The following is a 57,671-nucleotide window of genomic DNA, read 5'->3' as shown; positions in this document are numbered from 1 at the left end:
AATGATACGCACTACGGGCATTTATTTTGCGGACTTAGATTCGGAAGCATCCGATATCCCGTTTGGCTTTGGTTCCGGCGGCGGAGTTATCTTTGGGGTAACCGGTGGGGTGACAGAAGCAGTTATCAGGAGGCTGGCGCCCGATCATGATAAGGCGACTCTGGAAGAAATCGCAGAATGCGGAGTGCGGCGTGAAGGATTTATCCGGGAATTTTCTGTTCCTTATGAGGGAATGGAAATCAAGGTGTGCGTAGCCAGCGGGCTGGCAAATGCAAAGAAAGTCATGGAACAGGTGCAAAGCGGCGAGAAAGAATACCACCTGATCGAAATCATGGCATGCCGCAGAGGCTGCATTATGGGAGGCGGACAGCCGCGCCTGGCGGGAGAGCGGACAAAAAACGCCAGAACGCAGGGTATCTACAATGCGGACAGCGTATCGGTTGTGAAAAAGTGTAATGAAAATCCGATGATTACTTCCTTGTATGAAGGCTTTCTGAAAGGGAAAGAGCATGAATTGCTGCATAATCACAGGTAAAATGAAAACCGATTCTTATGTATAAACGTCCCCCTCGCGTCATATATTGTATCAGTACAGCGAGGGGGAATCTTTATGGAAGAATTTAATTTATACAAGGACATACAGGCAAGGACAGGCGGGGAGATTTTTCTGGGCGTGGTGGGACCCGTGAGAACAGGAAAATCCACTTTTATCCGAAGATTCATGGAAGAAATGGTGCTCCCGAACCTGGCCGAGAATGAAAAAAGAATCGCGACAGATGAAATGCCTACCAGCGGGAAAGGAAAAACCATTACAACGGTAGAGCCAAAGTTTGTCCCGAAAAACGCGGCGCGGCTGATGCTATCTGAGGAACTGGAAATGAAAGTACGTCTGGTAGACTGTGTGGGTTACATCGTAGAGGGGGCTTCCGGGGTAGATGATGAATCGGAACAGAGGATGGTAAAAACACCGTGGTCAGATAAAGAAATACCGTTTTCCGAGGCAGCAAAAATCGGCACGGAAAAAGTAATCCGTGACCACTCTACCGTAGGTGTTGTGGTAACTTGTGACGGGAGTTTCGGAGAACTGCCAAGAGAGAACTTCATGGAAGCGGAGCGCAGGGCAATTACCGAGCTGCAAAAATCAGGAAAACCCTTTGTGGTTCTGGTAAATTCCCAAAAACCATACGGAGATGAGGCAAAGAGGGTATTGAATTACCTGGAGTCAGAGTTCCAGGTGAGCGCCCTGGCCGTGAACTGCGAACAGCTCCGCAAAGATGATATCCACAGGATTTTGGAGCGGATATTATATGAATTTCCGCTGGTGAAAATGGAATTTTATGTGCCGAAATGGGTGGAAACACTTCCGGCAGACCATGAAATCAAAGAGTCTCTCCTTGAAGGGATACGTGAACTGCTTAAGAACCAGCAGCATATCCGCGATATTTCTGCAGATTCTGTACAATTCGAGAATAAATTTGCAAAAAAAATGAAGCTTGACGGAGTAGAACTTTCGAGCGGTACCGCACGGATACAAATTGAGATTGACGATACATACTATTATGAGATGCTCAGCGAGATGTCGGGCGTCCCCATCGAGGGCGAGTATCAGTTGATTTCTATGATTCGTGACCTTTCTGCACTGAAAAAAGAGTATGAAGGAGTGTCGACGGCAATCGAAGCAGTCCGGGGCAGCGGGTATGGGGTGATTACGCCGAGGAAGGATGAAATCGCCCTTGAAGAACCGACGGTCATCAAGCAGGGCAGTAAATTTGGTGTGAAAATCAAAGCGGCAAGCCCGTCTATACATCTGATACGCGCAGATATCGAAACGGAAATTGCACCGATCGTAGGCAGCGAGCAGCAGGCGGAAGACTTAATCGCCTACATTAAAGAAACAAGCAAGGGTGAACAGGGCATCTGGGATACAAACATCTTTGGAAAGTCCATCGAACAGCTGGTGGATGACGGCATCCGCACGAAACTCTCACGGATTGGCGAAGAAAGCCAGGTGAAGCTGCAGGATACGATGAAAAAGATTGTAAATGAGACAAACGGAGGTCTGGTATGCATCATTATCTAATGATTAAAAATTCTTATTTACAAAAATATAAAAATTTGATAAAATTTTAAGGTAGAAAAAATAAACTCTGCAGTCTGCTGCTGACGGAAATCCGCACAGGGCATGACTGCAGCAAAGTACTTAGGAGGAAAATAAATGTTTGAAAAACTGTTTAAGCTCAAAGAGCATAACACAGATGTTAAAACGGAAATCCTTGCCGGGGTTACTACTTTTATGACTATGGCGTATATTCTGGCAGTAAATCCGAACATTCTGTCAGCGGCAGGAATGGATAGAGGCGCCGTATTTACGGCAACCGCTGTGGCGTCCTTCCTGGGAACCATGCTTATGGCAATCTTTTCAAATTATCCGTTTGCACTGGCGCCGGGGATGGGGCTGAATGCGTACTTCGCATATACCGTTGTTCTCCAGTATGGATATTCCTGGCAGATTGCACTGGCAGCTGTATTTATTGAGGGCGTTATTTTTATTTTCTTATCATGTTTCAACGTGCGCGAGGCGATTTTCAACGCTATTCCGATGACACTGAAACATGCCGTAAGCGTTGGCATTGGTCTGTTTATCGCGTTTATCGGGCTCCAGAATGCAAAGGTTGTTATCGGCGGCAGTACCTTGCTGTCCCTGTTTTCATTAGAAGGATTCCAGGGGCTCAATGATGGCGCTGGCGCGTTTAGCGACGTGGGAATCACCGTTCTTCTGGCCATTATTGGCGTGATTATTACAGCCATTCTGGTAGTGAGGAATGTAAAAGGAAATATTTTGTGGGGAATCTTGATTACCTGGGCGCTCGGAATCATCTGCCAGTTCGCAGGCGTATACGTTCCGAATCCGGACATCGGTTTTTACTCGCTGCTTCCGGATTTCAGCGGCGGCATTTCTATCCCGAGCCTTTCCCCGCTGTTTGCGAAGTTCCACTTTACGGGAATCCCCGTGCTGGAGCTGCTGGTTATTGTATTTGCATTTCTGTTCGTTGATTTGTTCGATACATTGGGAACTCTGGTTGGCGTATCCACAAAGGCAGGTATGCTGGATAAAGACGGAAAGCTTCCAAAAATCAAAGGCGCGCTGTTGGCAGATGCAGTAGGAACTACGGCAGGCGCGGTACTTGGTACTTCTACAGTAACAACCTTTGTTGAGAGCGCTTCCGGCGTTGCAGAAGGGGGGCGGACAGGCCTTACAGCAGTGACTACGGCTGTTCTTTTTGCACTGTCCCTGCTGCTTTCACCGATTTTCCTGGCAATTCCATCCTTTGCGACGGCTCCGGCTCTGATTATCGTAGGGTTTTATATGCTGGGCAATGTGATGAAAATTAACTTTGAAGACGCAAGCGAAGGAATCCCGGCATTCATCTGTATCGCTGCAATGCCTTTCTTCTACAGTATTTCCGAGGGGATTTCCATGGGAATCATTTCCTATGTGATTATCAACCTGCTTTCAGGGAAAAAAGACAAATTAAGCATTGTGATGTATATTTTAACTATTCTGTTTATTTTAAAATATTTCCTGTTATAAAAATGTAAAAATACAGGTAAATTTTAAGCCGCAGGTGTCCTCCCGGATATCTGCGGTTTAAAAAGCTTGTAAAGGATTTTCAGCGTTTTCCAGTATTTCGCTAAAATTTTTTTCACTGTTCAAATTGACAAATATGATACAGTGCCTTATAATAACTTCAGAATCTTAATAATTCCGTAACATTCCAAAAAAGTGATGAGGTATTATTTATGAAGAAAAAAAATGTCACACTTGGTCTGCTGGTTCTTTTTGCAGTTTTGGTAATGCTTCCCATAAAAGCAGAAGCCGGATGGCAATTAGAAAATGGGCAGTATTATCATTATAATTCTGCCGGAATGCTCAGCACGAACAAAAAGATAGGACAGTATTACGTAGGAAAAAATGGAGCACGATACATAAACCGCTGGAAAGGCAAAAATTTCTACGGAGAAGACGGGAAGAGAATCCCGAACTTTAAAGGCGGCTGGCAGACAATTGAAGGAAAAAGATATTATTATACCCCGGAAGGAAAGAAAGTCACAGGCTGGCTGAAATTAAAAGGAAAAAAGTATTATCTGGATGAAAACGGCGTAATGCTGTTAAAGTGGAAAGTCATTAATGGGAATTACTATTATTTTTCTACCGGAAGAAAACAGTACGGCGCTGCGTTGAAAGGATGGCAGAAGCTGAACAGGAAACGTTTTTATCTGTCGGAAAAAAACGGAAAGCTGAAACTCGGATGGTTCAGTGTTGGTAATAAGAAATATTATGCCACAACGGGAGAGGGCGTTTATACCGGCATCCGTGATATTGACGGACAGTCGTACTTATTCAATAGTCCCAGCGGCGCATTGCTGAAAGGATGGCGTACATACCAGGGAAATAAATATTATTGTACGCGGAAGACAGGAGCTCTTGCGAAAGGCATGGGTTCCATTGGCGGCCGGCTTTACTATTTTGATGAAGCCGGCGTAATGCAGAAGAGCAAAGTAGTGACCGTTGACAATGTAGCTTATTCTATCAATGCAAATGGAATTTGTACTAAGATTGCCAGCAGTTCGGGAACTCCTGATGATATGCTGTTTTTTACCCTGTATGAGTCAGGAATCGAAGGCTACGGCCAGGTAGGCGGCGACAACGGTAATGCCTGCGGAAAGTATCAATTTGACAGGCGGTACTCCCTGATTCCTCTGGTAAAATATTGCTATGGAAAAGATCCCGTAGTATTTAAGGCATTTGAGCCTTACGCAAAATGGAGCAATACGTCAAAATATCAGACAAAACTTCTGAATAATCAGAAATTTTACAAAGCATGGACTTCTATTTACGAAACGTATCCGTTCGTATTTAAGAATTATCAGGACGCGTTTGCGATGCAGGAATATTATTCTCCTGTAGAAAGACAGCTTCAGGCGTGGGGAATCGACATTTCCAACCGGCCATATGTCGTGCGCGGCACTGTATTCAGTTATTCTATCCAGCATGGTGCAGGAACGGCAGCCATGGCAGTGCGCGATGCAAAGATTAAAAACACAACTACGAATGAAGATTTTATCAAAAAGCTTTATAAGTACCGTATCAGTAAGTTCCCGACTTACAAAAGCAGGTATACACGGGAAATGAATGATGCGCTGGGACGGCTTTAACGATGAGGCTGATTATTTCCCCGGCAAAAAAAATGAAGGAAGATACGGACACGCTCGTGCCGCTGGGACTTCCGGTCTTTCTGGACAATGCGGAAGAGATTATGCGGTGGATGAAGACGCTGTCTTTTGAAGAGTCCCGGAAACTCTGGGACTGTAATGAAAAAATTGCAGAGCTGAATGTTCAGCGCCTTGCAAAGATGGAGCTTCGCCGGGGGCTAACCCCGGCGATTTTATCTTATGAAGGAATCCAGTACCAGTACATGGCTCCGGCAGTTTTTGAAGAAAGTCAATACGAATATATTCAGAAACATCTGCGAATCCTTTCCGGCTTTTATGGAATCTTGAAGCCCATGGACGGCGTAACGCCCTATCGCCTCGAAATGCAGTCAAAAGCAGAAATTGCCGGAAAAAGAAAGATGAAACGATGCGATTAAAATTCCAACAGATACTGCATTTAATTAAAATTATATTAATATTACTAAACTCCTTGCTATCTTTTCTGTTTCATGTTAATATTCTGCTATATAGAACAATTTCGCGTTATTCAACATACAAATAGTAGTAAAATGTGATTTAGAAAGAAAAAATATGATTTGGAAAGAAAAAATGAAGAGTGCAGAAAATAAGAGATGGATTTTAATGACTGCAATTATTTTGATGCTTTGTGTCAGCAGTCTATGTGAAAGACCTATCCGAACAGAGGCAGCGTCGAAAATCTCCCGTCAGAAGAACGGTTTGCAGAAAAAAGGAAGGTATTATTACTTTTACAAAAATGGAAAAAAGCAAAAAGGATGGGTCAGCTTCGGAAGAACAAAACGTTTTTTTAGAAAATCAGACGGCCGGATGGTAACGAATCAAATTGTAAACTCCCGGAGGATTGATTCGAAGGGAATTTATCGGTGCGGAAGGCGGGAAGCTGTGGAACGGCTTTATAAAAAAATAATTGCCAAGATTACCAAAAAGAAAATGACTCGCTCCCAGAAATTAAGGACATGTTACAAATGGTTATTACGCTGCCATTATCTTCCTGTTTCTCCATATCCTTCGGAAGACACCAAATACAACGGCTGGGATGTGGCATATGCCAGTAATATGCTGAAGATACGTGGTGGAAACTGTTTTAGCTATTCTTGCGCATTTGCATTTTTAGCCAGATGCCTGGGATATGATGCTAAAATCGTAGTAGGGCGCGCCCTGGATCAATACAAAAACCATTTCAATGAGCACTGCTGGGTGGAAATCAAAGGGAAGGTATATGACCCGGAAAGGGAGTCGTTCTGGAAAAACACAGGATCCATGTACGGGAAATCTTATTCAGAGCTGCCTTATAAATACACAAAAGTTTTTGAGATAGATTAATATGGAATATACTATTGGATTCCGGAATGTAAGATTGTTCCGGAATCCTCTTTTTGCAGACAGAACAGAAAAATCGTAACAGTTCAGCCTACGGCCTCACTGTTACGGAATCCAGCCCATGTAAAGTTTGCTGACCGCAAAGGGCTGGATTCTCTGGCTGAATTTACGTATTCTTACAGACTTTGCAGCAAGTGCAAAGTCCTGGGCTGAACTGTTACGAAAAATCTGAATTTTTTAAAAGGGTATATTTTCGAACAAATATGTGTTAAGATAAATTGTGTTATAACCTTTTTGTAAACCAACATCAAAATGGGATATATCTTAGATACATGAGAATTTTACCGGAAAGGCAGGTGAGCATTTGAGAATTAATGCATTGGAACTATTTAATTTCAGAAATATAGAAGACTCTCGTATTTCTTTTGAGGATAAAAAATTTGTTGTTCTAATTGGAGATAATGGGAGCGGTAAGACCGCGCTCCTGGAATCTATCACAAAAGTTTTTGCCCCCATTCTGCGTACAGTGAATCAGGAGGCAATGAAAGAATGTGATTTAACAAATACCGATATTATGTATGGAATGACAGGAACGGCGATTGCTGCTAAAATAACATTAGATGGGGAAGGGTATTCCTGGATGAATAAGAGAAGAAATTCTTCAATTGAACCATTTGATAAAAGGATAGAAAAAAAAGATAAGGAATATAGTGATTCTAAAAAATTGAAAGCAAAATATGCCGAATGCTTAAGCAGAAATCAGCTGCCGTTAGTGCTATATTATGGGACAGACAGAATTCTTCGGGGGATTCCGCAGAGAGGGCATATTAAAAAATTTGAGATAAAAGATGCTTTGAAGAACTGTTTTGATAATACAAATTATTTCAGGGATTTTTATGATTGGTTTAAAACAGAAGAAGATATTGAACTTAGAAATTTGCGTCAAAATTCCCATTGCCGAAACCCAAGGCTTGACTGTGTGCGTACTGCTCTTGAAAGAATGATTAAAGGGTATAGTAATCTGCGAATAGAATTATCACCGTCCAGGATGGTTATGACAAACGCAGCAGGAATTGATTTGCAAATTGACCAGTTGAGCGGGGGATATAAAGCAGTTTTATCCGTTACTGCAGATATTGCAAAACGACTTGCACAGGCTAATCCTGTCTCTGACAATCCATTAGAAGAAGAAGCGGTGATTTTGATCGATGAGTTGGATTTGCATTTACACCCGAAGTGGCAAAAAAGTATTGTGGAAGATTTGAAAAGGACTTTTCCGAATTGTCAGTTCATTGTATCCACACATTCCCCGTTTATTATACAATCCTTGAATGCAGATGAACTATTTGATATCAGTGAAATGAAGTATGCAGATGAAGCAGGAAGTTATAATGGGTGGAGCATAGAGGAAATACAGGAAGCCAAAATGGGAGTTGAGGCCAGAACGCCCAAGTTCTGTAATTTATTACAGCAGTTTACAAATGCTGTAGATGAAGAAGAACTCGGCAATGCCAGACGGCTCTATGAACAATTAGTTCGCATGGCACATCCTGAAAGCTATGAAAGAAAAGTATTAGATATGGATATGGAGATGATCGCTGTAGATGATAAAATTGACTAGAGGAAAAAAACCGAAAGAATTGACAGATGAAATTCTGATGGAGCTGACAGAGCTATATAGAAATAATAACCATAAAGATGTATGGAATTCACCAAAAATAAAAAAGCCATTAAAAGAAGCGCTATTGAAGATGAGTTACGGAAAATGTGTTTATTGTGAATGTTTGCTGGAAGAGGAGTCTAAGGATGCGACAATCGATCATTTCCTGCCAAAAACGGCTTATGAGAATAAAGTGGTGGAATGGGAAAATTTATTTCCATCATGTCTGCGATGCAATAGGCAGAAAAACAGTTATGATAAAAAACTCCTGAATCCGTGTAAAGCGAATCCTCAATATTTCCTTGGAGTGTGCCGTAATAATAGGTTTCGCCTAAAAGGAATTGATAGACAGGGACTTGGCAAAGATACGATTCGGGAAATCGGCTTAAATGATATCAAAAGAGTTCTTATACCCCGGGCAAGAGAATGGGAAATTATACGCTCACAACTGGAAGAGATATGTGAAAGCTTACAGGATGACGGATATCAGCCGAAACAGCAGCGAAAGTTCAGACACCTGATGGAAGATTGCATGGCAGAGAATTCATATGCAGCAGTAAAAGCAACGAATATGCTAAATGATGAATGTTACCAATACATCAAAAATTTTCTTATAAGTAAAAATGAATGGACGTCCGTTTTGGATGAAATAGAATCAGAACTGAAAAAAATTGCACTTCAACTGGTGTCTTTTTTTGAGGCAGATTCCGACGCGCCGTCACACCACAGGGAGGCATCATCATGATTGCATACATACGCGGAAAGGTAGCGCATCTAACCGAAACGAAAGTTATCGTGGATGTGCATGATATAGGATACCAGATATTTATTACAGCAAGGGACGCATCAGCCATGCCGCCTGCCGGCGGCGAGGTACTGCTGCACACTTTTTTTAATGTAAAAGAAGACGCCATGCAGCTATTCGGCTTTCTATCCAAGGACGACATGGAGATATTCAAGCTGCTTCTGGGCGTAAACGGCGTAGGTCCGAAAGCAGCTCTTGGAATCCTTTCTGTAATGTCGGCGGACGACATACGTTTTGCCGTACTGGCAGATGACGCCAAGACGATTTCAAAAGCTCCGGGCATCGGAACCAAGACAGCCAGGAAGCTGATTCTGGAGCTGAAGGATAAGGTCAGCCTGGAAGACGCATTCGAAAAGCGTCTCGAAAATCAGGCCGGCGCTCCTGTACCTGCAGTTGAAAATGACGCCGTAAGCGAAGCTGTACAGGCTCTGACAGCGCTTGGATATTCCAGTGCCGACGCGCTGAAAGCTGTCAGGAAAGCAGATATCGCGGAGGGCATGACGACGGAAGAAATCCTGAAATCAGCTCTTAAAAATATGTCATTTTTATAAAGGGGTAAACCATGAGAAAGAGAATTATCACATCAGACGTACTGGAAGAAGATATCCGCACTGAGACGAATCTCCGTCCCCAGACTCTGGATGATTATATCGGGCAGAGCAAGGCAAAGGAGACGCTGAAAATCTATATACAGGCGGCAAAGGAGCGAGGGGACTCGCTTGACCATGTACTGCTTTACGGACCGCCGGGGCTTGGTAAAACAACCCTGGCCGGAATTATCGCAAATGAAATGGGCGTGAATATCAAGATTACATCAGGTCCGGCAATTGAAAAGCCGGGAGAGATGGCGGCTATCTTAAATAACCTCCAGGAAGGGGACTTATTGTTTGTGGATGAAATCCACCGGCTCAACCGTCAGGTGGAGGAAGTACTGTATCCGGCGATGGAGGATTATTCGATCGATATTATGATTGGGAAAGGCGCCGCTGCACGCTCGATACGGTTGGATTTGCCCAGGTTTACCCTGGTAGGGGCAACGACAAGGGCAGGGCTCTTGACTGCACCGCTGCGCGACCGTTTTGGCGTGGTACACCGCCTGGAATTTTATACGGAAAGCGAGCTAGAAACGATTATCTCCCGCTCTGCCCAGGTATTAGGCGTAGAAATTGACAAAAAAGGCGCGGCAGAAATGGCAAAGCGTTCGCGGGGGACGCCCAGGCTTGCTAACCGTCTGCTGAAACGAGTAAGGGATTTTGCCCAGGTCAAATATGACGGACATATCACAGGAGATGTGGCTTCCCTGGCGCTGGATTTGCTGGAAGTGGATAAATTTGGTCTGGATCAGACCGACAGGAATATTCTCCTGTCCATGATAGAGAAGTTTAGCGGCGGGCCTGTAGGCCTGGACACGCTGGCGGCATCCATCGGGGAAGATTCCGGAACGATAGAGGATGTGTACGAACCGTATCTGATAAAGACCGGGCTGATTAACCGGACGCCCAGAGGCCGGGTCGTGACAGAACTGACTTACCATCATTTGGGGCTGCCTTATAATTCCTAAATAAAATTCTTGTAATTCTCAGGATTTCGTTTATAATGATAAATAAGAATGGGGAAACATGACGGATTTTCCCGAATGCAGAGAAACGGAAGAAAGGGAGAACATAAGAATGTCATCCAAAAACAGAGCAGAAGTACTGATTGATGGAAAAATATATACTTTGAGCGGATATGAGAGCGAGGAATATCTGCAAAAAGTTGCTACATATATCAACAGCAAGCTGGTTGAATTTAAAAAGCTGGAGGGCTATAGCCGGCAGTCCCGGGAAAATAAAAGTATTTTGCTGGAGTTGAATATTGCTGACGACTATTTTAAGGCGAAGAAACAAGCGGAGATGCTGGAGGAGGAACTGGCTGAAAAGGATAAGGAATTGTATGATTTAAAGCATGAGCTGATTGGCTCCCAGATCCGCCTGGAAACGGCTGAAAAGTCAGTGGCAGATTACCAGAAAGAATCTACAGAATATCAAAAGAAAATTGTCCGTTTAGAAACCGAGCTGAAAGAAAAAAATAATTAAGGATTGCAGGGCTGTCATCATCATGGCAGCCTTTTATAACAGTGAAGGCATCCGAACTGTTACAGTTTTTGCATACGGAGGTATTTATGCGAGCAGAATTACTTGCCCCGGCAGGGGCTTATGAAAGCTTAAAGGCAGCAGTGGCGGCAGGAGCGGACGCTGTCTATGCAGGCGGCGCCAGATTTGGCGCAAGGGCTTATGCGGAAAATTTCACTGAAGAAGCCCTTTTGAAAGCGATTGATTTCTGCCACCTGCACGGCAGCAAACTGTACTTGACGGTCAATACGCTGCTGAAAGACGCAGAGATAGAAGAATTGTACGATTATCTGCTGCCGTATTATCGGGAAGGGCTTGATGCGGTGATTGTCCAGGATATCGGCGTATTGAAATATATCCGCGAAGCATTTCCGGGACTGGATATCCATGCAAGCACGCAGATGACGCTCTGCGGCGCAGATGGGGCGAAATTTCTGGAATCCCTGGGCGCTTCCAGGATTGTCACATCCAGAGAGCTCTCTTTGGAAGAAATCAACGCAATCCACAGAGAAACATCTATGGAAATCGAGAGCTTTGTCCACGGGGCGCTGTGCTACTGTTATTCCGGACAGTGCCTGACCAGCAGCCTGATCGGGGGGCGCAGCGGCAACCGGGGACGGTGCGCCCAGCCCTGCCGGCTTCCCTATCAGGCAGAAGGACGGGAGGGCTTTCTGTTAAGCCCGAAAGATATCTGTACGCTGGAGATTCTACCGGAAATTTTGGATGCAGGCGTATATTCCCTGAAAATCGAGGGACGTATGAAACGGGCGGAATATACGGCGGGAGTGGTTCGGATTTACCGTAAGTACCTGGACATTGTACTGGCTCACGGCTGCAAAGAGTATCAGGTTTCTGAATATGATAAAAAAGAACTGATGGCGCTCTACAACCGCGGTGGATTTTCAACGGGATATTATGAGATGAGAAATGGACGTGAAATGATGTCCATGAAACGGGCAAACCATTTCGGTACTGAAGCAGCACGGGTAACTGCTGTCCGGCGGGGAAGTCTCACAGTCCGGGCGCTGGAACCGCTTCACAAAGGCGATATGCTGGAGAATACCGTACTTTCCGGGGATACGGCACAGGGTGCTTCCTTGAGCCTGAAACTGCGTGAGGCAGAGCTGCGAGGAATAAAGCCTGGAATGATACTCCACCGCACGCGTGATGAATTCCTTCTTGCGGAATTGAACCGCAAGTATATACAGACAGAAAGAAAAGAAAAAATTAATGGGAAATTAATGATTTCGGGCGGGCAGCCTGTTATACTTAACGTAATTATGGGAAAAATATCCATAAGTGTAAAAGGCGAAGTTCCTCAGGTATCGCAAAACCGCCCGTTAAGCGCCTTGGCGGTGAAAAAGCAGATAGAAAAAACAGGAAATACGCCTTTTGTATTTGAACATTTAGAAATACATCTGGAAGATGGGCTTTTTCTGCCCCTGCAGTGTTTAAATGAGCTGCGCCGGAGAGCGCTGGACGAACTGGAACGTAAGCTTACCGGGGTATGGAAGCGGAATAATGCCGGAAAAAAACCGCAGATGAAACTGCCGCACAATGCCGGACGCGCAGCGCACAGGTTAAATGCGTCTGTAGAAACAACAGCACAATTGGAAGCGCTGTGCAAGGTGCCCGGTATTTCAAATATTTATATCGAATGTACAATTCTGGAAACGCCGCTTCGCACAGAACAGGCGGAAAAATGGGCAGGACTCTGCCATGCAGCCGGAAAATCCTGTTACTATGTATTGCCCCGCATTTTCAGAGCAGATACAAAGGCGTTATATAGCGGGCATGAAAGCCTAAAAGCATTAGAATTGTTTGACGGCGTACTGTTCCGAAACTATGAAGAATTTTTCTTCCTGCAGAAATACGGCTATACAAAAGCACGGATTCCGGATTACAATATGTATACTTATAACCGATATGCGGAAGAATTTTGGAAAGAGAGAGGAATCGCGCAGACGACCGCACCACTGGAATTAAATGACAGGGAACTGGCAGTACGTGGCTGCAAAAACAGTGAAATTCTCGTATATGGACACCTGCCTATGATGGTTTCCGCCCAATGCGTCAGGAAAAATGTAGACAAATGCCGGAAACAGAGCGGTTTTCTTTATCTAAAAGACAGAAAAGGGAAGCGGTTTCCCGTGAAAAACAGCTGTAGTTTCTGTTATAATGTTATTTATAATCATGTTCCTTTGGCGCTGTTCGGAAATAAGAAAGAGCTGGATGCCCTGGCTCCTGCATCGCTGCGTCTTTCGTTTACGATAGAGCCGCCCGAAAAAGCAGCCGGCATAGCGCAGGCTTTTGCAGAAAAGTTTGTAGAAGGGCGAAATATAGAATATGATTTCGGAGATTTTACCAGAGGACATTTTAAACGTGGAGTAGAGTAGGTGAAAACGTGACAAGGCTGATTATTGAGATTTCAAAATATGTATTGATAGCATTGATTGTACTGTATACCCTGCAGTGTTATCTTGCTTTTGTGAAAAAGGATGAAGACTCCCGGGAATTCCTGTTCCTGCGGCAGAATGTAGTAATGTTCTGTATCCATTTTGTCGCTTTTATGGTATTTTACCTGAAAATGGAACGGCCGATGCTCTTATATTTTTATGGAGCGCAGGTGCTATATCTGCTGGCAGCGCTGGTATTTTTCAGGAATCTGTATCCACGGGCTTCAAAGCTGATTATCAACAACATGTGTATGCTGATTACCATAGGATTTATTATGCTTACGAGGCTGTCCTATGACCAGTCTACCAAACAGTTTACCATACTGGCTGTCGGTACGGTGATTGCCCTTATCATTCCGGTGATTATACGTAAGATGCGGATACTTACGAAATGGGCATGGGTTTATGCTGTACTGGGAATCGGGCTTTTGGGCGTGGTAGCAGTAATCGCGCGTTCTACCTATGGGGCGAAGCTTTCTTTGAGTGTGGGCGGCATCACGCTGCAGCCTTCCGAGTTTGTGAAAATCCTGTTTGTATTTTTCGCAGCCGGAATGCTGGCAAAATCCATAGAGTTTAAAAATATCGTGATAACTACCGGATTGGCTGCTTTTCATGTATTAATTCTTGTCATCTCCACAGATTTGGGAAGCGCGCTGATTTTCTTTATCACGTACCTGATGATGCTTTACGTGGCAACAAAGGATATCCGATATCTTCTGGCAGGATTTGCCGCAGGCGCAGTGGCGGCAGTGGCGGCATATTTCCTGTTTAGCCATGTGCGGGTACGGGTAGAAATCTGGCAGGATCCATTTAAAGAATACGAGGGCGGCGGCTACCAGGTAGCGCAGGCGCTGTTTGCCATCGGCGCGGGAGGATGGTTTGGAACGGGGCTGTTCCAGGGTTCACCGGGTGCAATTCCGATCGTTGACCAGGATTTTATGTTTGCGGCAATCGTAGAAGAGCTTGGGGGAATATTTGCCATCTGCCTGATTCTAATCTGTATGAGTTGTTTTATCATGTTTGTAAATATTTCGATGAAACTGGAGGAGAATTTTTACCGGTATGTGGCGTTTGGTCTTGGATGCCTTTATGGAGTCCAGGTGTTTTTAACTGTAGGCGGAGCGATGAAAATGATTCCGATGACAGGTGTTACCCTGCCTCTGATCAGTACCGGAGGCAGCTCACTTTTGAGCACCCTTGCATCTTTTTCCATTATCCAGGGACTTTATATTTTAAGAGAAGACGAGGAAAACAGGTTTGAAGAAGAAGAATACTACGACAACGGAAACGGAGGATATCCAGATTCGCGATATCCCTATTGATGAAGAGCGTCCCAGAAAGAAACGGAAGCTTTCTCCAAAGCCTAAAAAAAAGAAAGAACCTAAAGATGATATCCCGCCGGAAGTCAGTGAGCGAAAACGCAGGAACCGGAACTTAGTACAGGTCAGCTATATCTTTGTGTTTATGTTTCTGTCCTTAGCCGGGTATCTGGTACATTTTAATCTGAAAAAAGCGGATGCAATTAATTCTCATGTCAATAATACAAAACAGGAGAGTAAGCAGGAAATGATTATCCGAGGTTCCATTCTCTCTGCTGACGGTGAAATCCTTGCCGGAACAAACGTGGACGAAGCTGGGAATGAAACACGGCTCTATCCGTTTGACAATGTGTTTTCTCATGTGGTAGGCTATGCGTCCAATGGAAAGTCAGGAATTGAGTCGGCTTCAAATTTTGATTTGATGTCAAGCCATGCTTCGATACTTGACCAGATTCGGGAACAAAATCTGGATACAAAAGTACGAGGGGACAATGTGGTTCTCACTTTGGATTCCAGGCTCCAGAAAGCATGTTATGATGCTCTTGGCTCTTACAATGGAGCTGTAGTAGTCTTGGAACCGAATACCGGAAAAATCCTGGCAATGGTTTCAAAACCGGATTTTAACCCGAACACCATTGAAGGCGACTGGGATTCCCTGATCAGTGATTCTTCAAACAGTTCCCTGTTTAACCGTGCTGCACAGGGACAGTACCCGCCCGGATCTACGTTTAAAATCATGACGACACTTGCGTATCTGCGTGAACATCCCGACGACTATCAGAGTTACCGTTATGACTGCGGCGGCAGTATTTCCAAGGATGATGTGAGGATTACCTGTTACGGCGGGGAAGTTCACGGCCATGTAAATCTGGAAGAGTCTTTTGTACATTCCTGTAATGGCGCGTATGCAAAAATCGGAATGGATCTGGATGACGGTGATTTCCGGAAACTGTGTGAGGAATTCCAGTTCAACACGTCCCTGCCTATAGAACTTCCTTCTGCCAAGAGTTTGTTTACGCTGGATAAAGGAGCTTCTTATGGTGAAGAAATGATGACTGCTATCGGACAGGGCAATACCGTCGCTTCTCCGCTGCAGATGGCATTGATTACGGCCACTGTAGCAAACGGCGGATCTATGATGCGGCCATATTTTATCGACCATATCGAAACCCATGACGGAAATATGGTAAAGCAAAATAAGCCCACAGTATACAAAGAACTGATGAGTGCGGATGAAGCAGGAATTCTCAGGGGATTTATGGAAAAAACAGTAGAAGAGGGAACAGCATCCGCGCTTTCAGGACAGAGTTACAGTGCGGCGGGAAAGACGGGTTCTGCCGAGTACGAAACGGGAAGCGGAAAAGAAACCCATTCCTGGTTTGTGGGGTACACGAATGTAAATGATCCGGAGCTGGCAATTGCCGTTATCGCTGAAAACGGCGGCTCCGGAAGCTCTGCGGCAGTACCTATTGCAAAGCAGATTTTCGACGCATATTACAATAATTACTATAGCGGTTATTGATGTCTCCTAAGGAGTTTTTATAAACGGGTTGCATGATTCTGGAAAACGAGTTATACTAAAACCAGTCAAAATGACACAACGCATAACAGGAGGAATTGCAATGATTGAGGCAACGAGCTGTGGCGGTGTGGTGATATTTCGTGGTAAAATCCTGGTTCTGTACAAGAGTTATAAAAATAAGTATGAGGGCTGGGTTCTGCCTAAGGGAACTGTAGAGGCTGGTGAGGAATTTAAGGAAACCGCTGCGCGAGAAGTCTTGGAGGAGACAGGGGTACAGGCCTCCATAATTAAATATATCGGAAAAAGCCGATATACCTTTAATGTACCGGAAGACACCGTGGAAAAAGATGTCCACTGGTATCTGATGATGTCAGACAGCTATTACAGCAAACCACAACGTGAGGAATATTTTGTAGATTCAGGATATTATAAGTTTCACGAAGCGTATCATCTGTTGAAATTTTCTAATGAAAAAATGATTCTGGAGAACGCATACAATGAATATCTGGATTTAAAGAAACGAAATCTCTGGGGAAGCCGCAAGTATTTTTAATGCAGGAAATAAAAACCGCCTAAACGGGCGGTCTGGGCAAATGCGGTATCTGCTTTGGTAAGAGAAGGGTTGCCGCAGAACATAAGAACATTCTGCCGCAGCCCATTTTTTCAAAGAAAGGAGTGTGTGTATGCTCGAAAAAATCAATCTTTCTAAGAAAATGGATAAGAGGGAATTTAAAGAAACCATGAATGTGCTGACCGCCCGTCTGGGGATGCTGCAGCGGGAATGCCGGGAGCTTGGCATCCCTGTCATTGTCGTATTTGAAGGCTTTGGAGCTGCCGGAAAAGGAACGCTGATTAACCGGCTGATCCAGCCCCTGGATCCCCGTGGGTTCAAAGTGTACAGCATCGGGCCGGAATCAAAAGAAGAGAAGATGCACCCGTTCCTGTGGCGTTTTTGGACAAAAACCCCCGCAGACGGGCGGATTGCCATCTTCGACAGAAGCTGGTACCGCAGGGTACTTCTTGAGAGGTTTGAGGGACTAACGGCAGAAGGGCAGATTGGGTACGCATACCAGGAAATCGTATCCTTTGAGAAGATGCTGTCTGATAGCGGCACTGTAATTATCAAACTGTTTTTAGATATTACACAAGAAGAACAAAAGAAAAGATTCCATAAGCTTTTAGCAAATGAGGAAACCGCATGGAGAGTTTCAAAAAAAGATTTAAGAAGAAATAAGCATTTTGAAGAATACAAAGTGATGAATGAGGAAATGCTTCAAAAGACAGATACAGATTTCGCTCCCTGGACCGTAGTGGAAGCAATGGATAAAGAATATGCTGCGGCAAAGGTACTTTGCACAGTTGTAAGCCATCTGGAAAAACAGATTGAGGAAGCGAGAGCTTCCGCGAAAACCCCAGAGTCTGCCAATAGACGCCATACAGCAGGAACTCTGTTTCAAGCTTCCGTATTGGACAGCGTTGACCTCAGCCTGTCTTACACACAGGAAGAATATAAAATGCATTTGAAAAAACTCCAGAAAAAGCTTTCCCTCCTCCACAGCGAGCTTTACCGCAGGCGGATTCCAGTGGTGCTTGGCTTTGAGGGATGGGATGCCGGCGGAAAGGGCGGAGCGATTAAACGGCTGACAAAGTGCCTGGACCCACGGGGCTATGCAGTAAATCCCACCGCTGCGCCAAATGATATTGAAAAGACGCATCATTATCTGTGGAGATTCTGGCAGAACATGCCGAAAGCGGGTCATATAGCTATTTTTGACAGAACCTGGTATGGAAGGGTTATGGTGGAGCGTATCGAAGGCTTCTGCACCTGTGAGGAATGGCAGCGGGCTTACAAAGAAATAAATGACATGGAAGAGCATATCGCAAACGCAGGGGCAATCGTTATCAAATTCTGGATGCACATTGATAAGGATGAGCAGGAACGCCGTTTTCAGGAGCGCATGTCCATACCCGAAAAGCAATGGAAAATCACGGACGAGGACTGGCGGAACCGTGAAAAATGGGATGCTTATGAAGAAGCGGTAGATGAAATGCTGATCCGTACTTCTACAACGTATGCCCCTTGGGTGATTGTGGAAGGGAACGACAAATACTATGCCAGGATTAAGGTACTGAAAACCGTGGTGGACGCCATTGAGGAAAGGTTGAAACAGACGTAAATATGGAATGGTATTCGAAACTTTATATCGGCGACAGGGCAAAGCCCAAGGCTGAAAAAATTATCCGGAAATTAAAAAGAAACGCGGGACAGATTGACATTTACCTGATTACGCTCGCCGCGAACGGGCAGGATATGCTGGATATCATCCATTCAGCATATCTGAAATTGCCTGCCGTGAGGCGGAATCTTCCTATGATTGTAGGGATAGCAAAAGGGTATGACGAGGCAGTAGATATCGTTCAGGAAATGCTGGCCGAAACCTGCGCGCAGGCAGGCAACACCAACATTCCCGAATATCTGAAACAAAAAGAAGGAAGCGTAAGCAAAGAAAAAGAGCTACAGGAGTGAGAATATGCTACATATTATCTTGGCAATACTAAAAATACTGGGAATCCTTCTGGCAGCGCTTTTGCTTTTTCTCCTGCTGGCCCTGCTTTTTGTGCTTTTTGTACCGCTGCGTTACCGTCTGACTGTCCAAAAAGATACGGGAGGCGTCCTGATTAAGGGAAAATTCACCTGGCTGCTTCGTCTTATCGCAATTTCCGGGGGATATCAGAATGCGAAGCCTTATGTAGAGTTTCGGATATTATTTTTGAAAAAGAAACTGCTTCCTACAGAGTCAGAAGATTTCGAAAAGCCGCTGAAAAAAAAGCTTGAAAAACCAAAGCGGCAAAAAAAAATGAAAAAAAATAACTTGCCCGGAACTGACAGGAAAAAATCTCCCGAACCGGAAATACAGACGGACTGTCCCCCGAAATCCCGGGACACGTACGATACAGAAAAGGCAATAGAGCAAAAACAGCCGGATGAACTAAAACTATGCAGACAAACATCCTGGTTTAAACGCGTACCGGAAAAACTGTCTCATTTATGGAGAAAAATTTCCGGAATGCTGCGGAAAATCCTGGGAATTTTGAAAAACATTCCCAGGAATATTCAAGAGTTTTGGAAAACGCTGAAAAAGATATTTCAGAAAACCGGAGATTTTATCGGGCTGCTGCGCTCTGAATTGGCAAAGACGGTATTCTCGCATTTCAGACAGCATTTGAAATATTTATGGAAACATTTACAGCCGGACAGGATACAGGGGGAATTACGGTATGGTTTTTCCGACCCTGCAATAACAGGGCAGCTCACGGGAGTTTTGTATCTTCTGCTTCCGGTAAATTGTTATAAAGTCCGCTTAGAACCCGATTTCGAACATGCTATATATGAAGGACAGATTCATATCTGCGGACATATCCGGTTCTGGCATTTTGTAAGAGTAGCATGGAAAGTGTTCCGGGACAAAGAATTTAGAACGTTATACAGAAAATTTGCTTCCGGCAGCCTTTCTGTATAGGAAACCAAATATAAGGAGGAATTATCATGGCTTCAGAGAATAATTTTCAAACAACCGTAGATTCCCTGTTTAAAGGGATGAACAGCTTTATCACTACGAAAACAGTCGTCGGCGAGGCGGTTCACATCGGGGATACTATCATTCTGCCGCTTGTAGATGTGTCTTTCGGCGTAGGAGCTTCCGCGAGATCCGAGGATAAGAAAAGCGGGGGAGGCGGTGGAATGGGCGGCAAGATGACTCCCAGCGCAATCCTGGTTATCCAGAACGGAACCACAAAACTGGTAAATGTCAGGAATCAGGACGGGCTTACAAAAGTTTTAGATATGGTGCCTGATTTCGTAAGCAGATTTACAGACAGTAAAAGCACACCGGCAAAAGAAGAAAAAGAATCAGCACAGGCAGCCGTAGATGACATTTTCACGGACATCGAGGGATAGAATGACATCAGGCGCATATAATGGTAAAAAGTACTTCAGGAGCGTGCATGAAACGCATTATAGGGTATACACTGTTCTGGATGGGCATCGGAATGCTTCTGGCAGTCATCATCCCGTATAAATTTTTTACTATTCTTATATGCGCCATCGTATTATTGATTGGATATAATCTATTCTGCTGTTGATGCAGGATATACAAAAGGCCTCTCATTCCGCTGACGGATGAGAGGCCCAGATTGTTTTCTGCCGTTTAAGCCCTTTCAACTTTGCCGGACTTTAAGCAAGAAGTACATACATACATCTTCTTAGCGGCACCGTTTACTTTCACTCTTACGGACTTTATGTTGGATTTCCACATCTTGTTTGATCTTCTATGGGAATGACTCACATTATTTCCGAAATGAGCACCTTTATCACAAATAGCACATCTAGCCATGACTGCACCTCCTTGAAAATAAATTACCTGTCTGTATACAGGCTCACAACACTGAACATTTTAGCAGATACACATACATTTTGCAAGCGAATTTTCGAAATTTGCCAAACATTTCTAAAAAGCTAAAATAAATATTTCATTTTTGGGGAAAACAGGGTATAATAGGGAAAAGTACATGATAGAATATCAGCTTAACAGGATATTAGGAGGTTACAAGTATGAAAGGACGTATGGATACAGAGCTTGGAACGGTCATGATAGATACCGACGTGATTTCCACTTATGCCGGAAGCGTTGCCGTTGAATGTTTTGGCATCGTAGGAATGGCTGCAGTGAATATGAAAGACGGTTTGGTGAAATTACTAAAGAGGGAAAGCCTCAGGCACGGAATTAATGTAACGATTGCTGATAATAAAATTTCTTTAAATTTCCATGTAATCGTGGCATATGGCGTGAGCATTTCTGCCGTGGCACAGAATCTGTATGAAAATGTGAAATACAGGGTGGAAGAATTTACCGGATTAGAAATAGAAAAAATTAATATTTATGTAGAAGGCGTAAGAGCCATAGATTAAGGAGGAGTTTGCGGTGGAGACAAATACGATAAACGCCAGCCTGTGTGCCAAGATGTTTCTGGCCGGCGCCAAAAATCTGGAATCAAAAAAAGAATGGATTAATGAGCTGAATGTATTTCCCGTTCCGGACGGCGATACGGGTACGAACATGACTCTGACAATTATGTCTGCAGCGAAAGAAGTCGCTGCACTGGACAGCCTCACGATGGAGACGCTGGCAAAAGCAATCTCTTCCGGTTCACTGCGCGGAGCCAGGGGGAACTCAGGCGTTATCCTTTCACAGCTTTTCCGCGGGTTCACCAAAGGCATCAAACATTATGATGAAATTGACACATCCATCCTTGCATCTGCGATGCAGAAAGCGGTAGAAACAGCCTACAAAGCAGTTATGAAACCGAAAGAAGGCACGATTCTGACCGTGGCCAGGGGAGCGGCAGATAAAGCAGCAGAACTTGCAGAAACGGATATTGATATGAAGAGCTTTATCAGCCAGGTCATCGATCATGCAGACGGTGTGCTTGCACAGACGCCGGAAATGCTTCCCGTTCTGAAAGAAGCGGGAGTTGTAGATTCCGGCGGACAGGGTCTTATGCAGGTACTGAGGGGTGCATACGATGCGTTCCTTGGAAAAGAGATTGATTATTCCATTGAAAGCTCAGGAAGCGTTTCTATGGCTCAGGTAAAGGCAGATCCGCAGGCTCAGGCTGATATTAAGTTCGGATATTGTACAGAGTTTATTATTATGCTTGAACAGAACTATACAGAAGATACAGAGCAGGAGTTCAAGGGATTCCTTTCTTCTATCGGCGATTCCATCGTAGTTGTTTCAGATGATGATATTGTAAAGGTTCATGTACATACGAATGATCCTGGAAAAGCAATATCAAAAGCACTGACCTACGGTTCCCTCACAAGAATGAAGATTGACAATATGCGGGAAGAACACCAGGAAAAACTGATAAAAGACGCTGAAAAAATTGCCGCGCAGCAGGCGGCCTCAGCAGCGATACCCGATGAGCCAAAGAAAGATGTCGGCTTTATATCTGTGTCCATCGGCGAGGGAATCGGACAGATTTTCAGGGATCTGGGCGTAGATTACCTCGTTGAGGGCGGGCAGACCATGAATCCCAGCACAGAGGATATGCTGCTGGCAGTCGATAAAGTAAATGCCGATACCATCTTTATCCTGCCGAATAACAAAAATATCATCCTGGCAGCGAACCAGGCGAAAGCGATGACAAAAGAAAAAAATATCATCGTCATTCCTACGAAGACAGTTCCCCAGGGAATCAGCGCGATGATTAGCTACAATGCAGAACTTTCCGCCAAAGAAAATGAAGAAGCCATGAAAGAGGGCAGCCAGTCAGTAAGTACAGGGCAGATTACGTACGCTGTACGCAATACTCATATCGGCGATAAGGAAATCCACGAAGGAGATATCATGGGAATCGGCGACAGTTCCATTCTCGCTGTAGGGCAGGAAATCCAGACAGTCGCAGAAGAGACTGTAGCCGCTATGATGGATGCGGATTCTGAACTGATCAGCGTTTATTATGGTTCCGATATCGAAGAAGATACGGCAAATGCGCTCGTTGATGCGCTTACTGAAAAGTATCCTTCCTGCGAGGTGGAAGTATATTCCGGAGGCCAGCCGATATATTACTATGTAATATCCGTAGAATAGATTTGGAGGCAGGACATGAATATGTGCTCCGGTCCGGATGCCCTGAAGGGTGTCGGGGAAAAAACAAAGAAAATATTTGAACGCGCGGGGATTTTTCAACTGGGTGATTTGCTGCACTATTATCCCCGGGCGTATGATATCTATGAAAATATGAAATCAATTTCCGAGATAAGGGAGGGGGAGACAGCAGCAGTCTGCGCCTCCCTTTCCTGTGAAATCACGGTTCGTTATGTAAAACGGCTGAATCTGTCGACCGTCATACTGCGGGATAGCACTGGCTGTCTGCAGGCTTTCTGGTACAATATGCCGTATCTGAAAAACACATTAAAGCCAGGGAAACGGTATGTGTTTCGCGGGAAAGCTGTAAGAAAAGGACGGCAGACTGCCCTTGAACAACCTGCTATTTTCGATATAGATGCCTATGTAAACATCCAGGGACAGATGCAGCCTCTCTATCCGCTGGTTGACGGCCTGACAAATAAAATGGTCAAAAAGGCGGTTCGCCAGGTATTGGATGAGTTGGAAATCTCAGAGGATATGCTGCCAGACTCCATACGCGAAAAATGGAAGCTGGACGACTATCAGCATGCACTCTCTCAAATACATTTTCCGGACAATGAAACCAACATGCGCCAGGCCAGACAGCGATTGGTATTTGATGAATTTTTTCTGTTCATCCTTGCACTGCGCAGCCTGAGAAATGACAGGATAGTTGTCCGCCCCTCTTTTTTTCTGGAAGAAAAACCTGTAACCGCACAGGTAATACAAAATTTACCTTTCTCCCTGACTGCCGCGCAGCAGAAAGTCTGGCGCGAGCTGGAACAGGATTTGACCGGAAACCAGGTAATGGCACGGCTCATCCAAGGGGATGTAGGTTCCGGAAAAACCATCCTTGCTGTGCTTGCCCTTATCCTAACAGCGGCAAACGGGCTGCAGGGCGCTTTGATGGTTCCCACAGAAGTACTGGCCAGGCAGCATTACGAATCTATCACGGAATTAATCCAGAAACAGGCACTTGATTTTAAGGCTGTACTGCTGACCGGCTCCATGACTGCAAAGGAAAAACGGGAAGCTTACCAGAAGATTTCTTCCGGTTTTGCAGACATTATCATCGGAACCCATGCGCTTATTCAGGAAAAAGCAGATTATCAGAATCTTGCACTGGTCATTACAGACGAACAGCATCGGTTCGGGGTACGCCAACGGGAAGCCTTTGCGGCAAAGGGCATTACCCCCCATATGATTGTGATGAGCGCTACGCCCATTCCGCGGACATTGGCGGTAATTATTTATGGAGATTTAGATATTTCGGTAGTAGACGAACTTCCTGCCGACCGTCTCCCTATCAAAAACTGTGTGGTGGACACTTCTTACCGAACCAAAGCATATGCTTTTATTCGAAATGAGGTTGAGAAGGGGCGTCAGGCTTATGTCATTTGCCCTATGGTGGAAGAAAGCGAAAGCATTGAAGCCGAAAACGTAATTGCATATACCCGGCAGTTATGTGAATCTCTTCCGGATACTATAACTGTCGAATATCTTCATGGGAAAATGAAGCCCGCACTGAAAAATGAAATTATGGAACGTTTCCTGAAAAATGAGATTCAGGTGCTGGTGTCTACAACAGTCGTAGAAGTAGGCGTAAATGTCCCGAATGCGACCGTAATGATGGTAGAAAATGCAGAGCGTTTCGGGCTGGCACAGCTCCATCAGCTTCGCGGGCGGGTAGGGCGTGGGAAAGAACAGTCCTATTGTATCATGGTACACAGTTCTGACAGCAAAAAAACGAAACAACGCCTGGAAATCCTAAATCAGTCCAACGACGGTTTTTTCATTGCCGGCGAAGATTTAAAACTTCGGGGTCCCGGAGACCTGTTTGGTATCCGCCAGAGCGGACTGATGGAATTCCGTCTCGGAGATGTGTTTCAGGATTCAGCCATACTTCAATGGGCAAGTGAAGCAGCAGGCAGGCTTTTGGAAACAGATGAGGAATTGCTGCTTCCTGAACATCAATTATTAAAGAAAAAATTATCTATATATATACACGGCGGTACAGAACGTTTAAATTTGTAGTTGCTATTTTCCGGGTTTTGTTATATGATAGTGTACGTTGAGTCTAGAGGAGGAATTAATTCATATGAAAAAAACAAAAAAAGTAGCCATGAATGAGACAGCAAAGGTTACGGCTCCGAAGGTTGAAAAAGTACCTGAAAAGAAACCAGCGGCTAAGGAAGCTGTTGCAGCTCCGGCAAAGAAAGAAGAAGTAAAGGAAATTGTACAGCACACAGAAGAAGTAAAAGAAACAGTAAAAAAAGAGACAGCAAAAGCAGAAGAAAAAGCAACAGCGAAAAAGTCCGCAGCAAAAAAGACTCCAATCAAAGAAACCGTATATGTACAGTATCTTGGAAAAGAAATTAATCACCAGGATATTGTAAAGCAGGTAAAAGAAGTTTGGACAAAACAGCTCAAGAAAAAAGTCGGAGATATGAAATCAATCACCATTTATTTTAAACCGGAAGAAAACACTGCATATTATGTGATAAATGATGATGTGAAGGGCAGTATCAGCCTGTAAGCACTGTATGATACGCCTGGAATCGGCCAAAACCGCCGGGATATCTTGAAACTCAAGATATCCCGGCGGTTTTTGTATGTAACAAATGCGGCTTTTGTATTTTATGTCTAAAAGGGCTTGCTTTTTAGCAGGTAAATTCGTTATAATTAACATACTAAGAAATTAAAAAGGAGAAGAACATGAAGAAAGGATTAAAAAAGACATTTGCGTTTCTGCTAAGTTTATGTATAATGCTTGGAAGCGCACAGATTTCAGAATTTTCCGTCTATGCGGCAGAAGACGGAACCATTGATACTACTGAAGAAGGCTGGGAAACCGTACGGTATTACACAAATACAGATACGGCAGTCACCTCTGTCCAGACAAAAAGTGAACGGATAGAGGATTTCTTTCAAGACACAGGGTCTATGGAATGGTCCATAGAGTTTAAAACGACGTCTTCTTCGCTCCAGGCCCTGGCAGTGTTGGAATACAGCACTACGAAATATATGGCATTCTTTGTGAGGGACGGAAATAAAATTGGATTTGAGACAAAAGACGGTACAAATGCCGGCACTCCGACAGCCTCAAAGAATTACAATGACGGAAACTGGCATACAGCGAAACTGAAACTGACTCAGGACAGGGGCGTAACACTTTCCCTGGATGATGAAACGGTACTTCAGACAACGGCCGCCCCCGTTTGCATTGAAGATCTTTCATGGACGCCGGATACTTTCAGTCTTGGCGGTATGACAAATTACAGCGGTAAAAGCGGATGGACATTTAATGGGACTATGCGCAATGTAGTTCTGAAAAAGAAAGTTCTTCCAGCACCAATCTTCAATATAAAGCTCCCACAAAGCGGTCTGAACGGAGTTGGAACAACACAGGATATTTCTAACGGCAGCGTAAATTTCGTATATCGGCTGAAAACTGCCGCAAAAGAGAAAGTAACTCTTTTGGAAATGGATAATTCTTTAGAAATTTATACAGAAGGCGGCAAAGTCGGCATCCGGTCCGGAAATGAAAAGCAAGAGATAGCTGTCGCAAATACGAAACTGGACACTGAAAAGTGGCATAACCTGGCAGTTTCCTGGGAAGAGGAACAGTTCACGGTTTATGTGGATGCTGCCGAGGCCGGCAGCGCCAGGCTTTCCGGTACGGTAAGCGCTGCATCTATCAAATACGGTGAAAATGCATACTTCTCAGAACTAAAGCTCTATAATGAGGCTCTGAGCAGTGAAGATATCGCAAAACTGCATACGAATACTGCTTCCCAGACATATCCGGATGGTACCGAAAAGATGGACGGATACATAAAAACTCCGAACAGGGAGCTTTTCAATTCGGGATTTGACGGTTCCGTAGCTTATAGAATCCCCGCTCTTGTCACTTCTAAAAAGACGGGAACCGTATTTGCAGGCATTGATAAACGCTGGGACGGTTCCGGCGATGTGGGCGTCATTGACAATGTGATACGGAGAAGTGAGGACAATGGCCAGACGTGGGGGCCTGTAATTCCTGTCATTGATTTAGCAGATAATTACGGCTATACTATGGATGCCGAAATGGTTGTAGATAATGATGAAAACAGCCCGCACTATGGCAGGGTATATATGCTGGTGGATATGTTCCGCGACGGAGTAAGCCTATGGGGCGCCCAGCCCGGAACGGGATATACCAAGATTGACGGAAAATATTACCAGACATTGACAGACAGTGTCGGCGATACTTATACAGTCCGCGAGAACGGCATTGTATATGACAGCAATAACGAAGTGACAGCATACCAGGTCGAGACAGAATCTGCGGCGCCATATAGAGATCAGGGCACCCTGTACAAAGACGGTGTGAAAATCGGCAATATTTATAAAAATTCTGAGCTTACCATGCACAATACCTGTTATCTCTGGATGACATACAGCGATGATGACGGATTGACATGGGAGCTTCCCAAGGACCTGACTCCGTATGTAAAAGCAGACTGGATGACGTTCTTTGGTCTGGGGCCGGGCGCGGGGGCGCAGCTTCAGAGCGGCCGTTTGATCTTTACCACGTATTGTATGGATTCCAATAATAGGAACAACCGTTTTTCATCCTACAACGTGTATACGGATGATCATGGAAAAACCTGGCACAGAGGCGCTTCCCCCAACGATATTTCCGAAACGCAGAATTCTACAAACAGTACGAGAGAATTGAATGAAAGCTGTATTATAGAACTGAATAACGGGCATTTAATCCAGTTTATGAAAAACGCTACCAGCGAGGTTGCTATGGCAGTCAGTACGACGCAGGGCGAGAGCTGGGGAGAGGTAACTTATGCGCCTGGTATCAAAGAGCCTTACTGTGAGATGTCAGCGCTGCATTACCCGGAAAAGATTCTTGACCCCCAGGATGGACAGGAGAAAGAAGCGATTATTTTCTCAAACCCGACCGGCGGAAGAGATCATGGTACGGTACGCATTGCTTTTGTAAATGAGGATGATACGCTGGATTGGGCATATTCGAAACTCATTGAGGATATGAAATACTTATATTCTTCTCTGACCTATATGAATAACGGATTAATTGGTTTAATTTACGAGCATGAGAGCTATGCTATGGTTGGCGCAGCGTTTACATCTTTCAGCCCTGAATACATTATGGATGGTAATACTTTTGAAAATACGCCGACACCCACCGGCCTGACGACAACAATTTTGAATGCCGCAGGCATGGAAACAGACCGTCTGGCGGCAGGAGGACAGATAAAAGTTAAAGTAACTTTCTCTCAAAAGGTATTTGCGGCAGGAAATGTTACCCTGGAAATGCAGGTAGGCAATGAGCTGAAAGAAGCAGTTCTTGTCGGCAATGATGGCGCAAACGCGTTAGAGTTTATCTATGATATAGAAGATTCTGATAGCGGAATCATAAAAGCAACCGGAAACGTCCGTGTCAAGGATGGCGGGGCCGCTGAGACAATTTATAACGTAACCTTAACCGACAAACCGCATGTGACGCAGGAAACTATTGTTGGTGAAATAGGAACCGGGATTTTTACAGAATTGCCTGTTGACGGAATGAGCGCAACTGCCGGAAGCGCCCAGGGGGGAGCCGGCGCAGATCTGGTGCTGGACGGAGATACCACCACAATCTGGCATTCCAAATATCCTGACGATAATGGCGTACGCGAAAAGCATTACGTTACTATTGATTTGGGCGGTTCCTATCTCGTATCCGGCTTAAAATATACCCCGCGTTCAGATGCAGGAAACGGAAATGTTAAAAAGTATCAAATTGAAGTGAGTAAAAACGGCACCGATTTTGTTCCGGTCACGGTTGGCTCATGCGCAAAATCCGCCGATGTAAAAACAATAAAACTGGCAGGGGCAGCGCTTGCCACCCATGTACGTTTCCGCATATTGGACAGCGGAGATAATTTCGGAAGCGCCGCAGAAATCCGCATCATAGGTACGGCAGATACAAACGCATTAGCAGATAAGACGGATCTTTTGAGTATTATTGCCGGTATAGAGTCGCGTGGAGGCGGCAGAACATCCATAACAGGCAATGCTGCAGCATTGCTGGCTGATTTAAAAGAGGTTGCAGGAAATGATTCTACATCTGAGGAAGATATCCATGTACTTATGGATGAAATGTCACAGACGGCAAGACAGAATCTTGCAGCTGCCATAGAAGAAAGTAAAAAGAAAAAGAAAGAGAACTACAATATTACTTCCTGGGCTGCCTATGCAGAAGCCCTCGACGCTGCTAAAACAATTTCAGAAACTTCTGCGTCCAAAGATGTAATTCTTGCATACACATATCTGCAGGATGCCGAAAACAATCTTGCTTTTACAGTAGAAGGAATAACCTCTATTTTTGAGGAAATGAATCTTGGAACGCCGGAAGAAAAAGAAAAATATACGGCTGAATCCTGGAACGTATATGAGGCGGCATATAATAAGCTGCAAGACGCTTTGAAAAAGGGCGATGGCGCTGCTGCGCTGAGAAAATATATGAAAGAATTAGAAGCTGCAAAAACCGCGCTTAAAGAAAAAACGGATGAGCCAAATCCAAGTCCGAAGCCGGATCCTAAACCGGTTACGCCTCCTGATCCCGGAAAGAATCCGGCCCCTCAGCCGCCGAAACCATCCATTCCGTCTCTTGTAAAAGGAAAAATATACCAGACCTCAGACGGAATGAAATACAAAGTTACGGATGCGGTTAACAAAACAGTTTCTCTTGTTGGCGCAGACGCAAAGAAAAAGAAAAAGCTTACATCCTTAAATGTAAAGGATAAAGTAACGCTTGAAAATATAAGCTGCCAAATTACAGAGATTGGTACAAAAGCATTTGCCAGATACAAAAAACTGAAGAAGGTTACAATCGGAAAAAATGTAAGAAATATCGGCAAACAGGCATTTTCCGGATGCAGTAAGCTTAAAACTGTCACTATCAAAGGAAAGATGCTGAAAAAAGTCGGCGCTAAGGCATTTAAAGGAATTTACAAAAAAGCTGCAATCAAAGTGCCTAAGGCACAGAAAAAGAAATACAAAAAGCTGCTTGCAAAAAAAGGACAGGCGAAAACCGTAAAGATTAAATAATTTATAAAAAATCCCCTTCCCTCAGGCTAGAGAGAAGGGGATTTTCTATTGCGCTGCTTAGAACTGAGAAGTTCCGTTTGTCATCTGACGCTCCTGCGCCTCAATCATCTTTTTCACCATATATCCGCCAACAGAACCATTCTGCTTAGAAGTCAGGTCACCATTGTAACCCTCTTTAAGAGGTACTCCGATTTCCTGTGCTACTTCCATTTTAAAACGGTCTAAAGCACTCTTTGCTTCCGGTACTGCTGCTGTGTTTGAAGATCTGTTTGACATAATTAACGCCTCCTTTTAAATTGAAACATTTTTTCTTTGGATTTTCATTTTCTTTTTCATTTGCAATTGTTAGTTGCAATTCTAGTATGCGGGAAATTCAAGATTTTAAACTGGCAATTCCTGCACGTTTTTGCAGAAAAATGAAAAAAAAAGAGAAAAAGCCTATTCCTTTCTATAGAAATCATGATATAATCCTCTTGGTTAGAGAAAACAATAATAGGTAAGAAGTGTGGAAGTAATCTTCCAACTCTGCCGATATGACGCTGTATACGCGTCAGAAAGAGGAAAGAATGAACGTAGGCTTAATCGCACACAACGAAAAGAAAAATCTCATGGAAGATTTTTGCGTAGCGTATAAGAAGATTCTTGAAAAGCATCAGCTATACGCAACTGGGACAACAGCGAGACATATCGACGAGGCCGCGAATCTAAAAGTACACAGATTCCTTCCGGGAGCCTTAGGCGGTGATAAGCAGCTGATGGAAATGATTTGCCGTAACAGTCTGGATATGGTTTTGTTTTTTTACAATCCTGTGACTGGCGGAAAAGAACCCGGCATTGATGAAATTTCAAAATGCTGTGACCGTTACAATATACCGATTGCAACCAATATCGCTACTGCCGAATCGCTGATTCTTGGGCTGGCAAACGGCGACTTGGAATGGAGGGAGCAGATATGTCCATAAATGATGTAGAGAATCTATTTCTGTTTGCGGGGGGACTGGGAATGTTCCTTTATGGCATGCACAGCATGTCCGACGGCATACAAAAGTCAACCGGGCAGAAGATGCAGGAACTTTTAGGTATTCTGACAAATAACCGTTTCATGGCAGTTATTGTCGGCATGCTGGTTACGGCAATCATACAAAGCAGCGGTGCAACCACGGTCATGGTGGTCGGTTTTGTAAATGCCGGAATTATGAGTCTCGGACAAGCTGTTGGCGTTATCATGGGTGCAAATATCGGTACATGTATCACATCATGGATTGTATCCTTAGGGCAGCTGGGCGATACTTTTAAGGCAATCTCCCCGTCATTGTATGCACCGCTCCTGGTAGGGTTCGGAGCGTTCTGCATCATGTTTTCGAAAAAGCAGAAAAAGCAGATTATTGGTGAAATCGTTATCGGTCTGGGCCTCTTATTCATAGGTCTTGATTTTATGAAAGGTGCAGCCGCAGATTATATGGAACTTCCTATTTTTTCCCAGGCGTTCCAGTTATTTGGCAGTAATCCGTTCCTGGGAATTGCGATTGGTATTATCGTAACAGCTATTATGCAGAGTTCCTCTGCATCCGTTGGCGTTCTGCAGACTTTAGCAGCTACGGGCGGTGTAGTAACTACCAGTGCCGCCGTTTATATCAGCCTTGGTTCCAACATTGGTTCTTGTGTAACGGCTTTGCTTTCCAGTATTGGCGCGTCGCGAAACGCTAAGCGTGCAGCCGCCATTCACCTCACCTATAATGTCATCGGTGTTGTAGTATTTGGAACATTTTTATACTCCTTCTTCCGGTTTATGCCCCAATATGGGCAGGCAGGAATTAACAGCGTAGGGATTTCCATGTTCCATACAGGTTTCAGCATTGCCCGTATGATTCTTATGTTCCCGTTTGCAGATAAGTTGGTTTCCCTTTCCGGCCTGCTTGTAAAAGAACACAGCAGTTCTGCAGAGAGCACGGACAGCGAAGAAAGCCTGACGCTGCGCCATCTGGATAAACGTATTCTGGAGACTCCTTCCTTTGCCGTAGAAAATGCGATTCTTGAAGTAGTACATATGGGTAAAATTGCCTTTGAAAATTTGCGTAATGTATCAGAAGCGGTACTCAATTATGATAAAGAAAAGGTTGAAAGCGTATATAAGACAGAAAAGACCATTAACACGATGGAAAAACTGATTACCGAATACCTGGTGCAGATAAGCAACCTCTCGCTCAATGAAGAACAGCATAATATTATCAATAACCTCTTTTATTCTGTGAGTGATATTGAAAGAGTAGGAGACCATACTGAGAATATTGCTGAACTGCTTGACACAAAAGACGGAAAGATGATTCAGTTCACTGAAGAAGCCACCGGCGAAATGTCAGAAATCATGGGGCTGGTAATCAATGCTTTTGATTTCGCCATTAAGGCAAGGGAAGAAAAAAATATTCATGCAGCAGCCAAGGTTGGAAAATATGAAGATATGGTAGACAGTATGGAAGAAGAGCTTCGTGAAAAACATATTGAGCGCCTTTCCAAACAGCTCTGCAAACCTGAAAACGGCGTGGTATTCCTGGACATCATCAGCAATCTGGAAAGGATTTCCGATCATGCATACAATCTGGCAGGCTATGTAATATCAGAACATTGACAAACATCTGCAGAACATCTATAATAACTATAAAATTTCAGGAAACTGTTGACCGTCTTTTGCGGTATCCGACAGTTTTCTTATTTAAAAATTGACAAGAACAGGACATTTTTATATGAGAGTGATTGCCGGAACAGCCAAACGGCTGCCTTTAAAAACTGTTCCAGGTGACGGGACAAGACCCACCACGGACCGTATCAAAGAAACATTATTCAATATGATTCAGCACGAGTTATATGAAACCCGTTTTTTGGATTTATTTGCCGGAAGCGGTGGAATTGGGATTGAAGCGCTCAGCCGCGGTGCATCGAAAGCCGTGTTTGTGGAAAATAACAGGAAAGCCGCAAAATGTATCAGTGAAAACCTGGATTTTACCAGGCTGGCAGAAAGGGCAGATATTCTGCAAATGGACGTATTGGCGGCGCTGCATATACTTTCCGGCGCACCCCCCTTTGATTTTGTATTTATAGACCCCCCTTACCGCGAAGGCTGGGAAGAGCGGGTACTTACAGCCCTGTCTGCTTCCGGGCTGCTTACAGAGAGTTCTATAGTTATTGTAGAGGCAGCAAAAGACACTTCTTTTGATTTTCTGGAAAACACCGGATTTATCCTGCGGCAGCGCAAGGAATACAAAACAAATGCCCACTTATTTTTACAGCCAGCCGCGAGAGGGGGAAACAAATGATGAGGAGGGCAGTTTATCCCGGAAGCTTTGACCCGGTAACTTTCGGACACCTGGACGTGATACGGCGTTCCTCCGCTCTGGTAGATGAGCTGATTGTCGGAGTTTTGAACAATAATACGAAAACACCGTTGTTTTCTGTAGAAGAACGTGTTAAGATACTATTGGAAGTCACGAAAGATATCAGAAATGTGCGAGTAGAATCTTTTTCCGGCTTATCTGTAGATTTTGTTAAAAATTGTAATGCAGGTTTTCTTGTCCGGGGGCTCCGGGCAATCACGGATTTTGAATATGAGCTACAGATGGCACAGACAAACCGAATTATGAATCCTGAAATCGATACAATTTTCCTGACAACCAGTCTGGAGTATGCATATCTCAGCTCCAGCACAGTAAAAGAGGTAGCGGCTTATGGCGGGGATATTTCAAAATTTGTTCCCCAGGTTGTCGTAGAACACATGCGTAAAAAGTATGGGAAACATATAACTAAGTAAGGAGAGATTAGAATGAGCAGCAGAATTGAACAAATTATCGAAGACATTGAGGAATATGTAGACAGTTGCAAATTCCAGCCTTTGTCCTCTACGAAAATCGTTGTAAACAAAGAAGAACTGGAGGAGCTGTTGCGGGAGCTCCGTATGAAAACACCAGACGAAATTAAACGTTATCAGAAAATTATCAGCAATAAAGACGCCATCCTGGCTGATGCGCAGACGAAAGCAGCTTCCCTCATTGCCGATGCACAGGCACAGCAGAAGCAGCTTGTGGAAGAGAGTGAAGTTATGCAGCAAGCTTACCTGCAGTCAAATGAACTTCTGGAAAAGACAAACGCACAGGCACAGGAAATTCTGGACAATGCTACGAATGACGCAAACAGCATCCGTATGGGCGCATTACAGTACACAGATGAGATGCTGGAAAACCTTGAGAAAATTATGAGCCACACGATTGAGACGGCCGGCTCCAGATACAATAATTTTATCAATTCGCTGCAGTCCTGCTATGATATTGTAAATAAAAACCGCCGTGAACTGTCACCTCAGGCAGCCCCGGCAAGCTACAGTACAGGTTCCGCCGGAACGGAAGATTTCCAGGACGATTCTTTAGCTTAAAAAGCAAAGAGATAAAAGCAAAGCTATCAGGCTGGTAATAAGTTTTGAACGCACATATTTCCCAATGGAAAAATGTGCGTTTTTTGCTGCACTGTCCGTCTGGGCAAGTGCAGACAGACCTCCGTAAGAAACCATAACCATCAAAAACAAAAAATTTGACGGAAAAGAAAAGCCCTCCATAATAGCCGGAATACCATTTGTAATCTCTGACAAGGCAGTCAGCAGAGCCTTCCCCTGAGCAGGAACCGGAAGCGTCTGAATGATACCTGCCAGAATAGCAAATAGCATCACATAACACCCAAGTTTTACAATGGTAGTTACACCATCCAGGATACAACTGTCTACCATGCCGAAGCAGAGGGGCTCTTTGGGCGCACTGGAAAGACTGCATACCTTTGTATCTGACGAAATCTTTTGGCTGGTACGACGGTATGCCGGATTTGTCAGTATCCCGTAAAGCAGCGGAGCCCCATAGAGAATGACAAGTGAAGGAACAAGAAGGTCCGGCGCTTTCAACTGCTCCATCACCAGAAAATTCATAACAAAAGAAGGGCTAATATTATTACAAAATCCCAACAGATACTGTGCTTCTTCCAGTGTGATTTGGCCCCGTAAGCGTAAATCTGCAAGCGTCTTGGCGCCCATAGGACAACCACATAGAAATCCCATCAGAAGGGCATAAGTTCCTCCGGGACTCAGCCGCAGCATGCCGTGAAAAATTGGAGACAACACAGATACCAGCGGACGTACCAGATCGGCGCGTATTAATATATTTGAAAAAATCATAAATGGAAGAAGAGTAGGCAAAAGCGTATCAAACCACAGATGCAGCCCCCGCCGGGACGCCGCAAGCGCCTGGGCGGGGCACAGGAATAAAAATAAAAGGATTGCTGCAGCTGATATTTCATATCCGATTTTCTTCATGGAACCCCTCCTCTGCGCTCTGCGTGTTACAGTATATGTAAAGATTTTCAATCAAGAACAGGAAAACAACGGTACTATTATCGGAAAGCAACGCATATACTGTTACCGTTCAGCTTTTATTAAAGGGGATATTGCATGAACCCTCGAATCCTGAAACAAATTCTGCAAATGCTTATCTGCCTGATTTTAATGGTAGGCTTATGTACCGATTTATTACATACCTGCACAACCTTTGGACGCGTTATGAACCTGAAACCAGACACCGCTCCCACTGCACATTTCCGCAGACAGCATCTCTCCACGGAGGCTCTGGAAAAACTGGCGGAAACCGCCGTTGAAACGAATCTGTCAAAAGGTACCGTCCTTTCGGTATGGATGCCCATGAAAAAGTTTAAACTGACAGACGGAACATCACTGACAGCCGAAAATTGTAAAAAATGGGGCGCATACTTTTTAAAACATCGGAGAGAGGAATTTGAGGAACTGCAAAAGCTGTATGCAGCGGTTTGGGATGATCTTGTTTATTTCCCTACGGGAAAAGAAATCACCTATGAAGATTCCTGGATGTTCGAGCGCAGCTATGGAGGAAAACGCAGACATGAGGGCTGCGATTTGATGCCGCCTGAAAATGAAAGCGGTGTTTATCCTATATTCAGCATGACGGATGGAGTTGTGGAAAATATCGGCTGGCTTGACAAAGGAGGCTGGCGCATTGGAATCCGCAGCCCTCACGGAGGATATTTTTACTATGCCCATCTGTCAGACTATGCGTCCGGTTTCCAGGTGGGACAGAAAATACACGCAGGGGATATCATCGGCTATATGGGCGATACCGGATATGGTCCGGAAGGAACCCGTGGAAAATTTGACGTCCATCTCCATCTGGGAATCTACGTCCGGACAGAAAAGCATCCCGAAATCAGTGTCAATCCTTACTGGATACTTCGAAGCCTGGAAAGCAGGCGGCTGACATACCACCTTTCAGAACCTTGAGCGCGTAACTTGCTGACCGACAAACCGCAATTTGACTGTCCCTGAAAAGACCGAAACGAAATGGAACCTGGTAACAGTTCAGCCCAGGACTTTGCACCTGCTGCAAAGTCCGTGAGAATGCGTAAATTCAGCCAGAGAATCCAGCCCTTTGCGATCAGCAAACTTTAAATGGGCTGGATTCCGTAACAGTGAAGCCGAAGGCTGAACTGTTACGGAATCTGCGAAAAACCGCACACCTTTCTTGAAAAAGGGTGTCCGGTTATGTTATACTAAATTTTAAACGAAATAAGGAGATGTACGGATCTATGGAAATACAATTATGGAAAGAAATCCTGGACCCCTACGAGCTTGCCGTGAAAGAACTGACGGTTAAATTTAACCATCTGATTCGCGAGCATCGGTCCAGGGGGCTTTATTCTCCCATCGAACAGGTCAACGGACGGGTGAAAACGATTTCCAGCATTCTGGACAAAGCCCAGAAAAAGAAAATCCGGATTGAAGATATTGAAGAGAAGCTGGGTGATATCGCGGGAATCCGCATCATCTGCCAATTTGTAGAGGATATCGAAAAGGTAGTGGAAATCATTCATAACCGCACAGATATGACCGTGAAAAGCGAGAAAGATTATATTAAAAATACAAAGAAAAGCGGCTATCGGAGCTATCATATTATTATTTATTATGAAGTGCAGACTTTGAAAGGAAGCCGGCGTATTCCGGTAGAAATCCAGATACGTACCCTGGCAATGAATTTCTGGTCGACGATTGAGCATTCCTTACAGTACAAATATAAGGGAAGCATCCCGGAACATATCCGCACAAAGCTGACCAGCGCCTCGGACGCCATTTTGCTGCTGGACAATGAAATGTCTTCTGTGCGCAGCGAGATTATGGATGCCCAAAATTCCTTTCAAATTCAGGCGAATCTGGTAAGCGACATCCTGAATAATATCCAAAACCTGTACAACATGGCAAATAAGCGGGAGATTGTACGGATACAGGATGAGTTTTACCGCGTGTACGGAACAAACGATATTGAACAGTTAAAGCGCTTTCACCGTCAGCTTGACATTATCTCGGAAGGCTACCGCGCGCAGTCCAATGACAAACGCTATGAGGAGATACAATGAAATTACCACAATCTTTTACCTCTTCTATGAGGGAACTGCTTGGAACTGAATATGAAGAATATCTGGCATGTTTTGACGAACCGTCAGCGCGGGGGCTGAGAGTAAACACTTCCAAAATATCCGTAGAAGATTTTTTGAAACTCACTCCGTTTGCCCTGGAACCGATTCCCTGGACAAAGAACGGATTTTATTACAGTGAAGATGAGGCAGTCACAAAGCATCCCCATTATTATGCGGGGCTTTACTACATACAGGAACCAAGCGCTATGATTCCTGCATCCAGGCTGCCAGTGGAGCCGGGGGATTGGGTGCTTGATTTATGTGCCGCGCCGGGCGGAAAGGCTACGGAACTGGCAGTCAGACTCGGAGAAAACGGGCTTTTAGCTGCAAACGACATCAGTAATTCCAGAGCCAAAGGACTTTTGAAAAATCTGGAGCTTTTTGGCTGTGGAAATATGCTGGTGCTCAGCGAATCCCCGGAGAAATTGCTGGAATATTTTGAAGAGTGTTTTGATAAAATCCTGATTGACGCCCCCTGTTCCGGGGAGGGGATGTTCCGCCGGGAGCCGTCCATGATAAAAAGCTGGGAAAACCGGGGACCGGAATATTATGCCGGAATCCAAAGGGAAATCCTTCGCTGTGCAGTAAAGCTTCTGCGCCCCGGAGGAAAACTGCTGTACTCTACCTGCACATTTTCTGAGATAGAAAATGAACAGACGATTCTCCGCCTCTTAGACGGCAGCCCGGATATGATGCTGATTCCCATGAAAGGGTATGAAAGCTTTTCAAAAAGCCGTCTTCCCCACTGTATCCGGGTATACCCGCACAAAGTACGGGGAGAAGGACATTTCGCCGCACTTTTGCAAAAAGAAGGAACTACCTGCGGCTGCCAGACCAAAGAAACAACACCGAAAAATTTGCGGAAATCCGGAATACAGAAAACGGAAACACAAAAGTTCCCGGCAGATTTTCTGGAATTTCTTGCACAGATTCCGCGCCTTAAGAATCGCCTGGGGCAGATGGAAATCCGCAGGAACCGAATTTATCTCATGCCGGAGCATCTGCCTGATATGAGCAGCCTGCGCTTTCTGCGGACGGGTCTGCTTATGGGAGAATGTGTCAGAAACCGTTTTGAGCCAAGCCAGGCTCTGGCTATGTGGCTGACAAAGGACGATTTTCCCCAGACACTTTCCCTTGCGTCAGACGATGATAGAGCCATACGGTACTTAAAGGGAGAATCCGTGGCGCTGACGGAAGAAGAAGCACATCTGAAAAAGGGCTGGGTGCTTGTATGTACGGACGGTTACCCCCTGGGATGGGCAAAAGCGGCTGGCGGGATGCTGAAAAATAAATATTATCCGGGATGGAGAGTGCAATGATGGGAACGATGCGGCTGGATAAATTGCTGGCAAATGCAGGCATAGGAACGCGTAGCCAGGTAAAGCAGCTGATTCGGAAAGGCTGTATATCTGTTAATGGAGAAATTGTAAAAATGCCGGAAGCAAAAGCCGACAGTGAAAAAGATAAAATCCTGGCAAACGGAAAAGATGTATTTTATACAGAATATGAATATTACATGTTTCACAAACCTGCGGGGTATGTAACAGCCACCCGGGACAAGCAGGATTCAACAGTTATGGATTTGCTGGAAGTTCCACAGAAAGAAAAGCTTTTTCCGGTAGGACGGCTGGATAAAGATACGGAAGGGCTGCTGTTAATTACGGATGACGGCGCTTTGGCGCATGATCTGCTTTCCCCGAAAAAGCATGTAGATAAGACTTATTTTGTGCGTGTGTCCGGCACGCTGCTTTCTGAACATTCAGAAGCGTTCGCATCCGGTATAAATATCGGTGATGAAAAGCCCACCCTGCCCGCACGGTTGGACATCCTTTCCTCCGGCGAAATTTCAGAAGCGGAAGTTACCATCTGTGAGGGAAGATTTCATCAGATCAAGCGGATGTTTAAAGCTTTGGGATTTCAAGTACTCTATCTGAAACGACTGTCCATGGGAAGCCTGCGGCTGGATGCAGCGCTTGAAAAAGGCAGATACCGGAAACTTACAGAGGAAGAACTGGCACAATTAAAAGAGGGAAAGAACAGAGGTAAATTATGCTAAAGGAAATACAGGCAGTCATTTTTGATTTAGATGGGACGCTGGTAGATTCCATGTGGATGTGGCGGGAAATTGATATACAATATTTGGGAAGATACGGTATCCGGCTGCCTGAAACGCTGCAGGCAGAAATTGAAGGCATGAGCTTTACAGAAACTGCCGTTTATTTTAAAGAAACTTTTCATATTCCCCAAACGATAGAAGAAATCAAACAGGACTGGTATGAGATGGCTTATGAAAAATACGCTCATGAGGTTCCGCTGAAGGCTGGGGCTCTGGAACTTTTAAAATTCCTGTACGGCAAGGGGATTCGGACAGGCATCGCCACCAGCAACGGAATCCGCCTGGTGGAAGCTGTAATGGAATCCAACGGCCTTGGCAAATATATTCAGGTGGTGCGTACCGCATGTGATGTAGCAAAAGGCAAGCCCGCCCCTGATATTTATCTGAAAGTTGCGGAAGATTTGGGTGTGGACAGCGAAAACTGCCTGGTATTTGAAGACGTACCTATGGGTATTCTTGCCGGGAAAAATGCCGGTATGCCGGTATGCGCAGTAGAGGATTCCCATTCCAGAAATCAGATAGAAGAAAAGCGGCGCTTTGCCGATTATTATATTAACAGTTTTCACGATATTTTTAACGGCGCCTATGAAATCCTGAATGCCAGGAAAGATATTTTTGCCGACTGGAAGGAGTGGATATGACGATGGATTTTCTCCCCTTATCCCGAAAGGATATGGAAACGCGGGGTATCCGCCAATTTGATTTTGTTTATGTAATCGGGGACGCCTATGTGGATCATCCTTCATTCGGACATGCCGTTATCAGCCGCGTATTGGAGTCCCGCGGATATACGGTAGGCATTATTTCCCAGCCCGACTGGAAAAATACAGAGAGCATCAGCATTTACGGGGAGCCGCGTCTGGCATTTCTCGTATCATCAGGAAACATGGACTCCATGGTAAATCATTACAGCGTATCGAAAAAGCGCAGAAGCACGGATGCCTATACTCCTGGCGGCGTTATGGGAAAGCGCCCGGATCACGCTGCAGTCGTTTACTGTAACCTGATTCGCCGGAAATACAGAAACACGCCACTGGTTATTGGTGGAATTGAGGCGAGCCTGCGCCGCCTTGCGCATTATGATTACTGGACGGATTCTCTGAAACGTTCCATCCTCCTGGATTCCGGCGCAGATTTGATTTCTTATGGCATGGGAGAACGCTCTATCGTGGAAATCGCCGACGCTTTAAACAGCGGGATTGCCGTGAAAGATATTACTTTTGTGGATGGGACAGTATTTAAGACCAGGGATAAATCTCTGCTCTATGATTATATTGAGCTTCCCTCCTACGAGGAATTGAAAGCAGACAAGATAAGCTATGCCGAAAGTTTCTATACCCAATACTGCAATACCGATCCGTTTTCCGGGAAACGGCTGGCAGAGCTGTATGACAGACAGCTCTACGTGGTGCAGAACCCTCCTGCAAAGCCCCTGAGCCAGCAGGAAATGGATGCAATCTATGGATTGCCTTACATGCGCACTTATCATCCCAGCTATGAGCCGCTCGGAGGCGTGCCTGCTATCCGCGAAGTAAAGTTTTCCCTGGTAAGCAGCCGGGGATGTTTCGGCGGCTGCAATTTCTGTGCGCTGACTTTCCATCAGGGACGGATTATCCAGACGAGAAGCCATGAATCCCTCATCCGGGAAGCGCAGCTTATGACGGAAGATAAGGACTTTAAGGGCTATATCCATGACGTGGGAGGGCCTACAGCAAATTTCCGGCATCCTTCCTGTGAGAAGCAGCTCACGAAAGGCGTATGCCCGAAGAAACAGTGCCTGTTTCCAACTCCCTGTAAAAACCTGAACGTTGACCACACGGATTACCTGTCCCTGCTCCGGAAACTGCGGGAGATTCCAAAAGTGAAAAAAGTATTTATCCGTTCCGGAATACGTTTTGATTATCTGGTCTATGATAAGAATGAAGAATTCTTCCGGGAACTGGTGCAGCACCATGTAAGCGGGCAGTTAAAAGTAGCGCCTGAACATGTGGCGGATAAGGTGCTGGCGCGTATGGGAAAGCCGGAAAACTCCGTTTACCGGATGTTCTCTGAACGGTACCGGGATTTAAACAGGAAATGTGGAAAAAACCAGTTCCTTGTGCCATACCTGATGTCCTCCCATCCCGGCTCAGCTATGAAAGAGGCCGTGCAGCTGGCGGAATACCTGCGGGATTTAAAATATATGCCGGAGCAGGTGCAGGACTTTTATCCCACGCCTTCGACAATCTCCACATGCATGTATTATACAGGAGTAGACCCACGTACAAATGAAAAAGTTTATGTACCTGTCAATCCCCATGAAAAAGCAATGCAGCGTGCGTTAATCCAATACAGGAACCCGAAAAACTACGAACTGGTAGAAGAGGCATTGAAAATTGCCGGACGCACAGATTTAATCGGCTATGACAAAAAGTGCCTGATCCGTCCCAGAAAAAGCGCGTCTAAACAGAGTAAGCCGCAAAGAGACAAACCTGTAAAAAAGAAAAAAACCATACGGAATGTTCATAAAAAAAAGCGGTAGCGCAAATTCAGGAGGGAATATGAAAATAGCAATCGTAACGGGAGCGTCCTCCGGGATGGGACGGGAATTCGTAAAACAAATTTCAGAAAACTATAAATGCCTTGACGAGATATGGGTCATTGGAAGAAATGCAGACAAACTCTGCGATGTCCAAAAGGATGTCCGCATAAAACTCCGCATCCTGCCAATGAATCTGCGAAAAAAAGAGGCAATGGAACGGCTGCGCCATGCATTGGACACCCGGCAGCCCCGTATTAAAATTTTGGTAAATTGTGCGGGAATGGGAGTCATCGGAGACTTTTCCCAGCTTTCTTTGAACGCTCAGAGAGAAACCGTGCGTTTAAACTGTGAAGCGCTCACGGCAGTCACCTATGTATGCCTGCCCTACATGCACCGGAGAACACGGATTATCCAGATGTCCTCAGCGTCTGCATTTGTGCCGCAGCCGGGCTTTGCGATTTATGCCGCGTCAAAATCTTATGTATTAAGCTTTTCCAGGGCTCTGCGTGCAGAACTGAAAGACAAAGGGATTACCGTCACCTGTGTATGCCCGGGACCTGTGGACACCCCATTTTACAGACGTGCGGAAAAAATCGAAGTGATGCCTGCCTACAAAAAATGGACGATGGAAGCCCCGGCAGACGTAGTGGCAAAGGCTATCCGCGACGGGGCGGCAGGACGCAGCCTGTCCATATACGGATGGAGCATGAAGCTGTTTTTTCTATTATGTAAAATCGTCCCCCATCCCGTTATCATAGCTGCCGCCGCCCGGCTCGACACATGATAAAAAAGAAAAGGAGTACAGATGAAGATAGAAAAAGGCGAATTTGGATACATTAAGGCACAAAAGAAAAAGAGAGGGCTGATTACCTTTGGGCTGTTTGCCATTCCCATCATCATTTTCTTTACCGGGCTCTGGCAGACCGGAACGCGGCTGAACATGTTTACCTTTGTGGCAATCATGGGATGCCTGCCCGCTTCCCGCTCAGCAGTAGGATTTGTGATGATGCTGATGCAAAAATCTATGGATCCGGCTGTCTATCAGCAGATAGAAGAGAGAAGCGGAGATCTGGTGAAAGCTTATGAGCTGACGGTTTCTGCTTATGAGAAGAATACCCCCATAGACAGCCTGGTAGTGTGCGGTTACCACGTGGCGGCTTATACCAGCCGTCCGGATGCGGATACCGTGTTTGCGGAAAAGCACATCAAAGAAATCCTCAAAGGCAACGGATACCGAGCAGATGTGAAGATTTTTAAGGACTTAAAGCCTTATCTCGAACGTGTATCCTCCCTTGCAAAACAGCGGGAAACGGTCGAAAAAGACATCGTCTATACACCGAACGAATCCTACCCGGAACTTTCGCGGAGCGAGCTGGTGAAACATACGATTCTGGCAATTTCCCTTTAGGAGAAGTACATGAAAACCATTGCGATTACAAAAAATGAGGCAGGACAGCGTCTGGACAAATTTCTGGCAAAGTATTTAAACCTTGCGCCAAAAAGTTTTCTCTATAAGATGCTGCGCAAGAAAAATATTACATTAAACGGAAAAAAGGCAGACGGCAGTGAGAAAACAGCGCTTGGCGACGAAGTACAGCTGTTTTTGTCCGATGAAACAATTGAAAAATTCTCCTCTGTAAGAATCACCCCTGCTCATGGAAATCTGGATATTGTATATGAAAACGACGATATTATCCTAATAAATAAGCCCTGCGGAATGCTTTCACAGAAAGCTAAAAGTACGGACGTGTCACTGGTAGACCACCTGATTTCATATTTGATGCAAAAGGGCTGTGTGACTGAACAATCTCTTCAGGTCTTCCGTCCTTCCGTGTGCAACCGTCTGGACAGAAATACCAGCGGTATCGCAGCCGCCGGAAAATCCCTGGCCGGCCTCCAGGATATGGGTGAAATTTTCAAAAACAGAAGCTTACATAAATACTATCTCTGTCTGGTATACGGAGAAATATTAGAAGAATGCCTGGTCAAAGGGTATCTTTCGAAAAATAAAAAAACAAATACCGTGCATATTACCGCCGAAAAGCAGAACGGAGAATCACTTCCCATCTGCACGAAGTACCGCCCGGTATCCTCCGGCAGCGGGATTACGCTCCTGGAGGTGGAACTGATTACAGGGCGTTCGCACCAGATACGCGCACATCTGGCCAGTATCGGACATCCGATTTTAGGAGATGGGAAATATGGTCTTGCCGCAGTCAATGAGCAGTTCAGGCGGCGGTTCGGTCTGAAACATCAGCTTTTACACTCCTGGCGTCTGGAACTCCCGGAACTTTCAGGCGCGCTTTCGGAATTATCCTGTAAAAGCTTTACTGCCGCGCCGCCAAAACAGTTTGACAGGATTCGAAAGGAGATGGGACTTACCTATGGCAACCTGGAATTCCAGGGGGCTTCGCGGCTCCACGCTGGAAGATTTGATTAACCGCTCCAATGAGCAGTATCTTGAGAAAGGACTGGCGCTGATACAGAAAATCCCTACCCCCATCACGCCAATTAAAATTGATAAAGAGCACCGCCATATTACTCTTGCCTATTTTGACCAGAAGAGCACGGTAGATTACATCGGCGCAGTACAGGGAATTCCCGTATGCTTCGATGCAAAAGAATGTACCTCTAATACTTTCGCCCTGCAAAATATCCATGAACACCAGGTACGGTTTATGGAGCAATTTGAAAAACAGGGCGGAATTTCTTTTCTGATTATTTTTTATACGGCCAGGAACGAGTTATTTTATCTGCCCTATGCGGATATGCGCAGATTTTGGGAGAGGGCGAAAAGCGGAGGAAGAAAAAGCTTCCGTTACGAGGAATTGAACCAGGATTTCCGTATTCATTCTACAGGAGGTATACTTGTGCCTTACCTGGAAACCATTCAGAAGGATTTGGATGCCAGGGATTGACATTTTAGACCCTGTGACTTATAATGAATTTCGGTTTATTTTAATATGATACCAAATTAACACTGTGAATCATTAAAGTGAGAGGGGATACCGTATGGAACAGAGATTGCTGCATACACCGGAAGGTGTACGGGATATTTATGACGGAGAATGTGAAAGGAAGCTTACCTTACAGAACCATCTCCACGAAATTATGAAAAGATATGGTTACCGTGATATTGAAACGCCTACTTTTGAATTTTTTGACGTATTCAGCAGGGAAGTAGGAACTACTCCGTCGCGAGATTTATATAAGTTTTTTGACAGAGAAGGAAATACGCTGGTTCTGCGTCCGGATATTACTCCCTCCATTGCAAGGGCGGCTGCCAAATATTTCAACGGCGAGACAGCCCCCTTCCGTTTCTGCTATGTGGGAAATACCTTTATTAACAATTCCAGCTACCAGGGACATTTAAAAGAAACGACCCAGCTTGGCGCAGAACTAATCGGCGACAATTCCGTAGATTCTGACGCAGAAGTGATTGCCATGACAATTGAAAGCCTGTTAAGAGCAGGGCTGAAAGAATTTCAGGTGAGTATCGGGCATGCAGAATTTTTTGGAAGCCTTCTGCGTGAAGCAGGAATCCATGCAGAAGTAGCAGAGGAACTGAGACGCCTGATTTCTAATAAAAATAATTTCGGAGTAGAAGAGCTCCTTGAAGAACAACAGATTCCAGAAAACCTAAAACAGCTTTTTATTCAGCTTCCAAAGCTCTGCGGGGACATGGAGGTGCTGGAAACCGCCAGAACTATGACGCACAACGAAGGTGCTCTGGCAGCTCTTAACAGATTGGAAGAAATTTACCATATTCTGTGTATTTATGGGATAGAGCGCTATGTATCCTTTGATTTGGGAATGCTGAGTAAATATATGTATTATACCGGAGTGATTTTCCGGGCATATACCTTCGGTACCGGAGACGCGGTAGTCAAGGGCGGGCGCTATGACGGCCTTCTGGGACACTTTGGAAAAGAAGCGCCGGCCATTGGCATGGTAGTCGTAGTCAACCAGCTTTTAAATGCACTGGAGCGGCAGAAAATTGCCGTCCCATCAGCAAAAACACCTGTTTTGCTGCATTACTCTAAAGAAAACAGAGAAGAAACACTGCGCAAAGCTGATGCAATGAGACGTGAGGGCATCTATGTCGCCCTTGTACCGGAACGATAGGGAGGACTGGAAGATGAGATACCTGACATTTGCACTGGGAAAGGGGCGGCTGGCAAAGACGGCTCTGGATTTGTTTGAAAAGATTGGGATTACCTGTGAAGAGATGAAAGATAAGGACTCCCGGAAACTGATTTTTGTAAATGAAGAACTGAAATTGAAGTTTTTCCTGGCAAAAGGTCCCGATGTGCCTACCTATGTAGAATATGGTGCGGCGGATATCGGAATTGTGGGAGAGGACACTATCATGGAAGAGCAGCGGAAGCTCTATGAGGTACTGGATTTGGGATTCGGCAAATGCCGGATGTGCGTGTGCGGTCCCGCTTCAGCAAAGGAATTGCTGCTGCATCAGGAACAGATACGCGTGGCAACGAAATATCCCCGGATTGCAAAGGATTATTTTTATAATAAAAAGCATCAGACAGTGGAAATCATTAAACTTAACGGCTCCATTGAACTGGCTCCCATTGTCGGCCTCTCCGAAGTTATCGTTGACATCGTAGAGACAGGAACTACGCTCCGTGAAAACGGACTGGAGGTACTGGAGGAAGTATGCCCTCTTTCAGCAAGAGTCGTAGTAAACCAGGTGAGTATGCGGATGGAAAACGAGAGAATCACAAAAATTCTGACAGACCTAAAGTCTGTGCTGTAAAGGAGAAACTATGCGCACGATTAAATTAACAAAAGAAACAAAACAGAATCTACTGCGTGACCTTTTAAAAAGAAGCCCCGCTAGCTATGGAGAATATGAAGGAAAGGTTGCGGATATCGTAAATGCCGTGCGGGAAAAGGGCGATGCCGCTGTATTTGAATTTACGGAGCGTTTTGACAAAGCGAAACTTACCGCTGAAAGTATCCGTGTGACAGAGGATGAGCTGCAGGCAGCCTACGCACAAGTTTCACCGGAACTTCTGGAAGTTATCCGGAAGGCTCTTATAAACATCCGCAGCTACCATGAAAAGCAGAAGCGTTACAGCTGGTTTGACAGCCAGCCAAACGGAACCATGCTGGGACAGAAGATTTCACCTCTGGCGAAAGTAGGAGTGTATGTACCCGGAGGAAAGGCCGTCTATCCCTCCTCGGTACTTATGAATATTGTTCCGGCAAAAGCCGCCGGCGTGGGAAAGATTGTGATGGCAACTCCCTGCGGGAAAGAGGGAAAAGTGAATCCAAACACACTGGTAGCCGCACATGAGGCCGGAGCGGACGAAATCTATAAAGTGGGCGGTGCACAGGCGATTGCCGCGCTGGCTTTCGGAACAGAGAGCATCCCGAAAGTCGACAAAATTGTAGGTCCCGGGAATATCTACGTAGCTCTGGCAAAAAAAGCCGTTTATGGGCACGTAAGTATTGACTCGATTGCAGGCCCCAGTGAAATCCTGGTGCTGGCAGACGAGAGCGCAAATCCCCGTTTCATAGCGGCAGACCTCTTATCTCAGGCAGAGCATGACGAGATGGCAAGCGCGATTCTGATCACTACAAGCGAGGAACTTGCACGCAGGGTATCCGAAGAAATCGACAAGTTTACAGAAGTCCTTTCAAGAAAAGAGATTATCCTGAAATCCCTTGATAATTACGGCTATATCCTGCTGGCAGACAACATGGAGGAAGCCATTGACGCGGCAAATGAAATCGCATCGGAACACCTGGAAATCGTCACAAAAGAACCGTTCCAGGTAATGACGAAAATCCAGAATGCAGGAGCCATTTTCATCGGCGAATACAGCAGCGAACCTCTGGGCGACTATTTCGCCGGTCCGAACCATGTGCTGCCCACAAATGGGACGGCGAAATTCTTCTCACCCCTGTCAGTGGATGATTTCGTCAAGAAATCCAGCATCATTTATTATTCACGTGAAGCGTTAGAGCCTGTCTGCGAGGATATCATAAAGTTTGCCGAGGCAGAGCAGCTGACCGCACATGCGAATTCTATCCGTGTGCGTTTTGAAAAGTGAGGTGTATCATGGCAGAGCGTATAGCAACCATAGAAAGAAACACAAAAGAGACAAAAATCCGGCTCACACTCAACCTTGATGGGACAGGGATATGTAAAGCCGAGTCCGGCATTCCATTTTTTGACCATATGCTTTCCGGCTTTGCAAGACATGGGCTGTTTGATTTGGATGCGCAGATTCAGGGCGATACGGAAATTGATTCCCACCACACGATAGAAGACACGGGAATCGTACTGGGCGAAGCGATTCGGAAAGCAGCAGGAGATAAAGCAGGCATCGTGCGCTATGGCAGTGCATTACTGCCCATGGATGACTCCCTGATACTCTGCGCGGTAGATTTATCCGGCAGGCCGTATCTGTCTTTTGACTGCGGTTATACGGTTGAAAAAATAGGAACTCTGGATACGGAAATGATTCATGATTTCTTTTATGCCGTTTCCTATTCTGCAGCGATGAACCTGCATATTAAAAAAATCTCAGGCTTTAACAACCACCATATTGCCGAAGGTACTTTTAAGGCATTTGCAAAGGCCCTTGATGCCGCAGTCGCATATGATGCGCGCATCAGCGGCGTATTATCAACGAAAGGGACATTATAAATGATGAAAAATAAAAAACTGGCATCTTATATTTTTATCCGGGACGGAAAAGCCGTCAGTGGGCTTTCTGATGATGAACCGTGGGAGGGCGGCAATGCGGCAGAGCTGGCACAACATTACAGCAACCATGGCGCAGATGAAATCGTGGTGTTTGATTTATCTGAGGACGATACTTCCCATGAGGAGTCACTCCTGCTGATAAAGGAAATGTCCAGATGCGTTGATATCCCTATTGCAGGGGGCGGAAATGTACGGCGCATGGAAGATGTAAAAAAACTAATCTATGCCGGGTGCCGCAAGGCGTTCCTGAATTTTTCCAAACCCGAAAATGTGGAACTGCTTCCGGAGGTTTCCAGACGTTTTGGAAAAGAGAAAATTGCTGTGTGTGCCGGAAGCCTGACAGAACTTTTCGCCAACAAAGAGGCTATTGAAACCTATGCGGATGAAGTGCTGCTGCTGGCAGACAGTGTGCATGTAAATGAAGCATGTAAAGCAGTAAGCGTCCCTGTTATGCCTGTAGTGGTGCGCGCAGATTCCGGCGGAATCTTAAATCTCTTGGGCGTTGAAAACGTTTCCGGAGTATGCGCACGGGCGCTTTCGGAGCGGAGTACAGATTTCATGGGTTTGAAGCTCCTGGCGAAAGAAAAAGGGATTCCCGTAAACACTTTTGAGAGCAGTATGCGGTGGGCAGAATTTAAGACAAATGAAAATGGGCTGGTGCCGGTAGTCGTGCAGGACTATAAGACCATGGAAGTGCTGATGGCAGCATATATGAACCGGGAAGCTTTTGAAAACACTATCCGCACTGGAAAAATGACCTACTGGAGCCGCAGCCGGAATGAGCTGTGGGTAAAAGGACTGACTTCGGGACATTTTCAATATGTACGCCAGCTCTCCATTGATTGTGACAATGATACGATTCTGGCAAAAGTTGTGCAGATAGGCGCAGCCTGCCACACTGGGAATAAAAGCTGCTTTTACCGTGATTTAGTGAAAAAAGATTACGATGAGACAAATCCTATGACGGTATTTGAAAATGTATTCTCCGTAATCCTGGACAGGAAAGAACATCCAAAAGAAGGTTCCTACACTAATTATTTATTTGATAAAGGCATCGATAAAATCCTCAAAAAAGTTGGAGAAGAGGCTACGGAAATCGTGATTGCCGCAAAGAATCCAAACCCGGAAGAGATAAAATACGAGATTTCTGATTTCCTCTACCATGTGATGGTACTCATGGCAGAAAAAGGCGTAACCTGGGAAGACATTACAAAGGAATTGGCACAGAGGTAAAAATACAGGAAAGGAATTGCTGGAAATGACTGGTGAAGAACGAAGAAAACAGCTTATCCAAATATTAGCGGACAGTGAAAAGCCCGTATCCGGCGTATCCCTTGCCAAACAGCTTCATGTCAGCCGGCAGGTCATCGTACAGGATGTGGCGCTGCTCCGGGCGAATGGCTGCGAAATCTTTTCCGCAAGCCGCGGATATCTTCTGCACGCGAAAAACGACGCCAGCCGTATCTTTAAAGTGCTTCACTCAGACGAAGAGGTAGAAGAAGAGCTGACAATGATTGTAGACTTAGGCGGGCGGATACAGGATGTATTTGTCTATCATAAAGTATACGGAGTCGTCCGGGCTGATATGAATATCCGTTCCCGGAAAGATATCCGTACCTTTATGGAAGGCATCATTTCCGGCAATTCCAGCCTGCTCAAAAATGTGACATCCGGTTATCACTATCACACCGTATTTGCCGATGACGAGCAAAGCCTTGATGTGATTCAGGAGAGCTTGCAGAACCGGGGATTTCTTGCCAGACTGCAAGACTATGAGCCGGTTGACTTCCGCGGACAGTAATCCGGATACAGGGAAAATCCGGGGCGGCTTGCAGAGACTTGGAAAATCTGCTAAAATAGGAGAAGAGGAGAGGTTACTTAAGACTGCGAAAGGGGAGATCTATTCTGCGGAAGATAACAACAAAGGGGTTAAAACTGTTTCTTTTGACCAGCTGCCTGCTGGCTGCATCATTTGCATTGCCTTCCAAAATTGCTTATGCAGCGGAAAACGGATGGGTAATTGAAGGCAGCGCACATTATTATTACAAAAATGGCATACAGGTTCGGGGATTACAGAAGATTGGAAAATACAAGTATTATTTTCATCTGAAAACCGGAAAGATGCTAAAAAGCAAGTGGAAACAAATTGACAATAACTACTACTTTTTCAAATCCAACGGACGAATGGCAAAAAACCAGTGGATTAGCAAAAAATACTATGTAGATTCCAAAGGCGTGCGCGTCACCAATCGCTGGATAAAGAACAAATTCGTTGGTGAGGACGGCCGCTGGATTAAAAACTTTAAAGGCGGCTGGCAGCAAATCGGCGGAAAGTGGTACTATTATACTTCCAAAGGCAAAAAAAAGACCGGATGGCTTACATATAAGGGCAGCCGCTATTATCTGGATGCAAACGGTGTCCGCGTGACAAAAATGCAGCGCATTAAGAAAAAAGATTACTATTTTACCAAAAAGGGCGTACTGCAAAACAACGGCTGGGTCAAAACCGGTAAGTGGTATTATCACGCAGATGCAAAAGGTATTCTGGATACCAGGGAGCGTATCAACGCAAAATCTATGTACGCTGCTACACAGATAGAATATAATACCGGAACCTTGAAAATACGGCTGCAGAGGTTCCAAAACTACGGTACCACTTACTGGACGGCACGGGTTACAATTTCCAATATCAGCCAGATGAGAGCGGCTCTTTCTTACGGTACCTATGGCGGCACCCGTCAGACAACTTCCAATGCCGTAGCACAGAACCGGGCAGTGATCGGAATCAACGGAAGCGCATTTTCCTATTCATCAGGTAAACCGGGATTTGACGCTGTCATGCTGAAAAACGGAACGATATACAATAAGGCGCTGGGAACCAGCTATTCACTGATGGCAATTTCACGGGACGGAACTATGTTCAGCCCTTCTCAGGGACTAAGTGCAGTGCAGCTAAAAAAAGGCGGCGTCCGTGATACTTTCAATTTCGGTCCTATTCTGCTTCGGGACGGAAAGCCCGCCTCCCTTTACGACCAGGGATATCCGCAGGTTTATGCCAGCCCGGACATGACCGGACCATATCCCCGCTCTGCGGCAGGAATGATCCGTCCGGGAGAATACGTACTTCTGGTATGCAATGCGCCGGGGCTTACCCTGGCTCAGATGCGTACGATTTTCCGTCAGCACGGCTGTACTTACGCTTACAATATGGACGGAGGCGGTTCGGCCACAATGGCTTACCGCGGTTACATTATGAACAATCCGACAGACGGTACAGAACGCCCTTGCGGAGACTTTCTGCTGTTTAGTGAATAAACATGAAAAATACCCTCATGGCAAACGCTGTGAGGGATTTTTTATAGGAACTTCACTATATTTTTATGATATTTGCATAATGCTTCCTGCATTTCAATATTTTTTTTGTTGAAAAAAAACAGCGTCTGCACTATAATCATAGTATATAGTTAAATATTAAGGTTTAGCAGCCCGTAGGAACGGCATGAAGTTTTTACATAAATGGCGGACTGCTCAAAGAAAGGAGTGAGCAAGCATCTATGAAACAAACAGGCAAAAAGATTCTGCCCCGGCTGCTGGCATTGGTATTAGCATTTTCATTGCTTCCGGTTCAGGTGCTCTCAGCTGCGGTTTGCCTGCCCGCCGTATCTGAAGCACAAACAGAACTAAAAGACACAGAGCCACTTCCTGCCGATGTGTCAGTTTCTTCGGAAAAAGCAGAAACTGACGCAGAAAAAAGCACAGACGCAACGGAAACAGAGACAGAAAGTACAACAAAAACAGCTGCGGAAACAGAGGGGACAGAAACGGAAAATGCAGCAGAAACAGTTGCGGAAACAAAGGGGACAGAGACAGAAAGCAGCTGTGAACCCGAAACAGCTGTAAACGCCGGAAAAAAACAAAAATCCTCTTATCAACTCAATATTACCCACAGGCTCAGATTTTATGCAGACGGTATTATGAAGCAATTAGATGAGAAGGAAGTTTTTAAACTTACCGAAGATAATTTCAAAAATGGTTCATACGATTTATCACAGCACATTTTTCACCGTGAGGAATTATCGGCGCAGATTCAGGGCAGCCCTCAGCTAAATATTAAAAATTTAAAAGCGGATGCAACCTGTAATATTGTTATCCTTTACACGGTCAAAAGCGGATACAAAGCAGTTCTTAAGGACAGCCCGGCAGCCGGCAGCAGCAATGTGCGGCCACGAAGCATATACCAGGGCAGATTTGAAACCGTACAGTTTATACCCGCAAAAAGCATTACGCTGACGATTCAGTATTTGTATTCTAATACCGGAGGCATGGCAGGGGTAAAAGCAGCAGATACCGATAAAATTGAGCTGTTTCCAGACACATCCGGCCATGCGTCTTTAAAAAACTGGTCAGTTCCCCACTATATTCCTGCTTCGGGCAATACCGGAAGTAAAAATTCAAATCTGAATGGTTTCCGTGTAGTACTGAATCCTTCTCCACTAAATCAGTTCCTGGCAGTTCCGCCCACAGGCAAAGAAACACCGGAACAGATTCAAGAGGCGCTTGCCAGGGGAGATTATAACCTGAAAGAAGGAGTTGATACGGATAGTCCGGAATATCAAAATGCCTGGGCACAGGCCCGCCGTGTATCCATTAACGGCGCAGAGTTTTCCTACACTGCCCCTGCCATGTACGGCGGTCCTGCCGGGGATGAGAATGCCTATACCTTAAGTGTCTCCGGCCTGACGCAGGATATGACAGTGACCGTGTATTATCGGCGTGACACAAGCAGCTATACGGTACGCCACCTTATTCCAAAAAACAATATAGAAAATCCCGACATTACCGTAAGTGATGACTGGCAGGTTTACCAAAACAATGGCACCGTCTATGAACTTACAGAGCAGGGCCGGGTCGGCGCCATGACGAAAGCCAGATCAATAGATATTACCGGATATAAGGTTGTACATTTCTCCCAGGTGCCAATTGCTTCCGATGATTCTACCGTTGTCAATATTTACTACATGCCGGAATCCATCCGGATCATCTTTTATACAGACGACGTCTACATTGACCGCCAGCAGGTTCCTGTAGGACAGTATGTAGATTTCAGTAATTTTTATGATGAAGCAGCATATAAGAGAGCAAATGACCTGCCTGCTGATAAATCAATCAAAAAAGGTTACAGGCTCACCGGCTGGCAATACCAGATAAAAGGGAGCAATCCTGCTGAATATGCAGATGTACCGCTTAACGACAGCCATAAACTGCAATTGACAAAAGACTTTATAGATAACGCTGAAATTATTTCCAGCGTAGAAGCACAGGATATCCTTGTTCTGCGGTTTGTGCCGAAATGGGAGAAAATTACCACCTCCATCCGTGTAGTATTCTGGACAGAAAATCTAAATGGGCAAGATGTCCGGGTTACTGACACTGCGCTGGACGGCACAAAAGAAGAAAATGGGGAAATTGTGCACCAGAATCCAAATATGGACACATCTTTCAGTAATGTTGGTTCCTTTACGCTGGACAATATGTTTGAAACAGGAGAATCACTGATAGAGCAGAACGGGAAATTGGTTCAGAAACTCCAGGCCGAAATTGACAGCCAATTTACCCGGCAGATGGGAGTTGTACCTGACAGTACAATAAGCGATATTACCGGATATGAAAGTCCTATGAAAATTTCTGACTTCTATGAACCATGCAAGGAGAACCCCTATACTATCCTGGTTGAATCTGTTAAAGGAGGTAATATATCAGAAGATACAACGCAGACAACTGCAGCTGCTAATGGAAGCACGCTGGTTTATGTATACTATACACGGAAAGTGTATACGCTGGATTTTATTTATTACTTTCCTTCCAGTACTGCAGGCGGAGACGCTTCCTGTGTCCGCGCCTCAAATGATACCGCATGGTTCATCAGCAATTGGAGCAGATTTCCCGACGAAAATCCCGGAAACTGGTATGATATTCCAATAGAAAATCTAGAAGGTGTTCCTATGATAAAGACCATAGAAGCCAAATATGGGGCAAGTCTTTTGGGAACCTGGCCGGAGGAGCTCGAAACTTTACAGACCCGTAATGAAAATGCCCTGAGAATTTCCTGGACAACAACAGCAGGACTGCATAATGCACATGGAAGAAAAGGCCGGAATAACGGCTGCATTCCCGGTTCCTATGCTTCCATGGGTGCGAGTATCATTGCAGATCCTAAAAATCCGGCAAAAAAGCATTCCATAATTGCTTTTTGGAAGACATATTTTAACAGTTATCGCTATAATTATTGTTATGAAGTTCCTGGACTGACACAATCGCAGCTCGGAACGGCCGTAAAAATCTATGATGGCGCGCCAAAAGACACTACTATGAGCCCGGAAGAACAAACTCGGAGAAATACCATTTACCTGGTTCCCCAGGATAATCAGATATTCCGCAGATATGGTTTTACAGATTTACTGGAAGTCAATTATACAGGCGGACAAATCATTTATCCGGACGATGCCGGATACAATCCTAACGGAAACCTGTATTACGCGGTACGTGTCTATAACAATAATTATTATGCGATTGCCCGGCGCGCAAATGCTGCAGCCGCAATGGCAATCAATGCACAAAACGTAAGCATCCGTCCTCATTTGGAAGCAGTTAACCAGACGGCCGATCACAGTTCGGAGCTTAACAGCAGCGACGGTTCTTACAGCAATGGATATAGCACTTTAGAAAATCCTTATGATATTTATTTTTATTACACCCGTGACAGATACACAATTACTTATTTATCGGATGAATCAACAGAAATCGGCCAAATTGAGCTGCCTTATGGGACAACACTTTCCAAAACAAAATATGCATTTGATCTTAATTACAAAAAGACGAATGGAGATTATGCGCAGTCAGATTCAAATCCTGACGGATGGTCTCTGCTTATAAAGGGTGCAGAAAACACAGCAGATAAACAGGTATCCTCCACGCTTCCGGTATGTACCAAACGTGCAGCTGACGGAACAAAAATCTGGCTATTTAAAGGATGGGCTCTTGGTCCTGCCGGAACGCGGATGATGCAGTGGGAAGATAACGCCCGAAACCTGACTCCGATTCTGGACAGCAATCTGCTCCTGTATTCTGCATGGATGGCTCCCACGTACAAAGTGACCTTTGATTTTAACGGAGGTACTTTAATTCCGGGAAACAACGCCGCCGTAAATCAATATATTTCAGCAAACCAGAGCTTTGTCAGCAGCGGCCAGATTCCGCGTCTGACAAGAACCGGACATATACTGGACGGCTGGATTATCACCCGGCGCGGTACGGCATCCGGCACCATGATAGACGAAAATGCGGACACTCCGTTTAAATTTGACCAGCCTGTCACCAGCGATTTGCAGGTGCAAGCAGTATGGGAACCGACCAGTGAAGTACCCATTCAATATACGATAAGATATCTGGTAAAAGACACTGATATTAAAGTCAGGGAAGATAAGCAGATGTCCGGCCTGTTCCTGTCAGGCACTACGGTGTGGGAAGATGCGGCTCCGCCTACAGTACCCGCATATTTAGACTATATCCCCACAGAGCAAAAGGTATCTGTAAAGCTGGATTCCGTTCATCAGGACAAGAATATCATTACTTTTTATTATGCCGCGCCCGGCATGGGGCAGTATACCGTAGAATTCATAAACTATGAAACAAAGAGCCAGCCAGGCGTCCAGCCCGTGTACACCCGTGTTGAAAACGGCGCAGCAGACCAGTCGGCTGTGTATCCGACACATGCTGATTTTCAAGCGCTCAGCCAGCGAGGATACCGCCTGGTTGATGAAACGGGGAAAGATGTGGCAGATGCTTCGCATCTCCAGTCTCTGGAACGGATTGACGGAAAAGAAAACATCTTCACTTTCTATGTAAAACCGATTACGTATACGATTACTTACCTCGGAGTGGAAGATTATCTTTCTGCCGGAAACAAGCTGGATAATAAAACAGTTTACACCGTTACATCCCCCGACTTTAAACTAGTGAATCCTACACGCTATACAAAAGATGGTAAAACTTATGAATTTCTCGGCTGGAGCCTCGGAAACGGCACAACAGAAATTACAGAAAAAGCAAACCAAATTTCAAAGGATATTGTTGTTGAAACCGGTTCTACCGGGCATCTTGTCTTTGTTGCAAATTGGAATCCGGCGGTATATACGGTTACCTTCAAGCCAGGGAAACATGGCAGCCTGTCCGGCAAGAAGAAATTTGAGGGTATCAATGAAGGCGCCATCGTGTCAGAAAGCGGCGTCACAGTGCCGGACGTCAAGCCAAAAACAGGATACCGTTTCGTTGGATGGTCATACAACGGTGACGGCAGCGGAACATTGTATTCCAGTGCAAAAATACTGAAGATGAAAGTTACAAGCCATATGGTATTTACCGCACAGTATAAAACTGCCAAATCGTCCGGCGGCGGTAAAAAGCCCACTGCTTCAGAAAAACCAAAAGACACCGAAAAACCGAAAGAAACGGACAAAAACAAAA

Annotated in this window: 50 protein-coding genes and 1 pseudogene (2 of these 51 running past the window's edge); 48 read left to right on the top strand and 3 right to left on the bottom strand. The window is 45.1% G+C overall.

Features of this window, described 5'->3' with window-relative positions:
- From NFR99_RS01055 to NFR99_RS00960, 20 genes and pseudogenes are all read left to right on the top strand, one after another.
- A protein-coding gene (locus NFR99_RS01055) for a [FeFe] hydrogenase, group A (protein WP_135974743.1) crosses the window boundary here: on the top strand, positions 1-535 show its final stretch. Its footprint begins 1,151 nt before the window's first position; only the last 535 of its 1,686 coding nucleotides appear in the window; its start codon lies beyond the left edge, outside the window; the stop codon is at positions 533-535.
- A 75-nt stretch (positions 536-610) separates the two neighbouring features.
- Positions 611-2,080 carry a stage IV sporulation protein A gene (spoIVA, locus tag NFR99_RS01050; RefSeq protein WP_135974745.1) on the top strand — a complete coding sequence of 490 codons (1,470 nt, stop codon included), beginning with the start codon at positions 611-613 and terminating at the stop codon, positions 2,078-2,080.
- Between the two features lie 135 nt (positions 2,081-2,215).
- Entirely contained in the window at positions 2,216-3,592 is a 1,377-nt protein-coding gene (locus NFR99_RS01045) for an NCS2 family permease (protein ID WP_251352279.1), read from the top strand.
- A 209-nt stretch (positions 3,593-3,801) separates the two neighbouring features.
- Positions 3,802-5,217 carry an N-acetylmuramoyl-L-alanine amidase family protein gene (locus NFR99_RS01040; protein WP_120482108.1) on the top strand — a complete coding sequence of 472 codons (1,416 nt, stop codon included), beginning with the start codon at positions 3,802-3,804 and terminating at the stop codon, positions 5,215-5,217.
- A 2-nt stretch (positions 5,218-5,219) separates the two neighbouring features.
- Positions 5,220-5,636 (top strand): annotated as a pseudogene (locus NFR99_RS01035) (YaaA family protein); the annotation flags it as partial.
- Between the two features lie 169 nt (positions 5,637-5,805).
- Positions 5,806-6,576 (top strand): transglutaminase domain-containing protein, encoded by a 771-nt coding sequence (locus NFR99_RS01030; RefSeq protein ID WP_251352277.1) that lies wholly within the window; start codon positions 5,806-5,808, stop codon positions 6,574-6,576.
- Positions 6,577-6,937: 361 nt separating this feature from the next.
- Positions 6,938-8,194 carry an AAA family ATPase gene (locus tag NFR99_RS01025; protein ID WP_251352275.1) on the top strand — a complete coding sequence of 419 codons (1,257 nt, stop codon included), beginning with the start codon at positions 6,938-6,940 and terminating at the stop codon, positions 8,192-8,194.
- Entirely contained in the window at positions 8,178-8,978 is an 801-nt protein-coding gene (locus NFR99_RS01020) for an HNH endonuclease (RefSeq protein WP_251352273.1), read from the top strand. The genes NFR99_RS01025 and NFR99_RS01020 overlap by 17 nt, the downstream gene beginning before the upstream one ends.
- A complete protein-coding gene (gene ruvA / locus NFR99_RS01015; RefSeq protein ID WP_251352271.1) occupies positions 8,975-9,589 on the top strand; it encodes a Holliday junction branch migration protein RuvA in 615 nt (204 codons plus the stop codon). Before NFR99_RS01020 ends, ruvA begins: the two co-directional genes overlap by 4 nt.
- 11 nt (positions 9,590-9,600) lie before the next feature.
- On the top strand, positions 9,601-10,599 hold the full coding sequence (gene ruvB, locus NFR99_RS01010) for a Holliday junction branch migration DNA helicase RuvB (RefSeq protein ID WP_120482095.1): 999 nt from the start codon (positions 9,601-9,603) through the stop codon (positions 10,597-10,599).
- A gap of 109 nt (positions 10,600-10,708) precedes the next feature.
- The gene (locus NFR99_RS01005) at positions 10,709-11,116 is read left to right on the top strand and encodes a cell division protein ZapA (protein WP_120482255.1); all 408 of its coding nucleotides are present in this window, start codon (positions 10,709-10,711) and stop codon (positions 11,114-11,116) included.
- Between the two features lie 86 nt (positions 11,117-11,202).
- Positions 11,203-13,548 carry a U32 family peptidase gene (locus NFR99_RS01000; protein ID WP_251352269.1) on the top strand — a complete coding sequence of 782 codons (2,346 nt, stop codon included), beginning with the start codon at positions 11,203-11,205 and terminating at the stop codon, positions 13,546-13,548.
- 8 nt (positions 13,549-13,556) lie between these two features.
- Positions 13,557-14,930 (top strand): FtsW/RodA/SpoVE family cell cycle protein, encoded by a 1,374-nt coding sequence (locus tag NFR99_RS00995; RefSeq protein ID WP_330642077.1) that lies wholly within the window; start codon positions 13,557-13,559, stop codon positions 14,928-14,930.
- Complete coding sequence (locus NFR99_RS00990; RefSeq protein ID WP_251352267.1) at positions 14,866-16,449, top strand: peptidoglycan D,D-transpeptidase FtsI family protein; 1,584 nt, start codon at positions 14,866-14,868, stop codon at positions 16,447-16,449. The genes NFR99_RS00995 and NFR99_RS00990 overlap by 65 nt, the downstream gene beginning before the upstream one ends.
- A gap of 100 nt (positions 16,450-16,549) precedes the next feature.
- Positions 16,550-17,002: an NUDIX hydrolase gene (locus NFR99_RS00985; RefSeq protein ID WP_120482088.1), complete on the top strand. Its 453-nt coding sequence runs from the start codon at positions 16,550-16,552 to the stop codon at positions 17,000-17,002.
- 130 nt (positions 17,003-17,132) lie between these two features.
- Complete coding sequence (locus NFR99_RS00980) at positions 17,133-18,626, top strand: phosphate--AMP phosphotransferase (protein WP_120482086.1); 1,494 nt, start codon at positions 17,133-17,135, stop codon at positions 18,624-18,626.
- 2 nt (positions 18,627-18,628) lie between these two features.
- On the top strand, positions 18,629-18,976 hold the full coding sequence (locus tag NFR99_RS00975; RefSeq protein WP_120482084.1) for a hypothetical protein: 348 nt from the start codon (positions 18,629-18,631) through the stop codon (positions 18,974-18,976).
- Positions 18,977-18,980: 4 nt separating this feature from the next.
- A complete protein-coding gene (locus tag NFR99_RS00970) occupies positions 18,981-19,970 on the top strand; it encodes a DUF2953 domain-containing protein (protein WP_251352266.1) in 990 nt (329 codons plus the stop codon).
- Between the two features lie 26 nt (positions 19,971-19,996).
- Complete coding sequence (locus tag NFR99_RS00965; protein WP_120482080.1) at positions 19,997-20,407, top strand: GerW family sporulation protein; 411 nt, start codon at positions 19,997-19,999, stop codon at positions 20,405-20,407.
- 47 nt (positions 20,408-20,454) lie between these two features.
- A complete protein-coding gene (locus NFR99_RS00960) occupies positions 20,455-20,592 on the top strand; it encodes a hypothetical protein (RefSeq protein ID WP_168354714.1) in 138 nt (45 codons plus the stop codon).
- 65 nt (positions 20,593-20,657) lie between these two features.
- On the opposite strand, the gene rpmB is transcribed toward NFR99_RS00960, so the two are convergent.
- Positions 20,658-20,843 (bottom strand): 50S ribosomal protein L28, encoded by a 186-nt coding sequence (gene rpmB / locus NFR99_RS00955; protein WP_120482078.1) that lies wholly within the window; start codon positions 20,841-20,843, stop codon positions 20,658-20,660.
- A gap of 218 nt (positions 20,844-21,061) precedes the next feature.
- On the opposite strand from rpmB, the gene NFR99_RS00950 reads away from it, so the two are divergent.
- The 5 genes from NFR99_RS00950 (at position 21,062) to NFR99_RS00930 (ending at position 30,248) form a co-directional block, all read left to right on the top strand.
- A complete protein-coding gene (locus NFR99_RS00950) occupies positions 21,062-21,418 on the top strand; it encodes an Asp23/Gls24 family envelope stress response protein (RefSeq protein WP_120482076.1) in 357 nt (118 codons plus the stop codon).
- A gap of 13 nt (positions 21,419-21,431) precedes the next feature.
- Positions 21,432-23,102 carry a DAK2 domain-containing protein gene (locus NFR99_RS00945; protein WP_251352264.1) on the top strand — a complete coding sequence of 557 codons (1,671 nt, stop codon included), beginning with the start codon at positions 21,432-21,434 and terminating at the stop codon, positions 23,100-23,102.
- Between the two features lie 15 nt (positions 23,103-23,117).
- Positions 23,118-25,175: an ATP-dependent DNA helicase RecG gene (gene recG, locus NFR99_RS00940; RefSeq protein ID WP_135974764.1), complete on the top strand. Its 2,058-nt coding sequence runs from the start codon at positions 23,118-23,120 to the stop codon at positions 25,173-25,175.
- A 64-nt stretch (positions 25,176-25,239) separates the two neighbouring features.
- Positions 25,240-25,677: a DUF6465 family protein gene (locus tag NFR99_RS00935; RefSeq protein WP_158604810.1), complete on the top strand. Its 438-nt coding sequence runs from the start codon at positions 25,240-25,242 to the stop codon at positions 25,675-25,677.
- Between the two features lie 179 nt (positions 25,678-25,856).
- On the top strand, positions 25,857-30,248 hold the full coding sequence (locus NFR99_RS00930; protein WP_251352262.1) for a discoidin domain-containing protein: 4,392 nt from the start codon (positions 25,857-25,859) through the stop codon (positions 30,246-30,248).
- 57 nt (positions 30,249-30,305) lie between these two features.
- Here the strand turns inward: NFR99_RS00930 and NFR99_RS00925 are convergent, their stop codons facing one another.
- Complete coding sequence (locus NFR99_RS00925) at positions 30,306-30,524, bottom strand: alpha/beta-type small acid-soluble spore protein (protein ID WP_135974768.1); 219 nt, start codon at positions 30,522-30,524, stop codon at positions 30,306-30,308.
- Positions 30,525-30,814: 290 nt separating this feature from the next.
- Here NFR99_RS00925 and NFR99_RS00920 point away from each other — a divergent pair, with 290 nt between their 5' ends.
- From NFR99_RS00920 to NFR99_RS00900, 5 genes are all read left to right on the top strand, one after another.
- Entirely contained in the window at positions 30,815-31,210 is a 396-nt protein-coding gene (locus NFR99_RS00920) for a methylglyoxal synthase (RefSeq protein WP_120481353.1), read from the top strand.
- The gene (locus NFR99_RS00915) at positions 31,201-32,874 is read left to right on the top strand and encodes a Na/Pi cotransporter family protein (protein ID WP_251352260.1); all 1,674 of its coding nucleotides are present in this window, start codon (positions 31,201-31,203) and stop codon (positions 32,872-32,874) included. Before NFR99_RS00920 ends, NFR99_RS00915 begins: the two co-directional genes overlap by 10 nt.
- A gap of 115 nt (positions 32,875-32,989) precedes the next feature.
- Entirely contained in the window at positions 32,990-33,559 is a 570-nt protein-coding gene (rsmD, locus tag NFR99_RS00910) for a 16S rRNA (guanine(966)-N(2))-methyltransferase RsmD (protein ID WP_120481315.1), read from the top strand.
- A complete protein-coding gene (gene coaD / locus NFR99_RS00905; RefSeq protein WP_135974964.1) occupies positions 33,559-34,050 on the top strand; it encodes a pantetheine-phosphate adenylyltransferase in 492 nt (163 codons plus the stop codon). The genes rsmD and coaD overlap by 1 nt, the downstream gene beginning before the upstream one ends.
- A gap of 12 nt (positions 34,051-34,062) precedes the next feature.
- A complete protein-coding gene (locus NFR99_RS00900; protein WP_120481316.1) occupies positions 34,063-34,668 on the top strand; it encodes an ATPase in 606 nt (201 codons plus the stop codon).
- Here the strand turns inward: NFR99_RS00900 and NFR99_RS00895 are convergent.
- On the bottom strand, positions 34,660-35,592 hold the full coding sequence (locus NFR99_RS00895) for a transporter (protein WP_251352257.1): 933 nt from the start codon (positions 35,590-35,592) through the stop codon (positions 34,660-34,662). The two genes, NFR99_RS00900 and NFR99_RS00895, sit on opposite strands and share 9 nt — an antisense overlap.
- A 135-nt stretch (positions 35,593-35,727) precedes the next feature.
- On the opposite strand from NFR99_RS00895, the gene NFR99_RS00890 reads away from it, so the two are divergent.
- The 18 genes from NFR99_RS00890 to NFR99_RS00805 form a co-directional block, all read left to right on the top strand.
- On the top strand, positions 35,728-36,585 hold the full coding sequence (locus tag NFR99_RS00890; RefSeq protein ID WP_251352255.1) for a M23 family metallopeptidase: 858 nt from the start codon (positions 35,728-35,730) through the stop codon (positions 36,583-36,585).
- 305 nt (positions 36,586-36,890) lie between these two features.
- The gene (locus NFR99_RS00885) at positions 36,891-37,715 is read left to right on the top strand and encodes a GTP pyrophosphokinase (RefSeq protein WP_120481318.1); all 825 of its coding nucleotides are present in this window, start codon (positions 36,891-36,893) and stop codon (positions 37,713-37,715) included.
- Positions 37,712-39,094, top strand: coding sequence for an RsmF rRNA methyltransferase first C-terminal domain-containing protein (locus tag NFR99_RS00880; RefSeq protein WP_251352253.1), 1,383 nt, complete (start codon positions 37,712-37,714; stop codon positions 39,092-39,094). Before NFR99_RS00885 ends, NFR99_RS00880 begins: the two co-directional genes overlap by 4 nt.
- Positions 39,091-39,831, top strand: coding sequence for a pseudouridine synthase (locus tag NFR99_RS00875; RefSeq protein WP_251352251.1), 741 nt, complete (start codon positions 39,091-39,093; stop codon positions 39,829-39,831). Before NFR99_RS00880 ends, NFR99_RS00875 begins: the two co-directional genes overlap by 4 nt.
- Positions 39,825-40,532 (top strand): HAD family hydrolase, encoded by a 708-nt coding sequence (locus NFR99_RS00870; RefSeq protein ID WP_251352219.1) that lies wholly within the window; start codon positions 39,825-39,827, stop codon positions 40,530-40,532. Before NFR99_RS00875 ends, NFR99_RS00870 begins: the two co-directional genes overlap by 7 nt.
- Positions 40,529-42,412, top strand: coding sequence for a YgiQ family radical SAM protein (locus tag NFR99_RS00865; protein ID WP_251352217.1), 1,884 nt, complete (start codon positions 40,529-40,531; stop codon positions 42,410-42,412). The genes NFR99_RS00870 and NFR99_RS00865 overlap by 4 nt, the downstream gene beginning before the upstream one ends.
- 19 nt (positions 42,413-42,431) lie before the next feature.
- A complete protein-coding gene (locus NFR99_RS00860; RefSeq protein ID WP_120481323.1) occupies positions 42,432-43,196 on the top strand; it encodes an SDR family NAD(P)-dependent oxidoreductase in 765 nt (254 codons plus the stop codon).
- Between the two features lie 21 nt (positions 43,197-43,217).
- Entirely contained in the window at positions 43,218-43,820 is a 603-nt protein-coding gene (locus NFR99_RS00855) for a hypothetical protein (protein WP_120481324.1), read from the top strand.
- A gap of 9 nt (positions 43,821-43,829) precedes the next feature.
- Positions 43,830-44,852 (top strand): RluA family pseudouridine synthase, encoded by a 1,023-nt coding sequence (locus NFR99_RS00850; RefSeq protein WP_120481325.1) that lies wholly within the window; start codon positions 43,830-43,832, stop codon positions 44,850-44,852.
- Complete coding sequence (locus NFR99_RS00845; protein ID WP_120481326.1) at positions 44,797-45,330, top strand: Holliday junction resolvase RecU; 534 nt, start codon at positions 44,797-44,799, stop codon at positions 45,328-45,330. The genes NFR99_RS00850 and NFR99_RS00845 overlap by 56 nt, the downstream gene beginning before the upstream one ends.
- A gap of 94 nt (positions 45,331-45,424) precedes the next feature.
- A complete protein-coding gene (gene hisZ, locus NFR99_RS00840; RefSeq protein ID WP_251352215.1) occupies positions 45,425-46,537 on the top strand; it encodes an ATP phosphoribosyltransferase regulatory subunit in 1,113 nt (370 codons plus the stop codon).
- Positions 46,538-46,550: 13 nt separating this feature from the next.
- Entirely contained in the window at positions 46,551-47,186 is a 636-nt protein-coding gene (gene hisG / locus NFR99_RS00835) for an ATP phosphoribosyltransferase (RefSeq protein ID WP_135974788.1), read from the top strand.
- Between the two features lie 10 nt (positions 47,187-47,196).
- Positions 47,197-48,489, top strand: a complete 1,293-nt coding sequence (hisD, locus tag NFR99_RS00830; RefSeq protein WP_120481329.1) for a histidinol dehydrogenase — start codon at positions 47,197-47,199, stop codon at positions 48,487-48,489.
- Positions 48,490-48,497: 8 nt separating this feature from the next.
- On the top strand, positions 48,498-49,088 hold the full coding sequence (gene hisB / locus NFR99_RS00825) for an imidazoleglycerol-phosphate dehydratase HisB (protein WP_120481330.1): 591 nt from the start codon (positions 48,498-48,500) through the stop codon (positions 49,086-49,088).
- A complete protein-coding gene (gene hisIE / locus NFR99_RS00820; protein ID WP_330571526.1) occupies positions 49,089-50,381 on the top strand; it encodes a bifunctional phosphoribosyl-AMP cyclohydrolase/phosphoribosyl-ATP diphosphatase HisIE in 1,293 nt (430 codons plus the stop codon).
- 25 nt (positions 50,382-50,406) lie between these two features.
- Positions 50,407-50,949 carry a transcription repressor NadR gene (locus NFR99_RS00815; RefSeq protein WP_120481331.1) on the top strand — a complete coding sequence of 181 codons (543 nt, stop codon included), beginning with the start codon at positions 50,407-50,409 and terminating at the stop codon, positions 50,947-50,949.
- Between the two features lie 143 nt (positions 50,950-51,092).
- Positions 51,093-52,463, top strand: a complete 1,371-nt coding sequence (locus NFR99_RS00810) for a phosphodiester glycosidase family protein (RefSeq protein ID WP_251352213.1) — start codon at positions 51,093-51,095, stop codon at positions 52,461-52,463.
- A 239-nt stretch (positions 52,464-52,702) separates the two neighbouring features.
- Positions 52,703-57,671 carry the 5' portion of an InlB B-repeat-containing protein gene (locus tag NFR99_RS00805; protein ID WP_251352211.1) on the top strand. 179 nt of this gene lie beyond the right edge of the window, so only the first 4,969 of its 5,148 coding nucleotides appear in the window; the start codon lies at positions 52,703-52,705; its stop codon lies off the right edge, out of view.

Source organism: Hominisplanchenecus murintestinalis, assembly GCF_943193015.1.
In the GTDB taxonomy this organism is placed as follows: domain Bacteria; phylum Bacillota; class Clostridia; order Lachnospirales; family Lachnospiraceae; genus Hominisplanchenecus_A; species Hominisplanchenecus_A murintestinalis.
Note: the sequence above shows the minus strand (reverse complement) of the source record. Positions and strands in the feature narration are given on the sequence as shown.

Coding starts and splice junctions, on each gene's coding strand:
- spoIVA (WP_135974745.1), top strand. CDS start 611: ATGGAAGAATTTAATTTATACAAGGACATACAGGCAAGGACAGGCGGG.
- NFR99_RS01045 (WP_251352279.1), top strand. CDS start 2,216: ATGTTTGAAAAACTGTTTAAGCTCAAAGAGCATAACACAGATGTTAAA.
- NFR99_RS01040 (WP_120482108.1), top strand. CDS start 3,802: ATGAAGAAAAAAAATGTCACACTTGGTCTGCTGGTTCTTTTTGCAGTT.
- NFR99_RS01030 (WP_251352277.1), top strand. CDS start 5,806: ATGATTTGGAAAGAAAAAATGAAGAGTGCAGAAAATAAGAGATGGATT.
- NFR99_RS01020 (WP_251352273.1), top strand. CDS start 8,178: ATGATAAAATTGACTAGAGGAAAAAAACCGAAAGAATTGACAGATGAA.
- ruvA (WP_251352271.1), top strand. CDS start 8,975: ATGATTGCATACATACGCGGAAAGGTAGCGCATCTAACCGAAACGAAA.
- ruvB (WP_120482095.1), top strand. CDS start 9,601: ATGAGAAAGAGAATTATCACATCAGACGTACTGGAAGAAGATATCCGC.
- NFR99_RS01005 (WP_120482255.1), top strand. CDS start 10,709: ATGTCATCCAAAAACAGAGCAGAAGTACTGATTGATGGAAAAATATAT.
- NFR99_RS01000 (WP_251352269.1), top strand. CDS start 11,203: ATGCGAGCAGAATTACTTGCCCCGGCAGGGGCTTATGAAAGCTTAAAG.
- NFR99_RS00985 (WP_120482088.1), top strand. CDS start 16,550: ATGATTGAGGCAACGAGCTGTGGCGGTGTGGTGATATTTCGTGGTAAA.
- NFR99_RS00980 (WP_120482086.1), top strand. CDS start 17,133: ATGCTCGAAAAAATCAATCTTTCTAAGAAAATGGATAAGAGGGAATTT.
- NFR99_RS00975 (WP_120482084.1), top strand. CDS start 18,629: ATGGAATGGTATTCGAAACTTTATATCGGCGACAGGGCAAAGCCCAAG.
- NFR99_RS00970 (WP_251352266.1), top strand. CDS start 18,981: ATGCTACATATTATCTTGGCAATACTAAAAATACTGGGAATCCTTCTG.
- NFR99_RS00965 (WP_120482080.1), top strand. CDS start 19,997: ATGGCTTCAGAGAATAATTTTCAAACAACCGTAGATTCCCTGTTTAAA.
- NFR99_RS00960 (WP_168354714.1), top strand. CDS start 20,455: ATGAAACGCATTATAGGGTATACACTGTTCTGGATGGGCATCGGAATG.
- rpmB (WP_120482078.1), bottom strand. CDS start 20,843: ATGGCTAGATGTGCTATTTGTGATAAAGGTGCTCATTTCGGAAATAAT.
- NFR99_RS00950 (WP_120482076.1), top strand. CDS start 21,062: ATGAAAGGACGTATGGATACAGAGCTTGGAACGGTCATGATAGATACC.
- recG (WP_135974764.1), top strand. CDS start 23,118: ATGAATATGTGCTCCGGTCCGGATGCCCTGAAGGGTGTCGGGGAAAAA.
- NFR99_RS00935 (WP_158604810.1), top strand. CDS start 25,240: ATGAAAAAAACAAAAAAAGTAGCCATGAATGAGACAGCAAAGGTTACG.
- NFR99_RS00930 (WP_251352262.1), top strand. CDS start 25,857: ATGAAGAAAGGATTAAAAAAGACATTTGCGTTTCTGCTAAGTTTATGT.
- NFR99_RS00925 (WP_135974768.1), bottom strand. CDS start 30,524: ATGTCAAACAGATCTTCAAACACAGCAGCAGTACCGGAAGCAAAGAGT.
- NFR99_RS00920 (WP_120481353.1), top strand. CDS start 30,815: ATGAACGTAGGCTTAATCGCACACAACGAAAAGAAAAATCTCATGGAA.
- NFR99_RS00915 (WP_251352260.1), top strand. CDS start 31,201: ATGTCCATAAATGATGTAGAGAATCTATTTCTGTTTGCGGGGGGACTG.
- rsmD (WP_120481315.1), top strand. CDS start 32,990: ATGAGAGTGATTGCCGGAACAGCCAAACGGCTGCCTTTAAAAACTGTT.
- coaD (WP_135974964.1), top strand. CDS start 33,559: ATGAGGAGGGCAGTTTATCCCGGAAGCTTTGACCCGGTAACTTTCGGA.
- NFR99_RS00900 (WP_120481316.1), top strand. CDS start 34,063: ATGAGCAGCAGAATTGAACAAATTATCGAAGACATTGAGGAATATGTA.
- NFR99_RS00895 (WP_251352257.1), bottom strand. CDS start 35,592: ATGAAGAAAATCGGATATGAAATATCAGCTGCAGCAATCCTTTTATTT.
- NFR99_RS00890 (WP_251352255.1), top strand. CDS start 35,728: ATGAACCCTCGAATCCTGAAACAAATTCTGCAAATGCTTATCTGCCTG.
- NFR99_RS00885 (WP_120481318.1), top strand. CDS start 36,891: ATGGAAATACAATTATGGAAAGAAATCCTGGACCCCTACGAGCTTGCC.
- NFR99_RS00880 (WP_251352253.1), top strand. CDS start 37,712: ATGAAATTACCACAATCTTTTACCTCTTCTATGAGGGAACTGCTTGGA.
- NFR99_RS00875 (WP_251352251.1), top strand. CDS start 39,091: ATGATGGGAACGATGCGGCTGGATAAATTGCTGGCAAATGCAGGCATA.
- NFR99_RS00870 (WP_251352219.1), top strand. CDS start 39,825: ATGCTAAAGGAAATACAGGCAGTCATTTTTGATTTAGATGGGACGCTG.
- NFR99_RS00865 (WP_251352217.1), top strand. CDS start 40,529: ATGACGATGGATTTTCTCCCCTTATCCCGAAAGGATATGGAAACGCGG.
- NFR99_RS00860 (WP_120481323.1), top strand. CDS start 42,432: ATGAAAATAGCAATCGTAACGGGAGCGTCCTCCGGGATGGGACGGGAA.
- NFR99_RS00855 (WP_120481324.1), top strand. CDS start 43,218: ATGAAGATAGAAAAAGGCGAATTTGGATACATTAAGGCACAAAAGAAA.
- NFR99_RS00850 (WP_120481325.1), top strand. CDS start 43,830: ATGAAAACCATTGCGATTACAAAAAATGAGGCAGGACAGCGTCTGGAC.
- NFR99_RS00845 (WP_120481326.1), top strand. CDS start 44,797: ATGGCAACCTGGAATTCCAGGGGGCTTCGCGGCTCCACGCTGGAAGAT.
- hisZ (WP_251352215.1), top strand. CDS start 45,425: ATGGAACAGAGATTGCTGCATACACCGGAAGGTGTACGGGATATTTAT.
- hisG (WP_135974788.1), top strand. CDS start 46,551: ATGAGATACCTGACATTTGCACTGGGAAAGGGGCGGCTGGCAAAGACG.
- hisD (WP_120481329.1), top strand. CDS start 47,197: ATGCGCACGATTAAATTAACAAAAGAAACAAAACAGAATCTACTGCGT.
- hisB (WP_120481330.1), top strand. CDS start 48,498: ATGGCAGAGCGTATAGCAACCATAGAAAGAAACACAAAAGAGACAAAA.
- hisIE (WP_330571526.1), top strand. CDS start 49,089: ATGATGAAAAATAAAAAACTGGCATCTTATATTTTTATCCGGGACGGA.
- NFR99_RS00815 (WP_120481331.1), top strand. CDS start 50,407: ATGACTGGTGAAGAACGAAGAAAACAGCTTATCCAAATATTAGCGGAC.